Origin of the sequence: Streptomyces sp. NPDC008163 (assembly GCF_042956885.1) — a bacterium.
Lineage (GTDB): Bacteria > Actinomycetota > Actinomycetes > Streptomycetales > Streptomycetaceae > Streptomyces > Streptomyces drozdowiczii_A.
This window is the reverse complement of the sequence record NZ_JBIBHG010000010.1, coordinates 284,376-341,149: the sequence shown is the minus strand read 5'-3', so window position 1 is coordinate 341,149 and position 56,774 is coordinate 284,376. Positions and strand designations below refer to the sequence as shown.

General features: G+C 71.3%; 49 protein-coding genes (2 of these 49 cut by a window edge). 16 read left to right on the top strand and 33 right to left on the bottom strand.

All coding sequences use genetic code 11. The annotated features are described in order from the left end of the window. Positions 1-448, top strand: partial view of an MBL fold metallo-hydrolase gene (locus ACFZAT_RS23425; RefSeq protein ID WP_391266578.1) — the 3' portion only. 236 nt of this gene lie to the left of the window's left edge; the window shows 448 of its 684 coding nt (coding positions 237-684); the start codon falls outside the window, past its left edge; its stop codon occupies positions 446-448. Between the two features lie 55 nt (positions 449-503). Here the strand turns inward: ACFZAT_RS23425 and ACFZAT_RS23420 are convergent, their stop codons facing one another. Together ACFZAT_RS23420 and ACFZAT_RS23415 are read right to left on the bottom strand one after the other, a co-directional pair. Then, positions 504-1,553 (bottom strand): NUDIX domain-containing protein, encoded by a 1,050-nt coding sequence (locus tag ACFZAT_RS23420; RefSeq protein WP_391266576.1) that lies wholly within the window; start codon positions 1,551-1,553, stop codon positions 504-506. A gap of 111 nt (positions 1,554-1,664) precedes the next feature. After that, complete coding sequence (locus tag ACFZAT_RS23415; RefSeq protein WP_073969728.1) at positions 1,665-1,931, bottom strand: hypothetical protein; 267 nt, start codon at positions 1,929-1,931, stop codon at positions 1,665-1,667. 164 nt (positions 1,932-2,095) lie between these two features. On the opposite strand from ACFZAT_RS23415, the gene ACFZAT_RS23410 reads away from it, so the two are divergent. Further along, complete coding sequence (locus ACFZAT_RS23410) at positions 2,096-2,650, top strand: excalibur calcium-binding domain-containing protein (RefSeq protein WP_391266575.1); 555 nt, start codon at positions 2,096-2,098, stop codon at positions 2,648-2,650. Between the two features lie 44 nt (positions 2,651-2,694). Here ACFZAT_RS23410 and ACFZAT_RS23405 read toward each other — a convergent pair whose 3' ends face one another. From ACFZAT_RS23405 to ACFZAT_RS23395, 3 genes are read right to left on the bottom strand one after another with little or no spacing between them, the layout of a single operon-like run. Continuing rightward, the gene (locus ACFZAT_RS23405) at positions 2,695-3,612 is read right to left on the bottom strand and encodes an ABC transporter permease subunit (protein ID WP_391266573.1); all 918 of its coding nucleotides are present in this window, start codon (positions 3,610-3,612) and stop codon (positions 2,695-2,697) included. Continuing rightward, positions 3,609-4,523: a carbohydrate ABC transporter permease gene (locus tag ACFZAT_RS23400; RefSeq protein WP_265545816.1), complete on the bottom strand. Its 915-nt coding sequence runs from the start codon at positions 4,521-4,523 to the stop codon at positions 3,609-3,611. The genes ACFZAT_RS23405 and ACFZAT_RS23400 overlap by 4 nt, the downstream gene beginning before the upstream one ends. Positions 4,524-4,539: 16 nt before the next feature. After that, positions 4,540-5,829 (bottom strand): extracellular solute-binding protein, encoded by a 1,290-nt coding sequence (locus tag ACFZAT_RS23395; protein WP_391266569.1) that lies wholly within the window; start codon positions 5,827-5,829, stop codon positions 4,540-4,542. Between the two features lie 263 nt (positions 5,830-6,092). On the opposite strand from ACFZAT_RS23395, the gene ACFZAT_RS23390 reads away from it, so the two are divergent. Further along, positions 6,093-8,129 (top strand): NPCBM/NEW2 domain-containing protein, encoded by a 2,037-nt coding sequence (locus ACFZAT_RS23390; protein ID WP_391266567.1) that lies wholly within the window; start codon positions 6,093-6,095, stop codon positions 8,127-8,129. On the opposite strand, the gene ACFZAT_RS23385 is transcribed toward ACFZAT_RS23390, so the two are convergent. Then, positions 8,119-9,078: an ROK family protein gene (locus ACFZAT_RS23385; protein WP_391266565.1), complete on the bottom strand. Its 960-nt coding sequence runs from the start codon at positions 9,076-9,078 to the stop codon at positions 8,119-8,121. The two genes, ACFZAT_RS23390 and ACFZAT_RS23385, sit on opposite strands and share 11 nt — an antisense overlap. Positions 9,079-9,255: 177 nt before the next feature. On the opposite strand from ACFZAT_RS23385, the gene ACFZAT_RS23380 reads away from it, so the two are divergent. Further along, the gene (locus ACFZAT_RS23380) at positions 9,256-10,284 is read left to right on the top strand and encodes a substrate-binding domain-containing protein (protein WP_391266562.1); all 1,029 of its coding nucleotides are present in this window, start codon (positions 9,256-9,258) and stop codon (positions 10,282-10,284) included. A 7-nt stretch (positions 10,285-10,291) separates the two neighbouring features. On the opposite strand, the gene ACFZAT_RS23375 is transcribed toward ACFZAT_RS23380, so the two are convergent. The 5 genes from ACFZAT_RS23375 to ACFZAT_RS23355 all read right to left on the bottom strand — a co-directional run bounded on the left by ACFZAT_RS23375 (position 10,292) and on the right by ACFZAT_RS23355 (position 14,800). Further along, positions 10,292-11,590, bottom strand: coding sequence for a DUF6986 family protein (locus tag ACFZAT_RS23375; RefSeq protein WP_391266557.1), 1,299 nt, complete (start codon positions 11,588-11,590; stop codon positions 10,292-10,294). 170 nt (positions 11,591-11,760) lie between these two features. Next, positions 11,761-12,723, bottom strand: coding sequence for an FAD-binding protein (locus ACFZAT_RS23370; protein ID WP_391266555.1), 963 nt, complete (start codon positions 12,721-12,723; stop codon positions 11,761-11,763). Positions 12,724-12,782: 59 nt separating this feature from the next. After that, positions 12,783-13,568 (bottom strand): electron transfer flavoprotein subunit beta/FixA family protein, encoded by a 786-nt coding sequence (locus tag ACFZAT_RS23365; RefSeq protein WP_391266550.1) that lies wholly within the window; start codon positions 13,566-13,568, stop codon positions 12,783-12,785. Positions 13,569-13,770: 202 nt separating this feature from the next. After that, entirely contained in the window at positions 13,771-14,277 is a 507-nt protein-coding gene (locus ACFZAT_RS23360) for a flavin reductase (protein ID WP_391266548.1), read from the bottom strand. Between the two features lie 196 nt (positions 14,278-14,473). Continuing rightward, the gene (locus tag ACFZAT_RS23355) at positions 14,474-14,800 is read right to left on the bottom strand and encodes a thioredoxin domain-containing protein (RefSeq protein ID WP_391266546.1); all 327 of its coding nucleotides are present in this window, start codon (positions 14,798-14,800) and stop codon (positions 14,474-14,476) included. A gap of 219 nt (positions 14,801-15,019) precedes the next feature. On the opposite strand from ACFZAT_RS23355, the gene ACFZAT_RS23350 reads away from it, so the two are divergent. Next, a complete protein-coding gene (locus ACFZAT_RS23350; protein WP_391266544.1) occupies positions 15,020-15,742 on the top strand; it encodes a 1-acyl-sn-glycerol-3-phosphate acyltransferase in 723 nt (240 codons plus the stop codon). 128 nt (positions 15,743-15,870) lie between these two features. Here the strand turns inward: ACFZAT_RS23350 and ACFZAT_RS23345 are convergent, their stop codons facing one another. From ACFZAT_RS23345 to ACFZAT_RS23335, 3 genes are read right to left on the bottom strand one after another with little or no spacing between them, the layout of a single operon-like run. Then, positions 15,871-16,953: a beta-eliminating lyase-related protein gene (locus tag ACFZAT_RS23345; RefSeq protein WP_391266542.1), complete on the bottom strand. Its 1,083-nt coding sequence runs from the start codon at positions 16,951-16,953 to the stop codon at positions 15,871-15,873. Next, positions 16,932-17,699: an SDR family NAD(P)-dependent oxidoreductase gene (locus tag ACFZAT_RS23340; RefSeq protein ID WP_391266540.1), complete on the bottom strand. Its 768-nt coding sequence runs from the start codon at positions 17,697-17,699 to the stop codon at positions 16,932-16,934. The genes ACFZAT_RS23345 and ACFZAT_RS23340 overlap by 22 nt, the downstream gene beginning before the upstream one ends. A 26-nt stretch (positions 17,700-17,725) precedes the next feature. Continuing rightward, positions 17,726-19,123 (bottom strand): DUF6421 family protein, encoded by a 1,398-nt coding sequence (locus ACFZAT_RS23335; RefSeq protein ID WP_391266535.1) that lies wholly within the window; start codon positions 19,121-19,123, stop codon positions 17,726-17,728. 387 nt (positions 19,124-19,510) lie between these two features. Here ACFZAT_RS23335 and ACFZAT_RS23330 point away from each other — a divergent pair, with 387 nt between their 5' ends. Beyond that, positions 19,511-20,194, top strand: coding sequence for a glycerophosphodiester phosphodiesterase family protein (locus tag ACFZAT_RS23330; RefSeq protein ID WP_391266532.1), 684 nt, complete (start codon positions 19,511-19,513; stop codon positions 20,192-20,194). Between the two features lie 109 nt (positions 20,195-20,303). On the opposite strand, the gene ACFZAT_RS23325 is transcribed toward ACFZAT_RS23330, so the two are convergent. Then, the gene (locus ACFZAT_RS23325) at positions 20,304-20,858 is read right to left on the bottom strand and encodes a GNAT family N-acetyltransferase (protein WP_391266528.1); all 555 of its coding nucleotides are present in this window, start codon (positions 20,856-20,858) and stop codon (positions 20,304-20,306) included. Between the two features lie 231 nt (positions 20,859-21,089). On the opposite strand from ACFZAT_RS23325, the gene ACFZAT_RS23320 reads away from it, so the two are divergent. The 5 genes from ACFZAT_RS23320 (at position 21,090) to ACFZAT_RS23300 (ending at position 24,481) form a co-directional block, all read left to right on the top strand. Continuing rightward, positions 21,090-21,671: a DUF5134 domain-containing protein gene (locus ACFZAT_RS23320; RefSeq protein WP_391266525.1), complete on the top strand. Its 582-nt coding sequence runs from the start codon at positions 21,090-21,092 to the stop codon at positions 21,669-21,671. Positions 21,672-21,757: 86 nt separating this feature from the next. Next, entirely contained in the window at positions 21,758-22,693 is a 936-nt protein-coding gene (locus ACFZAT_RS23315) for a M48 family metalloprotease (protein WP_391266522.1), read from the top strand. A 72-nt stretch (positions 22,694-22,765) separates the two neighbouring features. Continuing rightward, complete coding sequence (locus ACFZAT_RS23310; RefSeq protein ID WP_391266520.1) at positions 22,766-23,458, top strand: phosphatase PAP2 family protein; 693 nt, start codon at positions 22,766-22,768, stop codon at positions 23,456-23,458. Between the two features lie 71 nt (positions 23,459-23,529). Further along, a complete protein-coding gene (locus ACFZAT_RS23305; protein WP_391266518.1) occupies positions 23,530-24,231 on the top strand; it encodes an HAD-IA family hydrolase in 702 nt (233 codons plus the stop codon). A 70-nt stretch (positions 24,232-24,301) separates the two neighbouring features. After that, the gene (locus ACFZAT_RS23300) at positions 24,302-24,481 is read left to right on the top strand and encodes a hypothetical protein (protein WP_051083973.1); all 180 of its coding nucleotides are present in this window, start codon (positions 24,302-24,304) and stop codon (positions 24,479-24,481) included. A gap of 140 nt (positions 24,482-24,621) precedes the next feature. On the opposite strand, the gene ACFZAT_RS23295 is transcribed toward ACFZAT_RS23300, so the two are convergent. From ACFZAT_RS23295 to ACFZAT_RS23265, 7 genes are all read right to left on the bottom strand, one after another. Beyond that, positions 24,622-25,005 (bottom strand): helix-turn-helix domain-containing protein, encoded by a 384-nt coding sequence (locus tag ACFZAT_RS23295; protein WP_391266515.1) that lies wholly within the window; start codon positions 25,003-25,005, stop codon positions 24,622-24,624. Between the two features lie 78 nt (positions 25,006-25,083). Next, entirely contained in the window at positions 25,084-26,154 is a 1,071-nt protein-coding gene (locus ACFZAT_RS23290; protein WP_391266513.1) for a galactose-1-epimerase, read from the bottom strand. 96 nt (positions 26,155-26,250) lie between these two features. Then, complete coding sequence (locus ACFZAT_RS23285; protein WP_391266510.1) at positions 26,251-27,279, bottom strand: substrate-binding domain-containing protein; 1,029 nt, start codon at positions 27,277-27,279, stop codon at positions 26,251-26,253. Between the two features lie 109 nt (positions 27,280-27,388). After that, a complete protein-coding gene (locus tag ACFZAT_RS23280; RefSeq protein WP_391266506.1) occupies positions 27,389-28,453 on the bottom strand; it encodes an ABC transporter permease in 1,065 nt (354 codons plus the stop codon). Further along, positions 28,450-29,424 carry an ABC transporter permease gene (locus ACFZAT_RS23275; protein ID WP_265870103.1) on the bottom strand — a complete coding sequence of 325 codons (975 nt, stop codon included), beginning with the start codon at positions 29,422-29,424 and terminating at the stop codon, positions 28,450-28,452. The genes ACFZAT_RS23280 and ACFZAT_RS23275 overlap by 4 nt, the downstream gene beginning before the upstream one ends. Continuing rightward, positions 29,421-31,076, bottom strand: a complete 1,656-nt coding sequence (locus tag ACFZAT_RS23270) for an ATP-binding cassette domain-containing protein (RefSeq protein ID WP_391266501.1) — start codon at positions 31,074-31,076, stop codon at positions 29,421-29,423. Before ACFZAT_RS23270 ends, ACFZAT_RS23275 begins: the two co-directional genes overlap by 4 nt. Before the next feature lie 118 nt (positions 31,077-31,194). Beyond that, positions 31,195-32,283, bottom strand: coding sequence for a substrate-binding domain-containing protein (locus tag ACFZAT_RS23265; RefSeq protein ID WP_391266498.1), 1,089 nt, complete (start codon positions 32,281-32,283; stop codon positions 31,195-31,197). 510 nt (positions 32,284-32,793) lie between these two features. Between ACFZAT_RS23265 and ACFZAT_RS23260 the strand changes: the two genes are divergently transcribed. Then, the gene (locus ACFZAT_RS23260; protein ID WP_391266494.1) at positions 32,794-35,238 is read left to right on the top strand and encodes an RICIN domain-containing protein; all 2,445 of its coding nucleotides are present in this window, start codon (positions 32,794-32,796) and stop codon (positions 35,236-35,238) included. A gap of 150 nt (positions 35,239-35,388) precedes the next feature. Further along, the gene (locus ACFZAT_RS23255; protein ID WP_391266636.1) at positions 35,389-37,659 is read left to right on the top strand and encodes an AbfB domain-containing protein; all 2,271 of its coding nucleotides are present in this window, start codon (positions 35,389-35,391) and stop codon (positions 37,657-37,659) included. Positions 37,660-37,716: 57 nt separating this feature from the next. Here ACFZAT_RS23255 and ACFZAT_RS23250 read toward each other — a convergent pair whose 3' ends face one another. Beyond that, complete coding sequence (locus tag ACFZAT_RS23250) at positions 37,717-38,556, bottom strand: phytanoyl-CoA dioxygenase family protein (RefSeq protein WP_391266492.1); 840 nt, start codon at positions 38,554-38,556, stop codon at positions 37,717-37,719. 139 nt (positions 38,557-38,695) lie between these two features. On the opposite strand from ACFZAT_RS23250, the gene ACFZAT_RS23245 reads away from it, so the two are divergent. Then, the gene (locus ACFZAT_RS23245) at positions 38,696-39,700 is read left to right on the top strand and encodes a substrate-binding domain-containing protein (protein WP_391266490.1); all 1,005 of its coding nucleotides are present in this window, start codon (positions 38,696-38,698) and stop codon (positions 39,698-39,700) included. 84 nt (positions 39,701-39,784) lie between these two features. Here the strand turns inward: ACFZAT_RS23245 and ACFZAT_RS23240 are convergent, their stop codons facing one another. From ACFZAT_RS23240 to ACFZAT_RS23195, 10 genes are all read right to left on the bottom strand, one after another. Then, the gene (locus ACFZAT_RS23240) at positions 39,785-43,057 is read right to left on the bottom strand and encodes a LamG-like jellyroll fold domain-containing protein (protein ID WP_391266487.1); all 3,273 of its coding nucleotides are present in this window, start codon (positions 43,055-43,057) and stop codon (positions 39,785-39,787) included. A 232-nt stretch (positions 43,058-43,289) separates the two neighbouring features. Continuing rightward, positions 43,290-44,387: a tRNA-dihydrouridine synthase gene (locus tag ACFZAT_RS23235; protein ID WP_391266481.1), complete on the bottom strand. Its 1,098-nt coding sequence runs from the start codon at positions 44,385-44,387 to the stop codon at positions 43,290-43,292. A 117-nt stretch (positions 44,388-44,504) separates the two neighbouring features. Beyond that, positions 44,505-44,783 carry a dsRBD fold-containing protein gene (locus ACFZAT_RS23230; RefSeq protein ID WP_391266479.1) on the bottom strand — a complete coding sequence of 93 codons (279 nt, stop codon included), beginning with the start codon at positions 44,781-44,783 and terminating at the stop codon, positions 44,505-44,507. 63 nt (positions 44,784-44,846) lie between these two features. Continuing rightward, positions 44,847-45,227, bottom strand: coding sequence for a hypothetical protein (locus tag ACFZAT_RS23225; protein WP_391266477.1), 381 nt, complete (start codon positions 45,225-45,227; stop codon positions 44,847-44,849). A 38-nt stretch (positions 45,228-45,265) separates the two neighbouring features. Further along, complete coding sequence (locus ACFZAT_RS23220) at positions 45,266-48,457, bottom strand: glycosyl hydrolase 115 family protein (protein ID WP_391266475.1); 3,192 nt, start codon at positions 48,455-48,457, stop codon at positions 45,266-45,268. Between the two features lie 20 nt (positions 48,458-48,477). Beyond that, positions 48,478-49,563 carry an endo-1,4-beta-xylanase gene (locus ACFZAT_RS23215; RefSeq protein ID WP_391266473.1) on the bottom strand — a complete coding sequence of 362 codons (1,086 nt, stop codon included), beginning with the start codon at positions 49,561-49,563 and terminating at the stop codon, positions 48,478-48,480. A 137-nt stretch (positions 49,564-49,700) separates the two neighbouring features. Continuing rightward, complete coding sequence (locus tag ACFZAT_RS23210; RefSeq protein WP_391266470.1) at positions 49,701-52,115, bottom strand: glycoside hydrolase family 3 N-terminal domain-containing protein; 2,415 nt, start codon at positions 52,113-52,115, stop codon at positions 49,701-49,703. A gap of 52 nt (positions 52,116-52,167) precedes the next feature. Continuing rightward, entirely contained in the window at positions 52,168-53,061 is an 894-nt protein-coding gene (locus ACFZAT_RS23205; RefSeq protein ID WP_391266468.1) for an ABC transporter permease subunit, read from the bottom strand. A gap of 4 nt (positions 53,062-53,065) precedes the next feature. After that, complete coding sequence (locus ACFZAT_RS23200; protein WP_018106221.1) at positions 53,066-53,995, bottom strand: carbohydrate ABC transporter permease; 930 nt, start codon at positions 53,993-53,995, stop codon at positions 53,066-53,068. Between the two features lie 2 nt (positions 53,996-53,997). Further along, positions 53,998-55,242, bottom strand: coding sequence for an extracellular solute-binding protein (locus tag ACFZAT_RS23195; RefSeq protein ID WP_391266633.1), 1,245 nt, complete (start codon positions 55,240-55,242; stop codon positions 53,998-54,000). A 337-nt stretch (positions 55,243-55,579) separates the two neighbouring features. Between ACFZAT_RS23195 and ACFZAT_RS23190 the strand changes: the two genes are divergently transcribed. Further along, entirely contained in the window at positions 55,580-56,515 is a 936-nt protein-coding gene (locus tag ACFZAT_RS23190) for a substrate-binding domain-containing protein (RefSeq protein ID WP_391266464.1), read from the top strand. A gap of 111 nt (positions 56,516-56,626) precedes the next feature. After that, positions 56,627-56,774: the 5' end (the start) of a WD40/YVTN/BNR-like repeat-containing protein gene (locus ACFZAT_RS23185; protein WP_391266461.1), read on the top strand. Its footprint extends 941 nt past the window's final position; the window shows 148 of its 1,089 coding nt (coding positions 1-148); its start codon is at positions 56,627-56,629; the stop codon falls past the right edge of the window.

The window sequence follows — 56,774 nt, the reverse complement described above, 5'->3', positions numbered from 1 at the left end:
CCACGGTGCCGAGATTCTGGCGCACCGGCTGGACGCACCGGTGATCCGGGGTGAGGAGGAGGTCGGGGAGCCGGTGCTCCTGGACTGGGAACGCCCGCTGTACGAACACGCGCTGACCGTTCCCCCGGCTCCCCCGACCCGGGTCGACACCGAACTGTCCGACGGGGCGGTCCTGCCGTTCGGGGGCGGGGCGCGAGTGGTCCACTCCCCCGGGCACACGCCCGGCTCCATCGGCCTGCATCTGCCCGGCCACGGCGTGCTGTTCACGGGCGACTGCGTGGCCGGGGTCGGGCAGGTGATGCTGGGCGTCTTCAACATCGACCGGGCGCAGGCCGTGGCCTCGTTCCGGCGGCTGGCCACGCTGGATCCGGCGACGGTCTGCTTCGGCCACGGCGACCCCCTCACCGAGGACGCCGCCGCGGTCCTGCGGGCCGCCGTTCCTGTCTGAAGTTCCGTGCCGGCGCCCGCGCTTCGCGCGGAAGACGGGACTTTCCGGACATGGCCTAGCCGACCGGGACTCCGGCCTCCAGGTTGAGCACGGCTGAGCGTTCGCGGGCCCGGAGCGCCCAGCACAGCCGCTCGTAGCGGGTGGGCGGCAGCAGGGTGGCGGCCTCCGCCTCGGTGACGAACCGCCAGCCGCGCAGCTCGGAGCCCGGGAGCAGCAGCCGCTCCGCGTCCGCCCGGGGCAGCAGTCCGCCGTCGAAGAGGAGGCGCAGACCTCCGTATCCGGGCGGGTCGGGCGCCTCCCAGTCGATGACGAGCAGCTTCGGCACCCGTTCCAGCTGGATGCCGATCTCCTCGGCGACCTCCCGGATCCCCGCCTGCGCGGGAGCCTCGCCCGCCTCCACGACGCCGCCGGGGAACTCCCAGCCCGGCTTGTACGTGGGGTCGACGAGCAGGAACCGGTCGTGCTCGTCGAAGAGGAGCACCCCGGCTGCCACGGTCTCCCCGGTCGGCTCCGGGGTCTGGACGATCTCGCAGGCGGGGGCGGCATCGGTGCGTACGGCCTCCGCGATGCGCTCCGCCGTCTCGCGCGGGGTGAGCGCGCTGTTGTCGATGGTGTGGGCGTCCCCGGTGATCCAGCCGAGGGCCGAGCGGTACGGTTCGATGCGGTCGTACGCCCAGCGGCCGGTCGGGTCCACGTCCGCCGCGTCCCCGGGAACGTCCCCGGGGAACTCGGCCCGGTGGGCGATCCGCTCACGCAGGATCGTTTCCTCAGGTGAGAGCAGTACATGGCGCACCGATATGCGCCGGGCGGCGAGACCGCCGAATATCTCGTCGCGGTACTCCTGGCGCAGCAGCGTCATCGGCACGACGAGAACCCCGCCCAGCTCGGCGAGGAGCGCGGCGGCGGTGTCCACCACGAGGCGCCGCCAGATCGGCAGGTCCTGGAAGTCCGTCACCTCGGCCAGTTTCTTCTGGGGCAGCAGGCATCTGAGCCCCGTCCCGGTCATTTCCGGGTCGTACAAGGTGCTGTTCGGGATCAGATCGATCAGTTCACGCGCGGCGCTGGTCTTACCGGCGCCGAACGCACCGTTGATCCAGACGATCACGGTTCCCCCTCTTCCGTAGCAGCCCCCTGTGGCTTGCCCGCAACACCCTGCCGCGAAAACCCGCCCGGGGCGATGCGTTGCGCTCAGGGGGCGGCGGGCGCCGTCGGCGGGCTACGGTGTATCACCCCGCCAGTCCCACTTGTCCGGCTCGTCCGGGCGCGGCCCGTACTCGGCGCGGCCGCCCGGTCCGTACGCCCCGATCTCGGTGACCAGCGCGGAGCCGTCCGCGAGGGCCACCGCCGTCCACCCCGTCACGTCCAGGAGCAGTCCGTCGAGCGGTCCGCCGACCAGTTCCCGGTACTCGCGGCCCGGCCGGGGGCCCGGGTCGGGGTCTTCGTGGTCGGCGCCGTACACCCGCCGTCGCATGATCTCGTCCATGCGTGCAGGATCGCACCCGCCACTGACAACGGCGGCCCCGCGCGGACCGTGGCGAGCCTCCGGCTTCACGTGATGGTCACAACTCCATCACTTGCGGAGGATTCGCCTCCCCTGGGGACCGGTCCCGGCTACGGTCGTCCCTCCACGCAACTCTGGGGGGTCCCATGTCGCACAACCCTTCGCCGCAGCCGCCGCCTTGGGGGCCGCCGCCGCAACCGTCACCGTTCGGCCCGCAGGGTCCGGGCGGCCCCGGGGGCGGAGCGCCCCGCTGGGCGAGGAAACGCGTCGTCATCCCGGCGGCCGCCGTTCTCTTCCTCGTCGGTGTGGGCATGGGGGCCGCTGGCGGGGATTCCGGGGCGGACCGGACCGAGGCGGCGGCGAAGTCCTCGCCGGCGCCGACCGTCACCGCCACGGTGTCGGTCACGCCCGCGCCGGAGCCCGCCGTGACCGAGACGGTGACCGCGAGCCCCGAGCCGGCACCGACCGTCACGAAGACGAAGACCGTCAAGGTCACCGTCGCGCCCGAGGCCCCCGCCGGCACCTCGGACGACTCCGGTTCGGACGATTCCGGTGCGAGTGGCGGGGGCTCGGGCGGCGGCTCGGCGTACTACGCGAACTGCACCGCCGTACGCGCGGCCGGTGCGGCCCCGATCCACCGGGGCGACCCGGGATACGGCAGGCACCTCGACCGCGACGGGGACGGCGTGGCCTGCGAGTGAGGCGTGGTGACGGGTGCCCGGCTGCTCGGCCGGGCACCCCCCCCTCACCCCTTGCCGGACCCCAGCGTGAGTCCGGCGATGAAGTGCCGCTGGAGCAGCAGGAAGACGACGAGCGTGGGCAGCGCGACGATCACCGAGCCGGCGGCGAGCAGGTTGTAGTCGGTGAAGAACTGCCCGCGCAGGTTGTTCAGCGCGGAGGTGATGGGCAGTTTGTCGCCGTCGGAGATGAAGACCAGCGCCCACAGGAAGTCGTTGTACATCCAGGTGAACTGGAGCGTGCCGAGCGCGGCGAGCGCCGGGCGGCACAGCGGCAGGGTGATCCGCCAGAACCGCGTCCACACCCCGGCCCCGTCCACCACCGCCGCCTCAAGGATCTCCACCGGAAGGGTGCGCATGAAGTTGGCCAGGACGAACACGCAGAAGCCGATCTGAAAGCCGATCTGCACCAGGACGACGGCCCAGTAGGAGTCGAACATCGTCATCGAGTCGGACATCCAGTACGGCAGCGGGATGCGGTTGAAGACGACGTACAGCGGGGTGACGATCACCTGCTGCGGAAGCAGGTTGCCGGCCGTGAAGAGCATCAGCAGGAGCAGGCCGCCGCGCATCTTCAGCCGGGCGAGCGCGAAGGCCACGAACGAGGCGAGGAACAGGGTGATCAGGACGCCCGGTACCGCGATGATCAGCGTGTTGACGAAGTACTTCGTCATGCCGGAGTCGGTGAACGCCTGCCGGTAATAGTCCAGCGAGAGATGGCGCGGCAGCGAGAAGTAGCCGTACTGGGAGGTCTCGTCGTACGGCCGCAGCGACGCGTAGACCGCGAGCAGCAGCGGGGCGAGGAAGGCCAGCGAGACCGCCATCAGGAAGGCGTGCACACCGAGGCGCCCTGGTCGGAGCCTGCGGCGGGACTCGGCGGGGACGGACGGTGCCGGGCGCACGGCACCGGCCCGGGTGGTGGTCATCGGTCTTTCTCCCCTCGGAGCTCCTGGACCAGGTACGTCACCACGAATCCCAGGGAGACGGTCAGCAGGACGACGGCGATCGCGGAGCCGAAGCCGATCCGGCTGGCCTCGCCGATGATGTTGTCGGTGACGAGCACGGAGAGCAGTTCGAGGCCGTTGCGGCCGTGGTTGACCGCGTACACGATGTCGAAGGCGCGCAGCGACTCGATGACGGTGATGACGCCGACGATGACGTTGACCGGCCGCAGGGTCGGGAAGACGACGCGGAAGAAGGTCTGCGCCTCGCTCGCGCCGTCGATGGCCGCCGCCTCCTTGAGGGACCGGTCGACAGCCTTGAGCCCGGCCAGGTAGAGGATCATCACATAGCCGGTGTGCCGCCAGGCAGCGGCCAGCAGGACCATCCAGATGTTGAGGTCCGGATCGCCGAGCCAGTCCGTCGGCGTCTCCGTGTCGCCGAGGACGGCGTTGAGCGCGCCCTGGTCCCGCGAGAAGACGAGCTGGGCGATGAAGCCGACCACCGCGAGCGAGAGCACGACGGGCATGTACAGCGTGGACTGGTAGAAGCGGCTGAACCGCACGCCCCGGTCGATCAGTACGGCGAGGAGCAGCCCGAACGGGGTGGCGACGAGGCCGAGGAAGGCCAGCCAGAGCAGGTTGTGCCGGGCGGCGGGCCAGAATTGCGGGTAGTTCGTGAAGAGGTTCGTGTAATTGCGGGTCCCGACCCACTCGATGTCGCCGATCCCGTCCCAGCTGGTGAACGAGAGGACGACGGAGGCCAGGGTCGGGCCCCAGACGATGGCGAGGTCGAGCAGGACGGGCAGGCCGAGCAGCACACCGAGCACGACGAGGTCGCGGCGGGTGTACCGCCGCGTGCCCCGTCGTCCGGTGCGCCTCCCCGAGATGAACGGCACGGTGCGCACTCCCGGTTCAGTCCGAGGCGAAGATGGTCTTCTTCTGCCGTTCGATGTCGTTGACCAGGCCGTCCACGTCGTCGGGGCTGCTGATGAACTTCTGGATCGCGGGGATCATGACCGTGGACGCGAAGTCCGGACGGGTGTCGCGGTCGAGGAACTGCGAGATCTGTTTGGCGCCCGAGACGAGTTCGACGGCCTTCTTCTGGATCGCGGAGTACCCGGAGGTGTCCGCCTCGTCGCTGACCGCGATGTTGTTGGGGTCGCTCTTGAGGTAGATGTCCTCGGCCTTGCCGGTGGCGAGCCACTTGACCAGGTCCTTGGCGCTCTCCAGCGTCTTCTTGTTCTTCAGGTTCTTGGACTTCTTGGCCAGCAGGAACCCGTCGATGGGCGCCTCCACGGCGTCCCGGCCGTGCTCGGGGTCGATCTCGGGGAACGGGAAGAAGTCCAGGTCGGCCTGCTCGCCCTTGGGGAACTGCGCGCCGGGGTGGGGCAGACCGAGGACGGTCATGCCCGCCTCGCGCTTCTGGAGGCTGGTGGCGGCCTCCTGCCAGGTACGGCCGTTGGCGCCGGGCTGGCAGTACGGGAGAAGGCGCCGCCAGGTGTCGAAGACGTTCCGGACGCGCTTGTCCGTCCAGGCTTCCTCGCCGGCCATGAGGCTCTTGTGGAATTCATATCCGTTGGTGCGCATGTTGATGTAGTCGAAGGTGCCCATGGCGGGCCAGCCGTCCTTGTCGCAGAACGCGATGGGGTCCAGCTTGTCCTTCTTCATCTGCTTGGCGAGCGCCACGTACTCGTCGAGCGTTTTGGGTACCTGATAGCCGCGATCGGTGAAGAGGCTCTTCCGATGGAAGACGGCCCACGGATAGTAGTAGTACGGGGTGAGGTACTGCTTGCCGTCCTCGCCGCTGGACTGGTCCTTGAGGGCGTCGGAGAATCCCGTGTAGTGCTGCCAGTTGTCGCTGATGTCGTACAGCAGGCCCTTCTTCGCGAAGAACTGCATGCGGTACCCCGCGAACCACATGAAGACGTCGTCGGGCTTGCCCTGGAGATAGCGGTTGATGTTCTCCTGGAACGTGTTGTGGTCGACGGTGTTGACCTTCACCTTCCGGCCGTCCGACTGCGCCGCGTACGCCTTGAACGCGTCGGCGAACGCCTTCTTGGGAACGGGGTCGGACGCATTCGATCCCAGGGTGACGGTCTTGCCGTCCCCACCGGGTCCGCCGCCGCACGCGGTGAGCAGGGCGGGAAGCGTGACCGCGCCGGCACCGAGCGCCGCGCCGCGCAATAGGCTCCGCCGGGACATCCGATGTCCCGCGACACTGCCGGGCAGATCCGATCTGTTGTACGAGTGCGCCATGAACCCGTCCTCCGGAAGGCAACCGAACACAACCGAACGTGCGCTTGGATCTCACCCCCAACATGGGGCACAGTCAAGGGTTTTGACGAGATGCGGCCGACCGGACACCGACCCTCTTCCAACAGACTTCAACACGCTCTAACGTATTCGCTCGTCTTGGCGTGCACATGTCGCCGCCTGATCCGGCACGAGTACGGAGGAACGTAACGATGCGTCACCTTCCAAGCCGTCCCACCCGAGCGAGCCGCCGCAGAGTCCTCGGAGCCCTGGCCGCGGGCCTCCTGTGTACGGCGGGGGCCGTGGTGCCCGCCGCCGCGCACTCCCCCGCACCGGCACCGGCCGCCGGTGTCCGGGCCGCGAACGGACTGGCCCTCACCCCGCCCATGGGCTTCAACAACTGGAACTCCACGCATTGCCGCGCCGAGTTCAACGAGGAAATGGTCGAGGGAATCGCCGACATCTTCGTCGAGAAGGGGCTGAAGGAAGCCGGGTACGAGTACGTCAACCTGGACGACTGCTGGGCGGTTCCGGAGCGCGACGCCGAAGGAAAGCTGGTCGCCGATCCGGTGCGCTTTCCGCACGGCATCAAGGCGGTCGCGGACTACGTGCACGCGAAGGGCCTCAAGCTGGGGATCTACACCAGCGCCGGCACCAGGACCTGCGACAGCGTGGGCATCCCCGGAGCACTCGGCCATGAATTCAGCGACGCGCAGCAGTTCGCCGACTGGGGCGTCGACTATCTCAAGTACGACAACTGCAACAACCAGGGCGTGGACGCCAAGGAGCGCTATACGACGATGCGGGACGCGCTCGTCGCGACCGGCCGGCCCATCGTCTACAGCATCTGCGAATGGGGCCAGAACAAGCCCTGGGAATGGGCCGCCGGCCTGGGCAACCTCTGGCGCACCACCGGTGACATCAACGACAGCTGGGGCAGCATGCTGTCGATCATGAAGCAGAACCTCCCGCTGGCGGCCGCGGCCGGCCCGGGGCACTGGAACGACCCCGACATGCTGGAGGTCGGCAACGGCGGGATGACCGACACCGAGTACCGCACCCACTTCTCGATGTGGTCGGTGATGGCGGCGCCGCTGCTCATCGGCTCCGACCTGCGCACCGCGTCCCGGGAGACCTTCGACATCCTCTCCAACGAGGAGGTCATCGCCGTCGACCAGGACCCGCTGGGCAAGCAGGGCGAGGTGCTCTCCTCCGAGGGCGGTCGCTGGGTCGTGGCCAAGGAGATGAAGGACGGTTCCCGGGCCGTGGCACTGTTCAACGAGACCGACAGCGCCCAGCGGATCTCCACCACGGCCGCCGCGGCGGGCCTGCCGCACGCCTCCGGCTACACCGTGCGCGACCTGTGGGACCACACCACCCGCAACACGGCGGGCGGCCTCTCGGCGACCGTGCCCGCGCACGGCACCGTGCTGCTGCGCGTCGCCGCCGGTCACCGCTGGGCCGCGCACCCGCCGGCCGTCGAACTGGCCCTGGAGGGCAGCCCGCTGGTCGAGGCGGGCCGCACGGCCGCGCTGACGACGAAGGTCACCGACCTGGGCCGCACGCCCGCGCTCACGGTGTCCGCCGCGCTCACCGGCCCGGCCGGCTGGCGGCTGGAGGCCGCGTCGCCGACGCGCACGGCCGCGCTTCCCACCGGCCGCGCGCTGGCCACCCGGTGGCGGGTGACGGCCCCCGCCGGGACAGCTCCCGGCGGCTACGACCTGACGCTCACCGCCCTGTACCGCTCCCCCACCGGTGAGCGCATCCGGTCCGCCGTCCCGTTCCGGGCCCATGTGGTGGTGCCGCCCCCGGCCGGCGGCGGCTACCTCGGCGACCTGCCGCAGCTCAGCGCCTCCAACGGCTACGGCCCCGTCGAGAAGGACACCAGCAACGGCGAGAGCGCCGCGGGCGACGGCCACCCGCTGACCATCGGCGGCCAGGTGTACGCCAAGGGGCTCGGCGTGCACGCGGCGAGCGGAGTCGAGTACTACGCGGGCGGCGCGTGCGACACCGTGACGGCGCAGGTGGGCGTGGACGACGAGAAGGGAGCCAAGGGCAGCGTGGCCTTCGAGATCTGGGCGGACGGCAGGAAGGCAGCGTCCACCGGGGTCCTGACCAACGCGATGGCTCCGCAGCCCCTCTCGGCGGACGTGACCGGGGCCCGGGTCGTCCGTCTGGTGGTGACGGACGGCGGCGACGGCGTCGACTCGGACCACGGGGACTGGGGGGACCTGCGGATCACCTGCTGAGCGGGTCCGCGAGCGGCCGGGCGGTGGTGGCCAGTGCGGCCGCCGCCGCCCCGACCAGGCCCGCGTCGTTGCCCATGACCGCGGGCACCACCGTCAGGTGCTGGACGAAGGAGAGCGTGGCGTACCGGCGCAGGGCTGTGCGCAGCGGGGCGAACAGCAGGTCGCCGGCGCCGGCCACTCCGCCGCCGATCACCGCGATGTCGATCTCGACCAGGGTCGCCGTCGCGGCGATCCCCGCCGCCAGGGCCTGCGCGGCGCGTTCGAACGAGGCCACGGCGACCGGGTCACCGGCCCGGGCGGCGGCCGCCACACCGACCGCGGTCGCGTCGCCGTCCGGACCGGGCCGCCAGCCGGCGTCCAGCGCGCGGCGCGCGATGTTGGGGCCGCTCGCGATGCGCTCGACGCAGCCGCGCGCCCCGCACGGGCAGAGGTCGCCGTCGAGGTCCACGCTGATGTGCCCGATGTGGCCCGCGTTCCCGCTGGGGCCGGGGTGCAGGGCGCCGCCTAGGACGAGCCCGCCGCCGACACCGGTCGAGACGACCATGCACAGCGCGTTGTCATGGCCGCGCGCCGCGCCGAGCCAGTGCTCCGCCGCCGTGATCGCGACACCGTCGCCGACCAGCGTGACCGGGAGGCCGCCGGTGGCACCGGCGACCCGCTCGACCAGCGGGAAGCCCCGCCAGCCGGGCACGTTGACCGGGCTGACCGTGCCCTTGGCCGCGTCCACCGGGCCCGCGCTGCCGATGCCGACGGCCGTGGCGTCGCCCCAGTACGGGGACGCGGCCAGATCGGCCAGGACGCCACTGACGGCGCCCATGACCCGCTCGCCGCTCTCCCGCGCGGGCGTCGGCCGCTGAGCGCGCACCACGATCCTGCCGTCCCGGTCCACCAACGCGCCGGCGATCTTGGTGCCCCCGATGTCGAGGGCGGCGACGAGGTCGGTCTGCATCGGTGTGGCTCCGGGTGGTGTGGGCGGGACCTGCGGCTCAGGTGCAACAGTCTGCCCAGTCTCCATTCCCTTGACAACGTTGTCCAGGGCCTATGCTCGACGCCACACCCTCCGGGAGCCCCACGGCAGCCGCCGTGGCCCGCCGGGACCGCCCGACCGACGACAGGACAGCGCACCGTGGCCGAGACCGCCCGCCATCCCGAGCCCCGTTACGGCAACCGGCCGACCATGAAGGACGTGGCCGCCCGGGCCGGGGTGGGCCTGAAGACGGTCTCACGCGTGGTCAACAGCGAGCCGGGGGTCACCCCGGACACCGAGCGCCGGGTGCAGGAGGCGATCGAGGCGCTGGGCTTCCGCCGGAACGACAGCGCCCGGGTACTGCGCAAGGGCCGGACCGCCTCCATCGGCCTGGTCCTGGAGGACCTGGCGGACCCCTTCTACGGACCGCTGAGCCGCGCGGTCGAGGAGGTGGCGCGCGCGCACGGCGCCCTGCTGATCAACGGGTCGAGCGCCGAGGACCCGGAGCGCGAGCAGGAGCTGGTCCTCGCCCTGTGCGCGCGCCGGGTCGACGGGCTGATCGTGATCCCGGCCGCCGACGACCACCGCTATCTGGAGCCGGAGATCAAGGCCGGGGTCGCGACCGTCTTCGTGGACCGTCCGGCGGGACAGATCCAGGCCGACATGGTGCTGTCGGACAGCTTCGGCGGGGCCCGCGAGGGCGTCGCCCATCTGATCGCGCACGGCCACCGCCGTATCGGCTTCATCGGCGACCAGCCGCGCATCCACACCGCGACCGAACGCCTGCGCGGTTACCACGCGGCGATGGCGGAGGCCGGGATAACCGTCGAGGACTCCTGGGTCTCGCTGGGCTCCACGGACCCCGGCCGGGTCCGCGCCGCCGCCGAGGAGATGCTTTCGGGCCCGGAGCCCGTGACGGCGCTCTTCTCCGGCAACAACCGGGTGACGGTCACGGTGGTACGCGCCCTCGCGGACCGGGAGCGGCCGGTCGCCCTGGTCGGCTTCGACGACATCGAGCTGGCGGACCTGCTCGGCATCACCGTCGTCTCCCAGGACGCGGCGGCGGCCGGCCGCACCGCCGCCGAACACCTCTTCCGGCGCCTGGACGGAGCCGGTCACCCCCCGGCCCGCGTGGAGCTCCCGACCCGGCTGATCGCCCGGGGTTCCGGGGAGATCCCGCCGGCCTGAACGGACCTCAGGGCGCGGTGACCGTGAGGGTGCCGCGCCGGGGCGAGGCGAAGGCGTCGAGGTCCGCGCGGGTCAGCCCGGTCAGCTTCGCCACCTCGTCGGTGTCCAGGGCGCCGCAGTCGATGCCGCGCAGCAGGTAGCCGCTGAGCGCCTTGGCGGTGGCCGGTTCGTCCATCACGTCGCCGCCGGCCTTGGAGACGTACGCGGCGAGCCGGGCGGCGGCCTGCTCCAGACCCTCGCGGTAGAACGTGTAGACGGCCGCGTAACGGGTCGGCAGGTGGCCCGGGTGCATGTCCCAGCCCTGGTAGTAGGCACGGGCCAGGGCGCGGCGCGTGAGGCCGTAGTGCAGCCGCCACGCCTCGTGGACCTGCGGGGTGGGCCCGACGGGCAGGACGTTGGTCGAGCCGTCGGAGACGCGTACGCCGGTACCGGCCGCGGCGACCTGCATGACGGCCTTGGCGTGGTCGGCGGCCGGGTGGTCGCTCGCCTGGTACGCGGCGCTGACGCCGACGCAGGCGCTGTAGTCGAACGTGCCGTAGTGCAGCCCGGTCGCCCGCCCCCGCGCCGCGTCGATCATGCGGGCCACGGCGGCGGTGCCGTCGGCGGCCAGGATGGACTGGCTGGTCTCGATCTGGATCTCGAAGCCGATCCGCCCCTCGGGCAGCCCGTGCGCCTGCTCGAAGGCTTCGAGGAGTTGGACGAAGGCGGTGACCTGCTCGGGGTACGTCACCTTCGGCAGGGTGAGGACGAGCCCGTCGGGGAGCCCGCCCGCCCGCATGAGGCCGGTCAGGAAGACGTCCGTGGTGCGGATGCCCCGGTCGCGGACGGCGGCTTCCATGCACTTCATCCGGATGCCCATGTACGGGGCGGCCGTGCCGTTGGCGTACGCCTCCGAGACCAGCCGGGCCGCGCGGGCCGCCGCCTCGTCCTCCTCGGCGTCGGAGCGGGGTCCGTAGCCGTCCTCGAAGTCGATCCTCAGGTCCTCGACCGGCTCGCGCTCCAGCTTGGCGCGTACGCGGTCGTGGACGGGCCCGGCCAGCTCGTCCGGGATGCCGAGCACCCCGGCGAGGGCCGCCGCGTCGGGGGCGTGCTCGTCCAGCGCCTTCAGCGCCTCGTCGCCCCAGGCGCGCAGGGTGCCGGCCGTGAAGACGTCGCCCGGTACGTAGACCGTGTGCACGGGCTGGCGGGTGCCGGGGTCGCCCGGGTAGCGGCGGGCGAGTTCGGCGTCCACCGGGGCGAGGGACGCGCTGATCCCGTCGCTGACCGCACCGGCGAGGCTCGTCGCCACCTTCTCCTGCTGACCCATCGTCCGCACCCTCCACGCTCCAGCCATTTCCGCTTCCCGGAAACAACAATCCGTATAGTGAAGTTATAAGGCGGTCGCATCCGAGTCAACGGTGACCGGAAACGCCACGGGGCCGCACGGTGCGTTCACCGTGCGGCCCCGGGCCGTTGCTCGTCGATACCGTCCGGCGATCAGCCCTTGCGGGTGTTGATCTCCTCGGTGAGCTGGGGGACGACGTCGAAGAGGTCGCCGACGACGCCGTAGTCCACGAGGTCGAAGATCGGCGCCTCGGCGTCCTTGTTGACCGCGACGATGGTCTTCGAGGTCTGCATGCCTGCCCGGTGCTGGATCGCGCCGGAGATGCCGTTGGCGATGTAGAGCTGCGGGGAGACGGACTTGCCGGTCTGGCCGACCTGGTTGGTGTGCGGGTACCAGCCGGCGTCCACCGCGGCGCGCGAGGCGCCCACCGCGGCACCCAGCGAGTCGGCGAGGGCCTCGATGACCGCGAAGTTCTCCGCGCCGTTGACGCCGCGGCCCCCGGAGACCACGATCGCGGCCTCCGTCAGCTCCGGACGGCCCGTCGACTCACGCGGGGTGCGCGACAGCACCTTCGTACCCGTGGCCTGCGCCGAGAAGGTGACCGCGAGGGTCTCGACGGCACCGGCGGCCGAGGCCGCCTCGACCGGGGCGGAGTTGGGCTTGACCGTGATGACCGGAACACCCTTGGAGACACGGGACTTGGTCGTGTAGGAGGCGGCGAACGCGGACTGCGTGGCGACCGGGCCCTGGTCACCGGCTTCCAGGTCGACGGCGTCGGTGATGATGCCGGAGCCGATCCGGACCGCGAGGCGGGCCGCGATCTCCTTGGCCTCCGCGGAGGAGGACAGCAGCACGGCGGCCGGGGACACGGCGTCGAAAGCGGCCTGGAGCGCGTCCACCTTCGGTACCACCAGGTACTCGGCGAACTCGGGGGCCTCGGCGGTCAGCACCTTGACCGCGCCGTGCTCGGCGAGCACGGCGGCGGTGTCGGCGGCGCCGTTGCCCAGCGCGACGGCGACGGGCTCGCCGATACGGCGGGCGAGCGTCAGCAGCTCCAGGGTGGGCTTGCGGACGGCACCGTCCACGTGATCGACATAGACGAGAACTTCAGCCATGGGACTTCAATCTCCTGCGTGTACGAAGTAGGCGGGGGTGGTGAGGGGACGCCGGGGGCTCAGATGAACTTCTGGCCCACCAGGAACTCGGCCAGCTGCTTGCCGCCCTCGCCCTCGTCCTTCACGATCGTGCCCGCGGTGCGGGCCGGACGCTCGGTCGCGGAGTCGACCGCGGTCCACGCACCCGCCAGGCCGACCTCGTCCGCGTCGATGCCCAGGTCGTCCAGGTCCAGGGACTTCACCGGCTTCTTCTTCGCCGCCATGATCCCCTTGAACGACGGGTAACGCGCCTCGCCGGACTGGTCGGTCACCGACACCACCGCCGGAAGCGACGCCTCCAGCTCCTCCGACGCACTGTCCCCGTCACGACGGCCGCGCACGACACCGCCCTCGACCGACACCTGCGACAGCAGCGTCACCTGCGGCACACCCAGCCGCTCCGCCAGCAGCGCCGGAACCACACCCATCGTGCCGTCCGTCGACGCCATCCCCGAGATCACCAGGTCGTACCCGGTCTCCTCGATCGCCTTCGCCAGCACCAGCGAGGTACCCAGCGCGTCCGTACCGTGCAGATCGTCGTCCTCGACGTGAACCGCCTTGTCCGCACCCATCGACAACGCCTTGCGCAACGCGTCCTTGGCATCCTCCGGACCCACCGTCAACACGGTGACCTCCGCATCGTCCGCCGCGTCCGCGATCTGCAACGCCTGCTCGACCGCATACTCGTCCAGCTCCGACAGCAGACCGTCGACGTCCTCACGGTCCAACGTCAGGTCATCGGCGAAATGCCGGTCACCGGTCGCGTCGGGCACGTACTTCACAGTGACAACGATCCTCAAGCTCACGCCGGCTCTCCTACTGCATCGTCATTTCCGGGCTGCCTTGTTGCACGCAGCATAGGCGCCTGATGGGGCGATTTCCGGTCGGGGCGACCAACGCTCCGACCGTCATATTACTCGTCAGTACATCCAGCGTGTGCCCAATGAGCAAGCGCTTTGCACTGTGATCTGCCCTACCCGGTCCACCCGGGAACCCCCGGGCCTCGGATCAGTCCCGCAGAGCCGTGAATCGGCCCTGGTGATAGACGAGCGGCCGGCCCCCGCCGGCCGGGTCACCCTCGACCACCTGTGCGATCACGATGTGATGGTCGCCCGCCGGAACCCGGGCCACGACGCGGCAGACCAGCCACGCCAGCACGTCGTCCAGCAGCGGAACGCCCTCCGGCCCGCTGCGCCAAAAGGTGGACGGGCCGAACCGGTCGGCGCCGCTCCGGGCGAAGGTGGCGGCCAGCTCCCGCTGGTGTTCGCCGAGTATGTGCACGCCCACGTGCTCGGCCTCGGCCAGCACCGGCCAACTGGAGGACGAGGTGCCGACGCCGAAGGAGACGAGGGGCGGCTCGGCGGCCACGGAGTTGAGCGAGGTGGCGGTGAAGCCGACCGGGCGCTCCCCGGCGGCGGTGATCACGGCGACCCCGGCCGCGTGCCGGCGGAACACGGAGCGCAGGAGCTCGGGAGATGCCGTGCGTGCCTTGCCGAGCCCGGGTGATGCCGTCATGGAGATGTCCTTCTGCGCGTCGGAGATGCGGGGTCGTGGATGCTCAGGCACCCGGACAGCGCGCGCCGGCGGTGCGGGCGAGGTCGATGTACGCCCGGCCATGGAGAAGGGGATCTGACGGCATAACGTCAGACTGACGATGCCCGGTGGGTGCAGTCAAGGGCGTTTCACCAGGTGGGAGAAGCGTCACGGCCCGTCAGATCGCCCGGCCGAGGGCGGCGACGACGTCGACGGTGCGGGGCTGCCCCTCGGCGCGGCGGACGATCCGGCCCGCGGCGTCGAGGACCAGGACGGTCGGGGTCCGGCTGATGCCGAGGTCGCGTACGAGCGCGAGACTCGCTTCCGCGTCGATCTCCACATGGGCGACCCCCTCGACCATTCCGGCCACGTCCGCGAGGGTGCGGCGGGTGGCCCGGCACGGCTGGCAGAAGGCGGTGGAGAACTGGACGAGCGTGGCCCGCTCCCCCAGTTCCGCGCCGAGCCGTGCCGCGTCCAGCCTCTCTGCGCCTGCCTGCCCGTCCACCTTCTGCCTCCTGTCAGAGCTCTACGCAAGGGGTCAGCGTCCCCGACGCCGCGGGCATTCCCGGGTGCCCCACGTGACGAGAATCTCGCGGCCCGGCGGCGCCGGGACTGGCCACCACGTCACCGCATGGGGCACGATCGCCCCAATGCCGAAAACCTACGGCTGCGTAACTTCCGCCGGGAGAACCTCCGCGGGCGCTGAAGAAAGGGTCTTCCCCAGATGGCAGAACTCGTCTATCGGCCGGTCATCGGCGCCGCTCGCACGTTTTTCAAGGCGCTCGACCTGAAGATCGACACTCAGGGTTCGGAGCACATCCCGAAGACCGGTGGCGCTGTTCTGGTCAGCAACCACATCAGTTATCTGGACTTCATCTTCAGTGGCCTCGTCGCACTCCCGCAGAAGCGGCTGGTGCGTTTCATGGCCAAGGAATCGGTATTCCGGCACAAGGTCTCCGGGCCTCTGATGCGCGGCATGAAGCACATTCCCGTGGACCGCAAGCAGGGCGAGGACGCGTACGCCCACGCGCTGGAGTCGCTGCGGTCCGGTGAGATCGTCGGGGTGTTCCCCGAAGCGACGATCTCGGAGTCGTTCACGCTCAAGAGCTTCAAGTCCGGTGCCGCGCGCCTGGCTCAGGAGGCCGGGGTGCCGCTGATCCCGATGGCCCTGTGGGGCACCCAGCGGCTCTGGACCAAGGGCCGGCCGCGCAGCTTCAAGCGCAATCACACCCCGATCACCATCCGCGTCGGGGAGCCCGTGGAGGCCCCCGCCGACCAGTACGCGGGCGCCATCACGCGACGGCTGCGCGAGCGGGTGCAGGAGCTGCTCGAAGCGGCGCAGCGGGCCTATCCGGTCCGGCCCAAGGACGCGAGTGACACGTGGTGGGTGCCCGCGCACCTGGGCGGTACGGCTCCGACGCCGGCCGAGGTCCGCGAGCGCGGCTGAAACGTCACGCCGGGGTGCGGAGAGGTCCGCACCCCGGCGCCGTCCGGGCGGCCGCCAGGCCGTGTCCGGAAGGTCCCGTCGTACGCCCGCAGGGCGTCGCGGGCCAGACGGGACTTTACGGACACGGCCTAGGCGGCGGCCATCTCCTCCTTGAGCGCGAGGAGGAACGCGTCGACGTCCTCCTCCGTGGTGTCGAAGGCGCACATCCAGCGCACGTCCCCGGCCTGCTCGTCCCAGAAGTAGAAGCGGAAGCGCTTCTGGAGCCGTTCGGTCACCGCGTGCGGCAGCCGTGCGAAGACGGCGTTGGCCTGGACGGGGTGGAGGATCTCCACTCCCCCGATCCCGCGCACGCCCTCGGCGAGGCGCTGGGCCATGGCGTTGGCGTGCCGGGCGTTGCGCAGCCACAGATCGCCCGCGAGCAGCGCCTCCAGCTGTACGGAGACGAAGCGCATCTTCGACGCGAGCTGCATGGACAGCTTCCGCAGGTGCTTCATGGCCCGGACCGCGTCCGGATTCAGGACGACGACGGCCTCGCCGAAGATGGCCCCGTTCTTCGTGCCGCCGAAGGAGAGCACGTCGACGCCGACGGCGTTGGTGAACGTACGCATGGGCACGTCCAGGGACGCCGAGGCGTTGGCTATGCGGGCGCCGTCGAGGTGCACCGTCATGCCGTGCCCGTGGGCGTGTTCGCAGATGGCGCGGATCTCGTCGGGTGTGTAGACGGTGCCCAGTTCGGTGTTCTGGGTGATCGAGACGACCTGCGGCATGGCACGGTGCTCGTCGTCCCAGCCGTACGCCTGCCGGTCGATGAGCTCCGGCGTGAGCTTGCCGTCCTCGGTGGGTACGGTGAGCAGCTTCAGGCCGCCGACCCGCTCGGGCGCCCCGCCCTCGTCCACGTTGATGTGCGCGGACTCGGCGCAGATGACCGCGCCCCAGCGGTCGGTCATGGCCTGGAGGGACACCACGTTGGCACCGGTCCCGTTGAAGACGGGGAACGCCTCGGCGGTGGGCCCGAAGTGGCTGTGCATGACGCGCTGGAGATGGCCCGTGTAGTCGTCCTCGCCGTAGGCGACCTGGTGGCCGCCGTTGGCGAGGGCGAGTGCCGCGAGGATCTCGGGGTGCGTCCCCGCGTAGTTGTCACTGGCGAAACCGCGGACCTGCGGGTCGTGATGGCGACGCGCGTCGGTCCTTACGGTTGCGGGGTCAACCACAGGCGCTTTCCGTTCACTTCCGGGGCGGGCCGGTCCCAGACGCCGGCGATGGCATCGGCCAGGTCCTCGACGTCGGTGAAGCCCGCGAACTTCGCATTCGGGCGCTCGGCGCGCATCGCGTCGTGCACCAGTGCCTTCACGACCAGGATCGCAGCCGCGCTGCGGGGGCCGTCCTCGCCCCCCGCCTTGCGGAAGGAGTCGGCGAGGGCCAGGGTCCACGCCTCGGCGGCCGCCTTGGCGGCCGCGTAGGCGGCGTTGCCCGCGGTCGGCTTCGTGGCACCCGCCGCACTCGTCAGCAGGAATCGCCCCCGGTCGCTGCGCAGCAGGCAGTCGTGGAAGGCCAGCGAGGTGTTCTGCACCGTGCGGATCAGCAGCTTCTCCAGCAGCGTCCAGTCGGCGGGGTCGGTCTCGGCGAAGGTCGCGCTGCCGCGCCAGCCGCCCACGAGGTGGACGACGCCGTCGACGCGGCCGAACTCCTTCTCCGTCTTGGCCGCCCATTCCCTGGTGGCGGCCAGGTCGAGCAGGTCGACGGTGTCGCCCGTGACGGTCGCGCCGCCGTGGGCGTAGCGCGCCGCGTCGACGGCCTCGGCGAGCCGGGTGGGGTGCGAGTCCGACGCGACGACGACCGCGCCCGCTTCGGCGAGGCGCAGCAGGGTGGCCCGGCCGGCCGGGCCCGCGGCTCCCGCGACGGCGACGACGGCGCCTTCGAGCGCGCCTTCCGCGTCACCCGTGCTTGTTCCGTTCATGGCCTCCGCCTCCTTGGGACCTGTGCTCACGCGGCAGCCTTCCCCGCGTCCGAGGCGGTGATGCCCTTGGTCGAGGCGATCACGTTCTTCAGCTTCTTGGAGAGGGCCTCATAGAACATGCTCAGGGGAAACTCGTCCGGAAGCACGTCGTCCACGAGTTTCCGCGGCGGCTGGGAGAGGTCCAGGGCGTCCGGGCCCTTGGCCCAGCGGGAGCCGGGGTGCGGGGCGAGGTAGGTGGAGACGAGGTCGTAGGCCGCGAACCAGTGGACGATCTTGGGGCGGTCGATGCCGTCCCGGTACAGCTTCTCGATCTCGGCGCAGAGCTGGTTGGTGACCTGCGGGGCGCGCTCCCAGTCGATCCGGAGCGTGTTGTCGGTCCAGCGGACCACGTCGTGCTTGTGGAGGTACGCGAAGAGGAGCTGGCCGCCGAGGCCGTCGTAGTTGCGGACGCGCTCGCCGGTGACCGGGAAGCGGAACATCCGGTCGAAGAGCACGGCGTACTGCACGTCGCGGCCGTGCGGGTTGCCCTCGGCCTCCAGCTTCACGGCCTCCTTGAAGGCGGTGAGGTCGCAGCGCAGCTCTTCGAGGCCGTACATCCAGAACGGCTGGCGCTGCTTGATCATGAAGGGGTCGAACGGCAGGTCGCCGTGGCTGTGGGTGCGGTCGTGAACCATGTCCCAGAGCACGAACGCCTGCTCGCAGCGCTGCTGGTCGCCGATCATGGCGCGGATGTCGTCGGGCAGGTCGACGCCGAGGAGGCCGACGGCCGCCTCGGTCACGCGGCGGAAGCGGGCGGCCTCGCGGTCGCAGAAGATGCCTCCCCAGCTGAAGCGCTCGGGGGCCTCGCGGACGGCGATGGTCTCCGGGAAGAGCACCGCGGAGTTGGTGTCGTAGCCGGAGGTGAAGTCCTCGAAGGTGATGCCGCAGAACAGCGGGTTGTCGTAGCGGGCGGCCTCCAGCTCGGCGAGCCAGTCGGGCCAGACCATGCGCAGCACGACCGCTTCGAGATTGCGGTCGGGGTTGCCGTTCTGGGTGTACATGGCGAAGACGACCAGGTGCTGGAGACCGTCGGCGCGCCCCTTGGCCGGCTGGAAGGCCAGCAGGGAGTCCAGGAAGTCGGGGACGTCGAATCCGCCGCCCACCCAGCCGCGCAGGTCCTTCACGAGGGCGCGGTGGTACGCGGCGTCGTGCGGCAGCAGCGGGGACAGCTCCTCGACGGCGCCGATGACCCGTTCTACGGCGGCCTCGGCGAGCGCCGGGCCGGGCGCGCCCTCGGCGTCGAAGTCGATGGAACCGTCCTTCGACTGCCAGGGGCGGATCTCCTCCACGGCGTTCTTGAGCGCGGGCCAGGCCGGGTGCTCGATCACCCGTGGGGCGGCAGCTATGTCGCCGGATGCGGCGTCGTGCACAAGAATTTCCGTCATCACACTTCCTCCACGGGAGAACCTCGCGTCTGACCACCGTATCCGTGTGCGAGTCCCCGGGACAAGTGGGATTGTGGAAATTATCCTGCCGACCCCCATGGTCACCGTCATTTTTCCTGCGGCACGCCGCTGCGGCGGCTTCTTCGGGGGTTGCGCGCGGCGCTGCGCCGCCGGCCCCACCCCTCCCCCGTACGGCGTTCCGAGGCAACTAGTCCTTTCGTCTGGATCAGGCTGGATCAGGGAGCGGGGCGTGGTGCGTGTGGCTGCAAGGCGGAGGAGGGCGACAACGCGGCAGACGCGCGTGCCACGCCCCGCGAGCCCAGCGTGATCCAAACGAAAGGCCCTAGGCTGCCTCGGGAACAGAGCGTCGACGGAAGGGAGCGGGCCTTGTCTATCCTCACGATCGGTCATCGCGGAGCGGCGGGCTTCGAGCCGGAGAACACTCTGCGCTCGTTCGTCCGTGCCGAGAAGGAGGGCGTGGACCTCATCGAGCTGGACCTGCACCTGAGCAAGGACGGCGCGCTGGCCGTCATGCACGACGCCGAGGTGGACCGGACGACCGACGGCGAGGGCCCGATCGCGGAGAAGACGCTCGCCGAGCTGCGCGCGCTCGACGCGGGCCTGGGCGAGCGGGTGCCCGTCTTCGAGGAGGTCCTGGACGCCGTGCGGTCGCCGCTCCAGGCGGAGATCAAGGACGTGGCGGCGGCCCGCACCCTGGCCCGGGTCATGCACGAGCGCGACCTCGTCGAGCGCGTCGAGGTGATCTCGTTCCACGACGAGGCGATCGCCGAGATCGCGCAGCTGGTCCCGGGCGTACGGACGGCGCTGGTGGCCAGCCGCTGGGGCGGGGACCTGCTGGACCGCGCGAAGGCGGTGGGCGCGACCCGGCTGATCCTGAACGTCCGGCGCATCACGCTGGAGCTGGTCGACAAGGCCCACGCCGAGGGGCTGACGGTCTTCGGCTGGACGGTCAACACCCAGAAGCAGCTGCGGCTGGCCCAGGGGCTCGGGCTCGACGGCGTGACCACCGACCACCCCGACATCCAGCGCGGGGGCGGCGCTCCCGCCTAGGGGGTGTCTTCGTCACATTGCCGTCGTCCGCCCGGAGGGCGGGCCGGGCGGCGAGAGTGCGTGCATGGCGTCGCCCGGCAGACGGGAATGTGACGAAAGGACCTAGCGATCAGCCGGCCAGCTCCTTGACCAGCAGCTCGAAGGCCAGGTCGTCGCGCTGGGGGATGCCGAAGCGCTCGTCGCCGTACGGGAACGGGGAGAGCTTGCCCGTGCGGCGGTAGCCCCGGCGCTCGTACCAGGCGATGAGCTCCTCGCGGACGGAGATCACGGTCATGTGCATCTCCCGCACGCCCCAGCTCTCCCGGACCGCGCGCTCGGCCTCGGCGATGATCACCTTGCCGAGGCCGGCGCCCTGGAGCGCGGGACGGACCGCGAACATGCCGAAGTACGCGGCATCGCCGCGGTGCTCCAGCTGGCAGCAGGCGACGGGCGCGCCGTCCCGCTCCACCACGAGCAGCCGGCTTCCCGGGCTCTCGACCACCGCGCGCACGCCCTGCGGGTCGGTGCGCTGCCCCTGGAGGATGTCCGCCTCGGTGGTCCAGCCGGCGCGGCTGCTGTCGCCCCGGTATGCCGACTCGATCAGCTCGACGAGCGCGGGGATGTCCGCTTCGGTGGCGTCGCGGAACGTCAGCTCTCCCGTGTCCCGGGGCGGGGCGGTGTCCATGGCGGGGTGTCTCCGGATTCTGTGCGGGGGCGGTGCCGGAGCAGCGTAACTCCGAGGGAGGCGCCGGGGCTCCCGGCGGTTCTCACGGGGCGCGCGGGGGCGCGTACCGGGCGCATCGCGGAAACACTCCCGTCGCGCGCTCCCCTGTACCTCCGTGCGCCGCGTACGGGTGTCCGGCCCCGGGCATCTACTGGGCGACGGCGATGTCGTTCGCCCGGGGGGAGGGCCGCTGTGCACGGACCGGCGATGTCCGGATGGCTGCTGATGGCGTTGTGCGCGGTGACGGGCTCGTACTGCTTGCTGCGCACCCGTACGGGGAGCGCGGAGGAGCGCAGAGCCGCGCGAGCCGAGGCGCTGATGGGCTTCGGCATGGCCGCGATGGCGATACCGGCGGCCGCCGTCGCCCCGCCCGCCTGGGGGTGGGGGGTCTATGCGGTGTTATTCGGGGTCGCGGCGCTGCGGGCGCTGTGGTTCTCCCGGCGCAGCGGACACCATCTGCACCATCTGGTCGGCTCCTCCGCGATGGTCTACATGGCGGTGGTGATGGCCCGGGCCGGGGCGGGCGGGCACGCGGCGCACGCGATGGGTTCCCACAGCATGGCCGGCGCGGGCGGGATACCCGTGCTCACGGGGCTGCTTCTCGTCTACTACGCGGTGTACGTGCTGCGCTCGGGCGCCCGGCTGGTGCCGGTGACCGCAGCGGCCCCCGCGGGCGGGCCCGCGCGCGGGGGCTGGGGGGCGCGCCCCGAACTGGCGCTGGCGTGCCGGCTGACCATGGGCCTGGCGATGTTCGCGATGCTGCTCACCCTGTGAGACGGGAAGGGCCGCCCTTCGTGGTGTGCGTCACTTGGCGCGCGGAGCCATACCCGTGTGTGGCGCGGCCCTCATAGGCTGACGCCATGTGGGTCTCCCTAGCGCTGCTGCTGCTCGGTGCACTGGCCGCCGTCGTGACCCCGCGCCTGATGGCGCGGGCCGAGTGGCCCGAGCGCGAGCCGGTCGTGGCGCTGTGGGTGTGGCAGTGCGTGGTGGCCGCGGTGCTGCTGTCGTTCGCCCTCGCCATGACGATCAGCGCGGCCGCCGCCTGGCAGGCGGTACGGGGCCATGTCTTCGCGCCCGCGCCGCACGCCGTCGTGGAGGCCTACGCCCTCGCGGGCCACGGGTCGTGGTCGGCGGTGATGGCGGTACTGCTGGCCCTCGGCGGGGTGTGGACGGCCGCCATGCTGGCCCGGGAGATCCACCGGGCGCAGCTGCGCCGCAAGCAGCGGCGGACCGAACTCCTGGTGCGTGCCCCGCTGATGCCCGGCGAGGAGCCGGGGTCCGGGCGCCTCGTCGTGCTGGAGGGCGAGCGCCCCGACGCCTGGTGGCTGCCGGGGTCCGCGCCCCAACTCGTCATCACCACGGCCGCGCTGGGGCGGCTGAAGGGACGCCAGCTCGACGCCGTCCTGGCCCATGAGCAGGGCCACGCCCAGGCCCGGCACGACTGGCTGCTCAACTGCTCGGAGGCGCTGGCCTCCGGCTTCCCGCAGGTCCCGGTCTTCGCGGCCTTCCGCAACGAGATGCACCGGCTGGTCGAGCTGGCGGCCGACGACGTGGCCTCACGGCGCTTCGGCCGGCTGACGATCGCCCTCGCCCTGGTCGAACTCAACGAGGACCGGGGCGTGTTCGGCCCGTCCTCGGCCGCGGACGCGGAGCTGCCGCTGCGGGTGAACCGGCTGCTGGCCCCGGCCGGCAGGCTCACGGCGGCGCGGCGGCTGCGGCTGACCGCGGCGGCGGCGCTGGTGCCGGTGGTCCCGCTGCTGGTGGCGTTCGTGCCGGGGCTCAGCGCGCTGAAGTAGCGAGCGGGGGGCCTTGTGCTTTCCGGCGCGCTGAAATGGCCGTCGGGGGCGTGGGTCGGCGAGGATCGTGCCATGCATATTCCGCTGCTCTCCCCCGTCGGCCGGGTTCGCGCCGTTTCCCGCCTCTCGCGGGCGGGCGCGGTCTGCGCGGTGCTCGGCGGTGCGGTGACGGCGCTGGTCGTCGCCCGATGGCGGCCGCTCGTGGACCTCGACGGGCGGATCGCGGAGGCGCTGCACCGGCGGGCGGTCACCGAGCCCGGCCTCGTCCATGTCAACCGGTTGCTGACGGACTGGCTGTGGGACCCGTGGATGTTCCGTGCCCTGATCTCGGTCGCGGTAGTGGTCCTGTGGTGGCGCGGGTCCAGGCCGCTCGCGGTGTGGGTGGCGGCGACGGCGTTGCTCTCGGCGCTCGTCCAGCAGGGCGTGAAGGCCGCCGTCGGCCGGGACCGGCCGCAGTGGACGGATCCGGTGGACTCCGCGCACTACGCGGCCTACCCCTCGGGGCACGCGATGACGGCGACCGTGAGCTGCGGGCTGCTGCTGTGGCTGCTGTACCGGTCCGGTGTGCGGCGCGGGGTGTGGCGGGCGGCGGTGGGCGCGGCGGCGGTCTCGGTGCTCGGGGTCGGGCTCACCCGGCTGTACCTGGGCGTGCACTGGCCGTCCGATGTGCTGGGCGGGTGGCTCCTCGGGGCCGCGCTGGCCGCCTTCGCGATCCGGGGCTTCGACCGGTGGTGCGCCGCCTCGCCCGCGCGCCGGGGGCTCTGACCGGGCAGGGGTCGTGGCCGCCGGACGGGCGCCCTTGCCCGGGGCCCGCCGGTTCGGCGAGGATCGGTGCCATGCCGATCAAGGGTGCCCTCTTCGACTTCTCCGGGACGCTGTTCCGGATCGAGCCGGTCCGTTCCTGGCTCGCCGCGACCCTCGCCGAGCGGGGGGTGCGCGTGGACGAGGCCGCCTTCGAGCGGTACGCGGCGGAGCTGGAGGCATTCGGCGCGCTGCCGGGCGGACCCAGCCCGAAGCGAATGCCCGGGGAACTGGCGGACGGCTGGGCGCACCGCGACGAGAGCGCGGAACTGCACCGCGCGGTGTACACCGGCCTGGCCCGCCAGGTCGCCCTTCCCGACCCAGGTCTCTACGACGCGCTGTACGACCGCCATCTGCGCCCGGACGCCTGGCGCCCCTACCCGGACGCGGCGGAGGTGCTGGAGGGGCTGCGCGCGGCCGGGGTCCGGATCGGGGTCGTCAGCAACATCGGCTGGGACCTGCGCCCCGTCTTCCGCGCGCACGGCCTGGACCGCTACGTGGACGCGTACGTCCTCTCCTTCGAGCACGGCGTCCAGAAGCCGGACGCACGCCTCTTCCGCACCGCCTGCACACTTCTCGGACAGGATCCGGCGGATGTGGTGATGGTCGGCGACGACCGGCGCGCCGACGGCGGGGCCGCGGCGCTGGGCTGCGAAGTGCGTTTCGTACGCCACCTGCCGGTGGACCAGCGCCCCGACGGGCTGCGGGAGCTCGGACTGACCGAGAAGGTTGCCTGAGACACATGTGAGAGATGTCCCTGACGCGCAATGGGTCGGATTGTCACATCGTGGCCTTAGCCTGGAGAACATGTCCCCGACTCCGTGCCCGTCCGACTCCGTACGCCCCGCAGCAGTGGTGAATGAAGACATTCGCGACCTGTGGCGGCGTTCGGGCGGTCACCTGTCCCCGGAGGACGAGGAGCAGTACCAGCGCCTGCTGGTCGAGTGGGCCGCCGCGACCGGGGGCGGCGAGCGGCCGGCGTTCTGAGACGTCCCGGCTCCGGCGATCCCCTGCGTCGCCGGAACCGGTCCGCGGCGGGGGTACAGCATGTCCCGTCGCGGCTGATCGGTCAATGAAGTACTACGGTCCGTGAGATCCCCGGACCTCACGGTCACGGAGCCGTCGGCTCACGCCTCGCCGAGGCGCACCGCCTGGCAGGCCGCCGCTTCCAGGACGCGGTCGAGCAGCCCGGGGAACAGCGCGTCGAGGTCGTCCCGGCGCAGCCCGTTCATCTTGGCGGTGCCCCGGTAGGTCTGCTGGACGATGCCGCTCTCGCGCAGCACCCGGAAGTGGTGCGTGGAGGTGGACTTGGTGACCGGCAGCTCGAAGCAGGAGCAGGTCAGCTCGGCCCCGGCGGCGGCCAGTTCGCGTACGACAGACAGCCGCACCGGGTCCGAGAGCGCGTGCAGGACCGCTTCGAGCCGGATCTCCTCACGGGTGGGGTGGGGCAGGGAGCGCGCGCCCGCTGCCGGGGCAGTGCTGCTGGCAGGGGTCACGGTCGCTCTCCGCATCGTCGCTCCGTCCGGGGCTCCCATACTACGAGGCTCATCGTAATTCGCCGCATGGGACGGAAGCCGTCACGGACCGGATCACCCCGCCAGGTGCGGGAAGCGGTATTCGGTGCGGCTGCGGAGGTGTTCGCCGGGGCGCAGCACCGTGGACGGGTGGTCCGGGCGGTTGGGCGAGTCGGGGAGGTGCTGGGTCTCCAGGCAGACGGCGCTGTGCCGCTCGTGGTGGCCGCCGTCCGGGTCGGCCAGGGTGCCGTCCAGCTGGTTGGCGGTGTAGACCTGGATGCCCGGTTCGGTGGTCCACACCTCCATGACCCGTGCGCCGCCGGGTGCGGTGAGGCGGGCGGCGCGGCGGGGGGCGGCGGGTGCGTCCGCGCCGTCGAGGACCCAGCAGTGGTCGAACCCTCCCGCCCGGCGCAGCTGTTCGTCGGGCAGGGCGATCCGGTCCGCGAGGGTCTGCGGCGCGGCCAGGTCGAACGGGGTGGCGGCGACGGGCGCGGCGGGGCCTTCGGGGATGCCCTCCTCGTCCACGGGGAGGTAGTGCCCGGCGTCCACCTGGAGGGTGTGGCCGAGGATGTCGCCCCGGGCGGTCAGGTCGAAGTACGCGTGGTTGGTGAGGCTGACGACGGTGGCGCGGTCGGTGGTGGCCGCGTAGTCGAGCGCGAGGGTGCCGGCCGCGTCGAGGGTGTACGTCACGGTCACGTCCAGCGCGCCCGGGAAGCCCATGTCGCCGTCGGGGCTGTGCAGCGTCAGCCGCAGGACGGCCGCCTCGTCCGTCGTGGTGCCCTCGGCCTGCCAGATCCGGGTGTGGAAGCCGTCCGGGCCGCCGTGCAGGGCGTGGCCCCGGTCGGTGGCGGGGACCTGGTGCTCCGTGCCGTCGAGGGTGAACCTGCCGTGTGCGATGCGGTTGGCGTAACGGCCGACGAGGGCGCCGAAGAACGGGTTCTTGCCCGTGTAGTCGTCGAGGGCGGGCAGCGAGCGGACGACCGAGGCCGGGGTGCCGGCGGTGTCGGGCACGGTGAGCCGGTGCAGGATGCCGCCGTAGGTGAGGATCTCGGCCCGGACTCCGGTGCCGGAGTCGAGCGTCCAGATGTCGACGTCCGTGGACCCGTGGGCGCCGAACGGTTTGCTGTGCACGGTGGGGCGAGGCATCAATGATCCTTGGGGCGATCGGGAGGCCGGAGCGGCCGGACGGGCGGGGCGGGGGCGGCGGACTCCCCGGGGGTGGCGGGGAGTCCGGGCCGTGGCTCAGGCCCGATCGGCGGCGGGCCGGGGAACGGTGGATTCGCGGACGACGAGCCGGTAGCCGGGCCGGGGCCGCCTGGGCTCCGCAACCGGCTCGCCGGAGAGGCGTTCGACCAGGCTGTCGACGGCGAGGCGGGCGATGGCCTCCTTGTCGGGCGCCACGGTGGTGAGCGTGGTCGCGCCGTAGAGGCTCTCCTCGATGTCGTCGAAGCCGACGACGGCGACGTCCTCGGGGATGCGCAGGCCGCGTGCGGTGAGGGTGCGCATGGCGCCGATGGCGATGAGGTCGTTGTACGCGAAGACGGCGTCGGGGCGCTCGCCCCGGTCCAGCAGCGCGGCCATGGCGGAGGCCCCGTCCTCGCGGCCGTAGCCGTCGGTGACGACGACCAGCGCCTCGTCGGGCTCGATGCCGGAGGCGGCCAGCTCCTCGCGCCAGCCGCGCAGCCGGAGGTGGGCGGGCTGGCGTTCGCGGCCGGTGCGGGAGCCGAGGAAGGCGATGCGGCGGTGGCCGAGCCCGACGAGGTGGCGTACGGCCTCGCGGGCGGCGGCGACGTTATCGATGGCGATGTGGTCGTACGGGGCCTCGTACTCGCGCTCGCCGAGCAGGACCAGGGGCGCGGTCTCGGTCCGCGCCATCAGGTCCTCGGTCTCCAGGTGGATCGGGCTGAGGATGAGCCCGTCGATGACATGGGACCGGAACCCCTGGCTGACGAGGAGTTCCTTCTCGCGCAGTCCGCCGGTGTGGTCGACCAGCACCGTGTAGTCGTGCCGGGCGGCGGCGTCGACCACCGCGCCGGCCAGCTCCGCGAAGTACGGGTTGCCGAACTCGGGGACGGCGAGCGCGATGATCCCGGTGCGGCCCTTGCGCAGATGGCGGGCGGTGAGGTTCGGCCGGTAGCCGAGCTCGTCGATGGCCTGCTGCACCTTGGCGCGCATCTTCGGTGTGACGTGCTGATAGTTGTTCACCACGTTCGACACGGTCTTGATGGACACGCCCGCCCGTTGCGCAACGTCCTTGAGGCTGACGCCCACGGCACTCCCTGAATCGACTTGTCGCGCGGTGAGGCGCGGTGGCCCGGCTCCCGCCGGTTCGGCTCGAACGGCTCGAACGGTGCCGGGGCCGTGGGGCCCCGGCACCGGTTCAGGTGGTTCTGCGGCTGCGCGCCAGATAGCGCTGGGCCACGACGACAACGATAAGGAAGCCGCCGCTGACGACCGACTGGTACGAGGAGTTCAGCGAGCCGATCTGGTTGATCAGGTTCTGGATGACCTGGAGGAGCAGGACGCCCCAGAGCGTGCCGCTGATGGAGCCGGCGCCGCCGATGAGGAGGGTGCCGCCGATGACGACGGCGGAGATCGCGTCGAGCTCCATGCCCACGCCGATGATGGTGACTCCGGAGGAGAGCCGGGCGGCGTTGAGCGCGCCGGCCAGCCCGGCCAGCAGTCCGCTGAGCGTGTAGACGAGCATCTTCGTACGGGCGACGGGCAGGCCCATCAGGGTGGCCGCGTCGCTGCTGCCGCCGACGGCGAAGATCGACTGTCCGAACGAGGTGCGCTGGAGGAGGAGCCCGCCGAGGCCGAACAGCGCGAGGGCGATGAAGATCGGGTAGCCGAAGCCCCAGATCGCGCCCTGGCCGAGTTCCGCGAAGGCCGAGTCCTTGGACACCAGATAGGTGGTGGCGCCCTCGTTCGTGATCGCGAGGAGCAGCCCGCGCGCCCCGAGGAGGGTGGCGAGCGTGACGATGAACGGGGCCATTCCGGCGCGGGCCACGAGGAAGCCGTTGAGCAGGCCGATCGCACCGCACACCACGAGCGGGACCAACAGGGCGGGCAGGATGCCCCATTGGGAGGCCCAGGCGGCGAGCACCCCGCCCAGGGCGAAGACGGAGCCGACGGAGAGGTCGATGCCGCCGGTGATGATGACCATGGTCATCCCGAGCGCGACGACGGCCAGGAACGAGGCCTGGACGGTCACCCCGCGGGCGTTGTCCAGGGTGGAGAACGTCGACGGGTAGATGCAGGACGCGACGATCACGACCGTCAGGAGGACGACCAGGACGCCTTGGCGTTGCAGGAGTTCGGCGATCCGCCCGCCGGTCGTGCGCGGCGATCCGGCACCGGGCGCCGGCGTGGTGGCATCGGAGGCGGCGGGGGTCTTGCGCGGGGCCGGGGCCGAGGCCGCCGGTGCAGGTGAGGTTTCGTTCATCGGGACCGACGCTCCCGGGCGACGTAGACGGCGGCGATGATGATGGCCGCCTGGGCGATCTGTGCGGTGGAGTCGGGCAGGTCGTGCTTGATGAGGGTGGCCCGCAGCAGTTGCATGAGCAGGGCGCCGGCGACGGTGCCGAGGACCCGGATGGAGCCGCCGTTGAGCGGGGTGCCGCCGACCACGACCGCCGTGATGGCGGAGAGTTCCATGAGGGTGCCGAGCGAGGAGGGGTCGCTGGCGGTGAGCCGGGCGGTGGCCAGGACTCCGGCGAGGGCGGCGAGCACCCCGCAGAGCACGTACACCCCGATGAGCACCCGGCGTACGGGCAGTCCGGCCAGGGCGGCCGCGGAGCGGTTGCCGCCGATGGCGACGACCTGGCGCCCGAAGGTGGTCCGGGTGACGAGGAAGGCCACGGCGACGGCGAGGACGCCGGCGATGAGGACGACCAGCGGGATGCCGAGGAAGGAGCCGGTGCCGAGGGAGAGCAGGTCGGGGTTGACGATCTGCTTGAGCTGGCTGTCCGCCATGACCAGGGCGAGGCCCCGGCCGCCGACGAACAGGGCGAGGGTGGCGACGATCGGCTGGAGGCCGACGAGCGAGACCAGGGTGCCGTTGACCGCTCCGACGAGGGCGCCGGCGAGCAGCGCCATGACGAGTGCGGGGACCAGTCCGTAGCCGAGGTAGAGCGGCAGCAGCGCGGCGGCCAGGGCCATGGTCGAGCCGACGGAGAGGTCGACGCCCTCGGTGCCGATGACGAGCGCCATGCCGAGGGCGACGATGACGATCGGGGCGACCTGGACGAGCTGGGTGCGCAGGTTGTCCACCGTCATGAAGTGTTCGGTGAACAGGGCGTTGAAGACGAGGACGACCGCGACGGCGAGGTAGACGCCGTACTCCTGGTACCAGGCGGGGTCGCGCAGCCGGGCGAGCGGCCGGGCTGCGGGGGTGGTGACTGCGGCCTGGGTCATCGGGGGTCCTCCTTCGCGGCCGGCGCCTTGTCCGCGGCAGCCGGTGAGTGGTCGGCGAGCACTTCGAGCAGATGGCTCTCCGCCACCTCGTCGCCCGCCAGTTCGCCCGCGACCGCGCCGCCCCGCAGGACGACGATCCGGTCGGCGCCCTCGATCAGTTCCTCGATGTCGGAGGAGATGAGCAGGACGGCCAGGCCCTCGCGGGCGAGGTCGTCGATGAGGCTCTGGACTTCGGCCTTGGCGCCGACGTCGATGCCCCGGGTGGGTTCGTCGAGCAGCAGGACCTTGGGTTCCAGGCAGAGCCAGCGGGCCAGCAGCACCTTCTGCTGGTTGCCGCCGGAGAGCTCGCCGACCTTCTGCTCGGGGCTCGCCGCCTTGATCCTGAGTCGCTTCATGAAGATGTCGACAATACGGTCCTGCTTGGCGCGGGAGACGATGCCGGCGCGGGAGAGCCGGGGCATCGCGGCAAGCACGATGTTCTCGCGGACCGAGAGGCCGGGCACGATGCCCTCGGCCTTGCGGTCCTCGGGCAGCAGGCTGATCCCGGCCCGGATGGCGCCGGCCGAGGTGAGGCGGCGCAGGGTGCGTCCGGCGACGCTCACCTCGCCGGAGTCCAGGGAGAGCGCGCCGGCGATGGCCTTCGCGGTCTCGCTGCGCCCGGAGCCGAGGAGTCCGCCGAGGCCCATGACCTCGCCCGCGTACAGGTCGAGGGAGATGTCGTGCAGCTGGTGGTCGCGGGAGAGGCCGGTGGCGGTGAGCACCGGGGTGCGCGCTGCCTCGTGACCCTCGGAGTCGAAGTTGGTGAGCCCTTCGCGGCGTACCTCGGCCATGTCGCGGCCGAGCATCATCGAGACGAGCTGCATCCGGTCGAGGTCGGCGAGGTCGCCGGTGTGGATGTGGTGGCCGTCGCGCAGGACGGTGACGCGTTCGCAGATCCGGTACAGCTCGTCCATGCGGTGGCTGACGTAGAGGACGGCGATACCGCGTCCGCGGAGGTCCTCGATGACCCGGAAGAGCGTCTCGACCTCGCGGGGCTCCAGCGAGGAGGTGGGCTCGTCCATGATGACGACCTGGGCGTTCACGGAGACGGCGCGGGCCATGGCGACCATCTGCTGGGTGCCGATGCCCAGGGTGTGCAGGGGGCGCTTCGGGTCGACGCGGACGCCGAAGCCGTCGAGCAGTTCGCTCGCCTCGCGGTACATCCGGGGGAAGTCGATCAGGCCGAAGCGGTTCTTGGGCTCGCGGCCGAGGAAGATGTTGCGCGCCACGCTCATCAGCGGGACGAGGTTCACCTCCTGGTAGATCGTGGAGATCCCAGCCTCCTGCGCCTCGAAGGGCCGGTTGAAGGAGACCTGTTCGCCGGCCAGCCGCAGTTCGCCCTCGTCCGGGCGGTAGACGCCGGTCAGCACCTTGATGAGGGTGGACTTCCCGGCTCCGTTCTCCCCCACCAGGGCGTGGGTCTCGCCGGGGCGCAGCGAGAAGGAGACGCCGTCGAGGGCGACGACGCCCGGGAACCGCTTGCTGACCGAGCGGGCCTCCAGGACGGCGGGGGCCGCGCCGGGCTCGTCCGCGAGGGCCGTTCCGGTCGCGCTGCTCTCCTTCGCGTCGGCGGCCGGCTCCGGCGGCTGCGGTACTGCTTCGGGTGGTGCCATGGCTGGTCTTGGCCTTCCGCTCTTCCGAGGATGGGGGCCCGGTGGCCGCCGTGACGGGGGAGCGCCACGGCGGCGGTGAACCGACGGAGCCGGTACGGGCAGGTGGGGCCGGCTGGGATCAGAACGCGTTGCCGACCGTGGACTTGGCGTTGGACTCGTCGTAGGCGCGGTCGCTGATGATGACGTTCTCGGGGATCTCCTCGCCGCCGTAGAACTTCTGGGCGGTCGCGAAGGCCAGCGGGCCGAAGCGCGGGTTGGACTCGATGACGGCGTTGTACTCGCCGTTGACGATGGCCTGGACGGCGTTGCGGGTGCCGTCGACGGAGACGATCTTGATGTCCTTGCCGGGCTTCTTGCCGGCGGCCTTCACCGCGGTGACGGCGCCGAGGCCCATCTCGTCGTTCTCGGCGTAGATGGCGGTGATGCCGGGCTTGGACTGGATCAGCTGCTCGGTGACCTGCTGGCCCTTGTCGCGGGCGAACTCACCGGTCTGCTGGGCGACGATCTCCATGTCGGGGGCCTTGGCCTTGAGCTGGTCCACGAAGCCCTTGGTGCGGTCGGTGGTGACGTTGTTGCCCGACGAACCGAGGAGGATGGCGACCTTGCCCTTGCCGCCGGTCGCCTTGATCATCGCGTCGGCGGCGCGCTTGCCCTGCTCCACGAAGTCGGAGCCCAGGAAGGCCACGTAGTCCTTGCAGGCGGTGGCGTTGAGCTTGCGGTCGACGGTGAGGACCGGGACCTTCTTGGCGGCGGCTGCCTTGAGGGCCGGCTCCAGGCCGTCGGAGTTCAGCGGGGCGACGATGAGGAACTGCGCGCCCTGGGCGAGCATGTCCTGGATGTCGCTGATCTGCTTGGACAGCTGCGACTGGGCGTTGGTGGTGAGCAGCTTCTTGACGCCGATCTTCTTCGCCTCGTCCTTGATGGACTGGGTCTCGGCGATGCGGAAGGGGTTGGCCTCCTTCTCCGACTGGGAGAAGCCGACGACCGCGTTCTTCAGGTCGAGCTTCGGCGCGCCGTAGCTCTGCAGCGAGCAGCCCGAACCGGACGAGGACTCGGGGGTCTTGGCCGCCTGCGCTGCCTGGCTGCTGTCGCTGCTCGCGTTGTTGTCCGAGCCCTCCGACTTGGAGCAGCCGGAAACGGCCAGCGTGGCGGTGGCGGCGAGGACGCAGGCCACGGCGAGGGTACGGGATCGACGCTGGATCATCATGCGCGGGAGCTCCTTGGCGGGATGACGGCACGCCGAGGGGCGTGCGGTCGGTCATGGCTGGACGATGCATCGGCCGCTGCGCGGCGGCCGATGTCACTGCACTCACGGCCCCGCTAGGAGACGGCCCCTAGCTGCACAAACTGCGGTCGTGAGAGCCTGCGCGGCCTCTCGGCGGCTCGGTTTACAACGTTATATAGGCGGTGCGGCACGGGCGGCAAGAGCGTTGTCGATGCGTTTCCAAAATGTGTCGCAGCCACTTCGTCCGACTCCGGCACCCGGACCCGGACGTTGCCGTCGCACCTCTGGACAGCCGCCTGGCGGCGTGCTGTCATACCGCCGGAACCCCATTTTCCAACGTTGCAGAACAGTGCCGCGCCCTCCGTACGGATCGCGAAGGCGCTCTTCGCCATGCGCGCAGCCGGTCCGTACCTCTGCGCCGTGGCGGCACCCTTCTTGTCATGCGCATTTCCACGCCGGAGTTGCAGGTCCGGCAGAGCAGGAGCCCTCCCCATGCCCCTGAACCGCAGACAGCTCATGACCACCGCGCTCGCGACCGTCGCCGCCACCACGGCGGCCGGCCGCTGGTCCGCCACCGCGACCGCCGCCGAGCACCGGGTGCGGCCCGCGCACGGCGGCCACTACTCCCCCAACGCCGCGCCGCTGCACCCCACCGCCTTCCTGAAGCTCCCGCCCGGCAAGGTCACCGCGCGCGGCTGGCTCGCCGGACAGCTGAAGCTCCAGCTCGACGGATTGTGCGGCCGGTACGAGGAGTTCTCGCACTTCCTCGACTTCTCGGCCACCGGCTGGGTCCGACCCGACCTCGGCGGCTGGGAGGAGGTCCCGTACTGGCTGCGCGGCTACACCGACCTGGCGATCGTCACCGGCGACGCGAAGGCGCTCGCGGCGGTGCGCCGCTGGTTCGACGCGATCCTCGCCACCCAGCAGTCCGACGGGTTCTTCGGCCCGAAGGCGCTGCGCACCTCGCTGAACGGCGGCCCGGACTTCTGGCCGTTCCTGCCGCTGGTGCAGGCTCTGCGCTCCTGGCAGGAGTACACCGGGGACACCCGGATCATCCCCTTCCTGAGCCGGTTCTTCCGGTACATGAACGCCCAGGGCCCCGGCGCGTTCAACACCAGCTGGATCGCGCTGCGCTGGGGCGACGGCCTGGACAGCGTCTTCTGGCTGTTCAACCGCACCGGCGACACCTTCCTGCTGGACCTCGCGGACAAGATCCACACGTACGGTGCCGACTGGGGCGACAATCTGGTCAACCCGCACAACGTGAACATCGCCCAGGGCTTCCGCGAGCCCGCCCAGTACGCGCTGCGCAGCGGCTCGGCGCAGGACACCCGGGACACCTACGGGACGTACGGCAAGGCGATGGACCAGTACGGGCAGTTCCCCGGCGGCGGTTTCGCCGGGGACGAGAACGCGCGACCCGGGCACGGCGACCCCCGGCAGGGCTTCGAGACCTGCGGGATCGTCGAGTTCATGGCCAGCCACCAGCTGCTGACCCGGATCACCGGCGACCCGCTGTGGGCCGACCGCTGCGAGGAGCTGGCGTTCAACTCGCTGCCCGCCTCGCTCGACCCCTCGGGGAAGGCGATCCACTACATCACCAGCGCCAACAGCGTGGACCTGGACAACGTGCCGAAGTCCGAGCGGCAGTTCCAGAACGGGTTCGCCATGCAGGCGTTCCTGCCAGGCGTCGACCAGTACCGCTGCTGCCCGCACAACTACGGCATGGGCTGGCCGTACTTCACCGAGGAGCTGTGGCTCGCCACCCCCGACGGCGGGCTCGCCGCCGCGATGTACGCCGCCTGCGAGGTGACAGCCAAGGTCGCCGACGGCACCGAGGTCACGTTCACCGAGGAGACGGACTACCCCTTCACGGACACGGTCACGCTCACCCTGAAGGCCCCGAAGCGGCTGGCCTTCCCGCTGGTGCTGCGCGTCCCGGCCTGGTGCGACGCCCCCGAGATCGCGGTGAACGGGCGGCGCGTGGACGCCCCGGCCGGACCCGCCTTCACCCGCGTCGACCGCACCTGGGCCGACGGGGACCGGGTCACCCTGCGCTTCCCGCAGCGCACCACCGTACGCACCTGGACGGACAACCGGGGCTCCGTCAGCGTGGACCACGGCCCGCTCACGTACTCGCTGCGCGTCGGCGAGACGTACGAGCGCATCGGCGGCAGCGACCAGTTCCCCGAGTACGCGGTCCACGCGACCGGCCCGTGGAACTACGGCCTCGTCCTGGACGCGAAGAAGCCCGCCGCCTCCCTGCGCCACCACAGCGCGCGCCGGGTGAAGGCCGGCAACCCCTTCACGCTGGACGGCACCCCGCTGTCCATCACCGCGAAGGCGCGCCGCATCCCGGAGTGGACGGCCGACGACGAGCACGTGGTGGCCCCGCTCCAGGACTCGCCGGCCCGCAGCACCGAGCCGGTGGAGGAGGTCACCCTCGTACCTATGGGGGCGGCCCGGCTGCGCATCACCTCGTTCCCGACCGCGGACCCGGGCGCGCAGCCGTGGCTCGCGGACCGCTGGTACCGCATCCGCAACCGCCACTCCGGCAAGGTCCTCGGCGTCGACACCATGTCCACCGCCAACAGCGCCCATGTCGTGCAGTTCGGGGACACGGGCACCGACGACCACGACTGGCGGCTGGTCGCGGAGGGTGACGGCTGGTACCGGATCCGCAACCATCACTCGGGCAAGGTGCTCGGCGTCGACAACATGTCGATGGACAACAGCGCCCATGTCGTCCAGTTCGACGACAACGGCACCGACGACCACCTCTGGCAGCTCGTCCCGGACGGCGGCGGCTGGTACCGCATCCGCAACCGCCACTCCGGCAAGGTCCTCGGCGTCGACACCATGTCCACCGCCGACAGCGCCCATGTCGTGCAGTACGACGACAACGGCACCGACGACCACCTCTGGCAGCTCGTCTGATTCCCGGGCGCCCCGCGCCCTCCCCCATACCGCTCCCGTCCCCCGGGGGCCGAACCGAATCAAGGAGACGAACCTGTGAGCCGTTTACGCGTACCCGGCCGAAAGCCGTGGTGGAGACGGGCGATCGCGACGACCGGCCTGCTGGCGCTGGTGTCCTCCGCGCTCGTGGGGGTCGGCGCCTCGCCGGCCGGTGCCGCGTCCTGGTCGCCCAAGACGCCGCCGATGACGACGCCCTGGACCAGCCAGGTCCCGGTCGACAAGCCGCTGCCGGAGTACCCGCGCCCGCAGCTGACCCGATCCGACTGGGCCAACCTCAACGGCATCTGGGACTTCGCGGTGACCGGCCGGGACGCCGGGCAGCCGTCGTCGTGGCCGGACCAGATCCGGGTGCCGTTCGTCGCCGAGTCCGCGCTCTCGGGCATCCAGCGCAAGGTCACCGAGAACGACAAGCTCTGGTACAAGCGCACCTTCACCGTGCCGTCCAACTGGAACGGCCGCCGCACCGTGCTCAACTTCGGCGCGTCGGACTGGCAGACCACGGTCTGGGTCAACGGCACCCAGGTGGGCGCGCACAAGGGCGGCTACGACTCGTTCTCGTACGACATCACGCCGCAGCTCAACGGCGGTACGAACACGATCGTCGTGTCCGTCTACGACCCGACGCAGACCGGCGGCCAGGCGGTCGGCAAGCAGCGCATCAATGATGTGCAGCCGCACAGCGGGGGCGGGATCTTCTACACCGCCGCCTCCGGCATCTGGCAGACGGTGTGGCTGGAACCGGTGGCCGCCGCGCACATCACCCGGCTGGACATGACGCCGAGCCTGGGCGACAGCACCCTGCGGGTGAAGGTTCAGGCCGACGGGGCCTCCGGGCGTACGGCCAGGGTCACCGTCTCCAGCGGCGGCACCGTGGTCGGCACGGCCGGCGGCGCGGTCGGCTCCACGGTCTCCGTACCGGTGCCGAACACGCACCTGTGGACCCCGGACGACCCGTTCCTCTACGACGTCAAGGCGGAACTGCTCGACGGTTCGGCGGTGACGGACTCGGTCGGCAGCTACACCGGTATGCGCTCGATCGCGATCGCGAAGGTCGACAACGTCCTGCGGCCGGTGCTGAACGGGAAGTTCGTCTTCCAGACGGGCACCCTGGACCAGGGCTACTGGCCGGACGGCATCTACACCGCGCCGACCGACGCCGCCCTGAAGTCGGACCTCCAGGCCCACAAGGACCTCGGGTTCAACATGGTCCGCAAGCACATCAAGGTCGAACCGCAGCGCTGGTTCTACTGGGCGGACAAGCTGGGGCTCCTGGTCTGGCAGGACATGCCGGCCATGGACACCGGAAAGTCCCCGAGTTCGGCGGCCCGCACCCAGTGGGAGGCCGAGTTCCACGCGATCATCGACCAGCACCGCAGCTCCCCGTCACTGGTCATGTGGGTCGACCAGAACGAGGGCTGGGGACAGTACGACCAGGCCAGGATCGCGAACGAGGTCAAGGCGTACGACCCGACCCGGCTGGTCGACAACATGAGCGGGGTCAACTGCTGCGGCTCGGTGGACGGCGGCAACGGTGACGTGGTCGACAACCACATCTACGTGGGCCCCGGCAACACCGCGCCCACCGCGACCCGCGCGGCCGTCCTCGGTGAGTTCGGCGGCCTCGGCTACAAGGTCCCCGGGCACGAGTGGTTCCCCGGCGGCGGCTTCAGTTACGAGGACCAGCCGAGCATCGCCGCGCTGAACGACCGGTTCGTCGGACTGATCGACGGCATCCGGATCGGCCAGCTCCCGGCGGGCCTCTCCGCCTCGGTATACACCGAGATCACCGATGTGGAGAACGAGGCCAACGGGCTGCTCACCTACGACCGCCAGGTCGTCAAGGTGGACACGGCCCGGGTGCGGGCGGCGAACCAGGCCCTCATCAACGCCTCGAAGAACCCGGCCCCGCCGGTGACCCTGCCCACCGGGGGCTACAAGTCCCTGCGGGTCACCACGCCCGGCTACACCAACAAGTACCTGCGCCACCAGGACTCGCTGGCCTTCACCGAGGTGGTCGACGGCAACAGCAGCGCGCTGCTGAAGAACGACGCCACCTGGAAGATCGTGCCGGGCCTGGCGAACGGCAACTGCTACTCGTTCGAGTCGCGCAACTACCCCGGCGAGTACCTGCGCCACCGGGACTTCCGGGTCCGCCGCGAGGCGAACGACGGCTCCGCGCTCTACAAGGCGGACGCCACCTGGTGCGCGGTCGCCGGCAACGGCGGTGTGCGGCTGACCAGCGCGAACCTGCCGGGCAGCTATCTGCGGCACATCAAGTCGGAGGTGTGGCTGGCCACTCCGGGCGGCGGACACGACTGGGACAACCCGGCCACGTTCACCGAGGACACCACCTGGGCGGTGGAGGCGCCCTGGGCACCCTGAGATGAGGTGACACGCGTGTCCGGGGCCCGGCGGCACTTCCGCCGGGCCCCGGCTCCGTCATGCGTCGCCCATCACCAGGCCCTCGATGGTGTGCTTCTGCACGATGGGCGCGAGGCGGTCGACCACCGGGCAGCCCAGGTGCGCCCGGACCCGCTCGGGCAGCGACTCCCAAAAGTCCCGGGTGACCGCCATGTCGTGGTGGCCGTCGTTCCCCGCGCCCGGGGCGTCCACCCCGAGCACCAGGACCGGGCGCGGGTCCTGCGAGTGGTTGGCCGTGCCCCGGTGGACGGTCAGGGCCGAGCGCGCCGAGATGTCGCCCCGCTGCGGGAACTTCCGCTCGGCCAGGGCCTCGTAGCGCGGGTAGTCCTCGCGGCGCGGGAACATCGCGTGCCCGAAGCGGGCGTCGTCGTCCCACTGGGTGCCGGGCGCGATCTCGAACGGGCCCATGTCCTCCCGGGTGTCCACGGCCGTGAGGTTGAACGCCAGCGAGGTGAGCCGGCGGTCGCGGCGGGTCTCCTCCGGCATCGGGAAGTCGCGGTGCCAGGGCTGGTTCACCGCCCCGGCCAGCGGCACGTCGAAGCCCAGCTCCACGATCCGGTAGTCGGGGCCGAGGACCGCCTCGCTCACCGCGCGCACCCAGGGGTGGTCGACCAGGTCCACGAACCCCCGCAACTGTTCCGGGTGGATCTCCACGTAATAACGGTGCGGACCGCGGCCGACCGCGCCGCCCTCCCGGCCGCGCGCCTCGGCGAAGGCCGCCTCGATGTCCTCGCGCATCCGGTCCGCCCACTCCGGGCCGAACGCCCCGCGGCAGGCGGTGATCCCGGGGCCGTACAGGTCGCGCACCGCGTCCTCGGCGGGCGGGAAAGGGGCGGTGGTGGTCGCGGTCTCGGTCATGACAAGGTCCTTCCTTCGTTCGGAGCACCCTCATATTGCAACGTTGCAACCAACGTGGCAAGAGTCTGTACGGGCCGACCTCGCGCCACCTGTTACGGTCACTGCGCACAGCCCCCGGCAGAGAGCAGGAGCACCGAAGGTGGCAGCGAGACTCAAGGACGTGGCCGCGCTCGCCGGTGTGTCCGTCAGGACCGTCTCCAACGTGGTGAGCAACGCGGCGGCCGTGGCCCCGGACACCCGGGCCCGGGTGCTCGCCGCGGTGGCGGAGCTGGGCTACCGGCCCAACCTCGCCGCCCGCAACCTCCGCCAGGGCCGCACGGGGATCGTCGGGGTGGCCGTCCCGGAGATCCACTCCCCCTACTTCGGCGCGCTGACGGGGCTCCTCATCGACGCCGCCCAGGAGCGCGGCTGGACGGTGCTCGTGGAGCGCACGGGGGGCCGGGCGGACCTGGAGCGGCGGCTGCTGGACGGCTCCGAGGGGCACCGGGTGGACGGGATGATCATCAGTCCGTGGTCGGCGCCCCCCGCCGAACTGGCCGCGCTCGCGGGCGGACTGCCGCTCGTCGTCCTCGGTGAGCTCGATCCGCACGGGTCCATCGACCATGTGGCGCTGGACAACGTGGCGGCGGCCCGGGACGCGGCCCGGCATCTGGTGGCGACGGGCCGCCGGCGGGTCGCCGCGATCGGGCTCCAGTCCGCGCTGGGGCACGGCACGGCCGAGCTGCGGGCGGAGGGCTTCCGGCAGGGGCTCGCGGAGGCGGGGCTCAGCCCGGTCGCCGAGGTGGAGGTGGCGGACCTGCACCGGACGGAGGGGGCGCGGGCCCTGCGTGCGCTGCTGGATCTGCCGGAGCGCCCGGACGCGGTGTTCTGCTTCAGCGACGAACTGGCCCTGGGGGCGCTGCGGGCGGCCGGTGAGCTGGGGGTGCGGGTGCCCGAGGACCTCGCGCTGGCGGGCTTCGACGACATCGAGGACGGGCGGTTCGCCACGCCGTCGCTGACCACGGTCTCGCCCGACCTGGCGCAGCTCGCCGAGCGGGCGGTGCAGTGTCTGAGCGAGCGGGTCCTCGGGCGGCTGTCGGGGCTGGCGGCGCGCCGGATCGTGGTGCCGCACCAGCTGCTGGTGCGGGAGAGCAGCGGGGCGTGAGGGGTCTTCTCCGGGCAGCCGGAGGCTCCCGGCGGTGCGGGCTCGGGCCGCGCACCGCCGGGAGCGGTCCTGGGGTGCGGGGTGTTACGCCTTCCCGCCGTCGTGGAGCGCGGCCACCTCCTGGTCGGTGAGCGCCTTGTCGAACACCTGGACCTGGTCCACGGAGCCGTTCCAGAAGTCGGTGTTGTTGCCCGACCACTTGGCGCGGCCCACGGACAGGGCGCCGCTGCTGACGTCGGCCGGTCCGGCCGGGGCGGTGGAGGCGAGCTTGCCGTCCACGTACAGCTTGATCTGGTCACCGCTGCGGACGCCGACCAGGTGGTACCAGTGGCCGAGCTCCGGGGTCATCTCCGCCCGGGCGCGGTGGGCGCCGGGGGTGGAGAAGGCGAACGCGCCCTGGCCGTACTGGAGGTAGAACGGGTTCTCCTGGCGCCGGCCGTCCTGGCTGACGACGGTGCCGTAGTTGCCGGGGAGGGCGTCCAGGGAGGCCCAGGCCGAGACGGTGTAGTCGCCGGTGGTGTCGACGACCGGGCCGTTGGTCTCCGCGTACTGGCCCTCACCGTTGAACTTCAGCGCCGAGCCGTGCACGCCGGTGGTCCAGGACGTGCCCTCGGAGAGGGTGAGGTCCTTGTGGTTCGGGCCGCTGTCGGCGGCCTCGGTGCCCTTGTTCTCGTCCAGCGACCAGGAGCCGCCGCCCTTGACGGGGGTGCGGGTGCCCGCCGCGGCGCCGGCCGCGATGACCTCCTGGTTGATCTTGCGGACCTGGGCGGCGTCCACCTTGATCTCGCGGCGGTCGTACGTCCAGAGGCCGTTGAGCTCGTTCTCCAGGTCGGTCACCTGGGTGTAGATGGAGCCGGAGAGTTCGGCGCCGGCCGCTTCCAGGTAGTACTTGCGGGTGTTCTCGACGTACTTGGCGGTCAGCGCGGCCTTGTCGGCGACACCGCTGTAGATCGCGGTGGGCGCACCGGGCCACATGTGGCCGGGCATCCGCAGGGTGAAGCCGCCGTGCTCGCCGTCCATCGCGGCGCGGGTCGCGTCCGGGAAGGCCGGGTCGGTGTTGTTGTAGTCGTGGTGGTCGATGATGTCGCCCTTGCCCGAGTCACCCTTGGAGTTGCAGCAGTTGACACCGCTGTGGGCGTTGACGATGCGGGAGGGGTCGGCGGCCTGGACCTTCTGGGTGATCTTGCCGGTCTCGGTGCGGTCCCATTCGCCCCAGCCTTCGTTGAAGACGATCCAGGAGCCGATCGAGGGGTAGTTGTGGAGCTGCTCCATCTCCTCGGCGCCCTGGTCGATGAAGGCCTGGTGGCCCTTCTCGTTGGTGAGGTTGCCGGAGACGAAGTCCTGCCACACGAACAGACCGAGCTGGTCGGCGTGGTAGTACCAGCGGGCGGGCTCGACCTTGATGTGCTTGCGCACGGAGTTGAAGCCGAGGTCCTTCTGCGCCTTCAGGTCGAAGACGAGCGCGTCGTCACTGGGCGCGGTGTTGAGGCCGTCCGGGTAGAAGCCCTGGTCGAGCTGGGCGAGCGAGAAGAACGGCTTCCCGTTGAGGACGATCTTCTGGTAGCCGCCGACGTTGGCGATGCCGACGGAACGCATGCCGAAGTAGCTGTCGACGGTGTCCTTGGAGCTGCCGTCCTTGAGGGTGACCTCCAGGTCGTACAGGTAGGGGTCGTCGGGCGACCACAGGTGCTGCTTGGCGACCGGGAGGCTCAGCTCGCGGTTGGCCGGGCCGCTGATCCTGCCGACGACCTTGCCCTTCTTGTCACGGGCGACGGCGGTGACCGTCGCGGACTTCGAGGCGTCCTCGGAGTTGACCGTCAGGGCGAGGTTGCCCTTGTCGATGTCCGGGGTGGTCGTCAGGGAGTCGACCGCCGCCGGGGCGACGGGCTCCATCCAGACGGTCTGCCAGATACCGGAGGAGGCGGTGTAGAAGATGCCGCCCGGATTGGCCGACTGCTTGCCGGTGGGCTGGTCGGGGCCGGTGGTGTCGGTGACCCCGACGACGATCTCCTGCGGGCCGCTGCCCTTGATCGCGTCGGTGATGTCGGCGGTGAAGGCGGTGTAGCCGCCGGTGTGCTCGGCGACCTTCTTGCCGTTGACCCAGACGGTGGCCTGGTAGTCGACGGCGCCGAAGTTGAGCTTCAGCCGGTTGCTCTTGCCGTGCTTGTCCGCCTTGACGGCCCAGTTCTGCGGGACGGTGACGAGCTTGCGGTAGAACATGTGGTCTTCGTGGCGCTCAAGACCGGATAGCTGCGACTCGACCGGATACGGCACGGTGATGCGCTCACCGAGCTTCTTGCCGAAGACGGGCTTCTCGCCCGCCTTGGCCCCGGCGAACTCCCACTGGCCGTTGAGGTTCTTCCACTTGTCGCGCACCTGCTGCGGCCGGGGGTACTCGGGCAGCGGGTGGTCGCGGTCGACCTTGTCGCCCCACTTGGTGGTGAGACGGTGCGTGGAGTTGTTGGTGGCCGTGCGGTTGATCTCGGGGACGGTCTCGCCGCCCGCCTTCAGGCCGCCCTTGCCGTCGTACGCGATCGTGACGCGCTGGCCCTTGAGGACGGCCGCGTCCAGCTTGACGACGACTTCCTTGCCACCGCGGACGCTGACGGACTTGACCGGCATCGGGGTGGTGTCGGCCTCGACGGTGAGGTGGTTCTTCAGGTCCGCGTAGTCGCTGACCTTGTCGTCGAAGACGGCGTGGAGCTCCGTGCCGTTGTCCGGGACGCTCAGCCCGACCGGGTAAACCTCGAAGTCGGCGGGCGGGGTGAAGGCGGACTCCGGGACGACCTGCTTGGCCAGCTTCGCGCTGGACCAGCGCAGGAACATGTTGGCGCCGCCGGTGTCCTGGAACATCTCCAGCTTGAACTCGTGCGCCTCGCCGGCCTTGAGCGATATCGGCTTGCTGGTCTGCTCGTTGTCCCAGTCGGGCTCCCAGTGGTCGATGACGGCCTTGCCGTCGATGAACAGCCGGAAGCCGTTGTCGCCACTGGCGGAGAAGGTGTAGTCACCGTCCTCGGGGGCGGTGAGGAAGCCGGTCCAGCGGGCCGTCGTGTTCTCGGTCTGGCCGGTGGTCGACTCGAACGTGCCGGTGAGACCGGGGAAGTTGATGTTCGGGTCGAGGGCGACTCCGCCGAGCTTGTCGAAGTCCCGCGCGCCGGGCGCGGACATGCTGAAGTACTCGCCCTTCAGCCCGTGGACCTCGGTGGCCGGGTTTCCGGCCTTGAACGTGGTCGATGCGGCGCTCGCGGGGGCGGCAGCGGCAGCCGGGACCAGCGTGGCACCGAGGGGAATCAGCAGTGCGGCAGCGCAGGCCGCGGTCCTGAACAGCGCGCGAGGGTGGGGCGTTTGTGGTCTCAAGGCGTCGTCCTGTCGAGAGAGCTGAAGTGCCTCGAACCTGTGAGGCACAGCACACAATCGAACATTGAGCCACAGCATCAAACGCAAAACAACAGTCGTGCGCGAGGATTTTTCAACGATAGAAAGCGCGCCCGGTGCGAGCCGGGCTGCGGGTGCACGCAGACCGCCCCCTTCGCACACCTTGGGTGCGAAGGGGGCGGTCGGGGGCGAAAGGGAAGCCCCTGAGGATGGGTCAGATGGCGTAGCCGTACGGGGTCGGGGCATGCACGGAGCCGTTCAGCGCACGGGCGGCCTCCCGCGCCCACGAGGGGTTGCGCAGCAGTTCGCGCCCGAGGAGGACGGCGTCCGCGCGGCCCTCGGTGAGGATCTTCTCGGCGTGCTGCGGGTCCGTGATGAGACCGACCGCCGCCACGGGCAGCGAGGTCTCCCGCTTCACGCGCTCGGCGAAGGGCACCTGGTAGCCGGGACCGGTGGCGATCCGGGCGCGGGGCGCGTTGCCGCCGGTGGAGACGTCGAGCAGGTCCACGCCGTGGTCGCGCAGGAGGGCCGCGAGCCGCACGGTCTCGTCGGCCGTCCAGCCCTCGCGCTCGTCCTCGGGGTTCTCCGTGAGCCAGTCCGTCGCGGAGACGCGGAAGAAGACCGGCAGGTCCTCGGGCCACACCTCGCGCACCGCGTCGACCACCTGGAGGGCGAGGCGCACGCGGTTCTCGAAGCTGCCGCCGTACTCGTCGGTGCGGTGGTTGCTGTGCGGGGAGAGGAACTGGCCGATGAGATAGCCGTGGGCGCCGTGCACCTCGGCGACCTGGAAGCCCGCGTCGAGGGCCCGGCGGGCGGCCTGCCGGAAGTCGTCCACGACGCCCGCGATCTCGTCGGCGGTCAGCTCGTGCGGGACCGGGTAGCCCTCGTCGAAGGGCAGCGGGCTGGGGCCGACCGGGGTCCAGCCGTGCGCCTCGGGGCCGACCGGGCGCCCGCCGGTCCAGGGCGCGGCGGTCGACGCCTTGCGTCCCGCGTGGGCGAGCTGGATGCCCGCCACCGAGCCGTGCGCCTTGACGAACTCGGTGATCCGGCGGAACGCCTCGGCCTGGGTGTCGTTCCAGATGCCGAGGTCGGCCGGGCTGATGCGGCCCTCGGGGCTCACGGCCGTGGCCTCGGTGAGGATCAGGCCGGTGCCGCCGGTGGCGCGGGCGGCCAGGTGGGCGAAGTGCCAGTCGTTCGGCACGCCCGTCTCCGGGCCCTCCACCGCGGCGCTGTACTGGCACATCGGCGCCATCCACACCCGGTTGGGCACGACAAGCGACCTGAGGGTGCAGGGCTCGAAAAGGGCACTCACGACGGACTCCGTTTCGCCGGGTACGGAAGGATCGCTAGTACGATACATCCCGTAGTACGACGCCCGTCAAATTACGACCGCTCTCGTACAAGCGGTTCGCGGTTTCGCGGTGCCCGGTCAGCGGGGCCTCAGCGGGTACGAGCTGCGGCCGGCCGCGTCGTCTATCTCGTCGTGCGCCTTGGTCAGGAGCTTCATCGCCAGTTCGTTGAGGGCGCGGGCTCCGGCGATCTCCTCCCCCACCCGGGGCTGCTCGGCGTCGGAGGGGTGGCGGCTCGCGTAGCCGTGGGCGCGGACCTCCTGTCCGTCGGAGAGCCGCACCAGGGCGGCCGCGCGGGTGCGGTGGGTGTCCTCCTCGAATTCGAGCTCGATGTGCCATCCGACAGCGGTTCGGGTCATGGCGGTCACCTCCGGAAGGTCTCCCCTCCAGGGTGCGCCCGCCGCCGGGCACCGCGCGAACGCTCACGCCCCCGGCAGCCGCCCCCGCCGCCGGAGCGGGATGGAGGCGTCCGCGTCGTACAGCTGGTTCCAGCTGCGTCCGGCCCCGGAAGCCCAGGTGACATGGGCGGTGCCCCCTTCGACGCGGATGGCCTCGACGGTCATGGCGCGGTCGCCGTCGCGCACATCACCCCGGTGCAGTTCGTCCGCCCGGACGGTGACGTGGTGGGCCGGCCCGCTCTCGGCCTCGTCGGCCGCGAAGCCGAGGGCGGCCGCCAGTTCCCGGGCGCGGGCGGGGGTGCACAGGAAGGTGTGCGCGCCGGACGGGATGGCGACGGTGATCCCGACCTCCGCCCCGGCGGGGGCGATCTCCAGGATTCCGCTGTCCGCGTGCTCGTCCGTCATCGCTGCGCACCTTCCCGTGTACGTTCCGCGCCCCGGGCTCAGTCCAGCCGGAGGCTTTCCGGCGGGCCCAGGTAGCTGGGTTCGAGGCCGCCGGTGTCGATCACCAGGTTCTGGAGGACCACCGTCGGGTCGACCATCCAGAATTTCAGCACATGCACCCCGGGGGCGGCGATGCGGTGGACCGTGCCGGTGATGTTCACGTTGTCGGAGGTGTGCCGGGCCCACTGGGTGTTCATGGTCCCGTCGTCGGCCCCCGTGACCTTCGTGACGTTCACCCGCTGGGGGGCGTCGTCGTCGAAGGAGACGGCGTAGGTCAGCCCGTCGGCCGTCAGCGCGTTGTTCCGTGGCGAGAGGTACGCGTACACGGTGACGGGCCCGGTGGTGAAGAGGCTGACCCGGTACTCCAGGCGCGGGCTGCGGCCGCCGGGCGTCCGGCGGGCGGCGGTGACGGGGAAGGGCTCCATCCCTGCCCCGGTCCGTCCGATGTCCGGGATGCGCTGCCAGGTGACGCCCCCGCCGCCGACCGCACGGTGGTAGTGGTCGGCGGCGATGGACACATGGCCGCCTGCCTCCACGAACCCGCCGAGCCGGAACCGGGAGAGCGCCGGGCGGTCGGCCACCGCCGTGACGGTCACCTCCGCTCCGTCGGGTCCGGTGACGGTGACCGGGACACGGGTGACGCCCTTGGGCGCCCGGTCCCAGTCGACGCGCAGGGTGATCCGGTCCTGCGTGGTGACGCGGCCGCGTACCCGGTCGGCGGTCAGCCAGGACGCTCCGGTCCGCACCCGGTAGTCGAACGGGGCGCGGCCCCGGTTGAACACCTCGACGTACTGCGCGGGCCGGGTCTGGTACGGGCTGAACACCGGGAGCATGGCGGGCGCGGTCTCGTGCGGCCACCAGGCCGTGGAGCCGTCCACGGCGACGCCCATCGCGGCCCGTGCGGGCAGCTCGATGCGCCGGACGGCCGGGAAGAGCACGTCCTTGATGGCCACGTTGTCGATCTCGGGCTGCTGCCAGGGGGCGTTGGGCCCGTAACGCCCGACGTCTCCGTAGTCGATGTGCGGCTGGGTCTGGAAGCCCCGCCACTTGCCGCCGGCGATCTTGCTGTTGAAGCGGTCGGCCAGCGCGAAGTCGTCGGCGAGCCGCGCCTCCGCGGTGGCCGCCAGCTCGTTGGTGAGGGCCCGGCCCTGGGCCGCGTAATGGATGTTGGTGAACTCCGCCTCGCGCAGCGCGTACAGGTTGGCGGTGGCCTCGACCTCGTAGCCGACGAGTTCGTACCAGGCGTCCTGGGCGGAGGCCGGTAGCCGGCGCCCGAGCCGCCGGGCGCGGTCACCGAGCAGGCGCCACTCCTCGGTGACGCGCTCCAGCTCGCGGTAGTGGACGAGGCCGAAGGGGGATGCCTGGTCGTCGTAGACCACGGCCGAGCCGTCGGTCGCGGGGTCCTTGGCCGGGTCGAGGGTGATCCGGCGGTTGAGCAGCTCGGGCTTGCGGCGGGCCTGGAGCCGGGCGTAATCGCGCAGGACGGAGGCGATCCCGGCGGCCTGCTTCTCGCCGAAGTTCTGCCGGGCGTACGTCTCCTCCCACTCCGGCAGCCGGTCCAGGGTCCAGCGCTCCGGGTCCCAGGCGTACTCCAGGAAGAACTGCGTGGGCAGTTCGTTGCCCTTGAGGTCGCCGACGTTGGTGACCCACAGTCCGTGGTTGCCGTAGGCGTGGCACTGGTGGAGCTGGTCCCACATGTTGGGGAGGGACGTGGTGTCGACCCACTTGTAGTTGCGGCCGACGCCGACGTAGTCGAAGTGGTAGTACAGCCCGTAGCCCCCCTCCCTCGGCGCCTCGGCCGGGTCGGGGAGCTTGCGGATGTTGGCCCAGTTGTCGTCGGTGAGGACCACGGTGACGTCGTCGGGGACGCGCAGGCCCCGGTCCCAGTAGCGCTGAACCTCCTTGTAGAGGGTCCAGACCTGCGGGATCGTGGTGACGTCCCTGCCGGAGACCTCGGCGAGGATCTGCCGCTGGGTGGCGATGATCTCGGTCATCAGCTCGATGCCGTCCCCGTCGGGGAGGCTGACGTCGCCGTTGCCGCGCATGCCGAGGGTGACGACGCCCTCGAAGTCCTCGTCCTTCATCCGGCGGATGCCGTCCGCCCAGTACGCCTTGAGCGCTTCGGCGTTGCGGCGGAACGACCACTCGCCGGTGCCGCCGTAGGGGTCGTGGCCGGGGGTGGTGATGGTGCCCTCGGCGTCGCGGACGGCGGCGACGGCATGCCGGTTCCACTCCTCGATGCCGCGCATCATGGGTGCTTCGTGCGAGGTGCCCATGACGACGCCGTACGCCTTGGCGGTGGCGTGGTTGAGCGGGTCGTCCTCGGCGAAGGCGCGGCCCCAGACGGCCGGCCACAGGTAGTTGGCCTTGAGCCGGAGCATGACCTCGAAGACGCGGGCGTAGAAGTCCGCGTTGAAGCCGCCCTCGAAGCCGGGCGCCTTGCCGGGGCCGAAGTAGGCGGGCGCCCAGGTGCCGAGGGCCGGGTTCTCGTCGTTGATGAAGAACCCCCGGTACTTCACGGCCGGGGTGCCCTGGGTGTGGAGTCCGGGCCTTACGTGGATCTCGTCGCGGTGTACGGGGGTGACGTCGTCCCACCAGTACCAGGGCGAGACGCCGATGCCGCGCGAGACGTCGTACGCGCCGAAGATGGTCCCGCGCTGGTCGCTGCCGGCGATGACGAGTGCGCGCTCGACGCCGGGCAGCGGGTGGTCGACGACGGTCTGGAGGCTGGTCTCCCACCTGCCCCGGATCGAGGAGACGTCGAGCCGGCCCTCGGCGACCAGCCGGTCGATCAGGGGGCTGCGGCCCACGGTGCCGACGATGGTGATCTCGCGGGCGTCGGGCACCGCCCCGTGCGAGAGGGCGGGGCGGACTCCGGTGACGCGCGCGATGTCGTCGCGGAGGTCCCCGGCGGCCCTGACGACGCCCGGCCAGTCGCGGTCGCTGACCAGGACCGGGGTGGCGCGTCCGTGCCTGACCAGCGGGAAGCTGCCGCGCTGTGCGGTGAACGAGATGTAGGCGCCGGGGTCGGTGGGCCGGGGCGCGGGACCGTGCCCGGTGGCGGACGCCTCGCCGGTCAGTCCGACGAGGGAACCGAGGGGGGTGGCGGTGAGTGCGGTGAGTCCGAGGCCGAGACCGAGGACCGCCCTGCGGCTCGTCCGCCCGGGGGCGCCGGGGGTGTCGCTGTCCATGCTGCTCTCCTTCCCGGTGCTCAGTCGCGGCCGGCGGCGAGCAGCAGGTCGTCGCGCAGGGCGCTGTAGGCGGGCTTGGCCTCGTAGTTCTCGTCGTAGAGGTTGGCCGCGCCCTCGCCCTCGAAGGTGTCGGGCACCCAGGAGTACTTGTCGGTGAAGCCCCAGACCGTGAAGTCGGTGCACTTGCGGGTGAGCAGGCAGCCGCGCAGCAGTACGTCGTACCCCTCGGCCTGCGCCTCCTGCTCGGTGCTGTCGGAGGGCATCGGTACGCGGACGTCGGCCTCGGTGATCGCGGTCTCCAGGCCGAGCGCGTCGAACCGGTTCATGTTCTCGGCGATGTCGTGGGGCGCGTTGTACTGGACGGACAGGTGGCCCTGGATGCCGACGCCGTCGATCGGTACGTGCTGCTTGCGCAGTTCGACGACGAGGTCGTAGAGGGCGGTGCTCTTCGCGTTGACGCCCTCGGTGTTGTAGTCGTTGATGAAGAGCTTCGCCTTGGGGTCGGCCGCGTGGGCCCAGCGGAAGGCGTCCGCGATGTAGCCGGGGCCCAGCTTCCGGAGCCAGATCGAGTCGCGCAGGGTGCCGTCGTCGTCGAACGCCTCGTTGACGACGTCCCACTGCCAGATGCGGCCCTTGAAGTGGCGGGCCTCGTCGGTGATGTGCTTGCGGAGGATGGCGCGCAGTTCGTCGGCGGTGAAGTCGCCGGTGGTGAGCCAGGAGGGCAGCTGGTTGTGCCAGAGCAGGGTGTGGCCACGCACCAGCTGGCCGTTGGCGCGGGCGAAGTCGACCAGCTTGTCGGCCTCCTTCCAGTCGTACCGGCCGCGGCTCGGCTCGACGACCTCCCACTTCATGACGTTCTCCGGGGTGACCGAGCTGAACTCGCTCGCGGCCTTGGCGCGGTAGGGCGCGTCGTGTGCCAGGGCCGCCATGTCGACGGCGGTGCCGATGCGCACGCCGGACCGCCGACCGAGGGCGCCGAGCGTGGTGGACCGGGGGTCCTTCGGCCCGTTGCCGTGCTCGGAGTGGGCGAAGGCGTTGATGGTGCAGGGGGCGAGCAGGGCCGCGGCGGCGGTGCCGATCAGCACGGCCTTGATTGGCTTGCGCATGACAGAAACCCTTCGAGAGGCGCACGGCCGGGTCCCGGTGACCGGGAGGGCCTGCGCGGGTGTGGGTGTTTCGAAAGTTTCGTGGAGCTGTGGCCCGGGCGGGGGCGTGGTGCCCCCGCCCGGTGGTACGGAGCCGGTCAGCCCCGTACGGGGGCGGCCGCCGGGACGGGTTCGACCACCGCGTCGCACACCAGCCGGCGCCGGTGGTCGAGAGTGCGCTCGGGACCGGTGAGGCGCAGGTGCACCGTGTGCCGGAGGCCTTCGGCACCGCTGGACGCCGCGAGCCGCAGCTCCAGCGCGCCCGGCTCCACGACGCGCCGCCCGCCGATGCCGGTGAACGACACCAGGTCGGCGTGGAACCGGAAGCGGACGCGCGCCTCCTGGCCCGCGTCGAGCGGCACCCGAGCGTAGCCGATGAGCCGGTTCTCGGGCCGGGTCGTCTGGGCGACCGGGTCGTGCACGTAGAGCTGGACGACCTCCGCACCGGCCCGGTCCCCGGTGTTGCGGACGGTCAGCTCGATGTCGGCGGAGCCGTCGGTGGGGATCTCCGCCGGGGCGGGGGCGCCGGGCTCCCAGGCGAAGGAGGTGTACGTGAGGCCGTGGCCGAAGGGGTACAGCGGCGTCGGGTCCAGGTTGCTGACCCCGTTGGCGAGCCCGAGGGGCGGCTGGAGGTAGGTCCACGGCTGGCCGCCCGGAAGGCGCGGGACGGAGACCGGCAGCCGGCCGGAGGGGCTGACCCGGCCGGAGAGCACGGAGGCCAGGGCCGGGCCGCCCTCCTCACCGGGGAAGAACGCCTGGACCACGGCGGCGGTGCGGTCCGCCCAGCGGCCGAGTGCGTACGGGCGGCCGGTCAGCAGGACCAGGACGACCGGGGTTCCGCTGTCGAGCAGCGCGTCGAGCAGTTCGCCCTGCACGCCCGGGAGCGAGAGGTCGTCGGCGTCGCAGCCCTCGCCCGAGGTGCCGCGCCCGAAGAGCCCGGCCCGGTCGCCGAGCACCGCGACGCACACGTCCGCCTCCCGGGCCAGGTCCACCGCCTCGGTGAAGCCCGAGGTGTCGGTGGTGTCGACCTCGCAGCCGGGGGCGCCGGTGACCGTGGCGGCGGGGAACTCGCCGCGCACCGCGTCGAGCACGGTGGGGATGTCGATGCCCATGGCGGTCTCGGGGTGCAGGACGCCGACGTGGCTGGGGAAGGAGTAGCAGCCGAGCATGGCGAGCGCGTCGTCCGCCCGGGGGCCGACCACCGCGATCTGCCCGGTCCCGGCCAGCGGCAGCGCCCCCCGCGGATTCGCGAGCAGGACCACGGCCTGTTCGGCGAGTTCGCGGGCGAGGGCGCGGTTGCGCGGCGGGTCCAGGTCGATGGTCTCGCGGGCCCGCTCCGGGTCGGTGTCGCGCAGGAGCGCGGGCAGCGGGGCCCAGTCGGGGTCGAGCAGCCCGAGTTCGCACTTCTGGAGGAGGACCCGGTGCAGTGCGCGGTCGACCAGGGCCTCGGGGACCGTACCGGCCAGGACGGCGGCGGCGAGTTCGTCGCCGTAGCTGCGGACGGTGGGCAGCTCCACGTCGACCCCGGCGCCCAGGGCGAGGCGGGCGGCGTCGGCGCGGCCCTCGGCGACCTTGTGCAGGGTCTCCAGGAAGCCGATGGCGAAGTAGTCGGCGACGACGGTGCCCTCGAAGCCCCAGGTGTCCCGGAGCAGTCCGGTGAGCAGGGCGGGGTCGGCCGCCGAGGGGACCCCGTCGATCTCCGCGTAGGACTGCATGACGGAGCGGGCGCCGCCGTCGAGGAGGGCCATCTCGAAGGGCGGCAGGATGACGTCGGCGAGCTCCCTGGCCCCGGCCCGGACCGGCGAGAGGTTGCGGGCGCCGGCCGACGCCGCGTATCCGGCGAAGTGCTTGAGGGTGGCGACGATGCCGGCGGACTCCAGCCCCTTCACGTACGCCGTGCCGATGGTCGCGACGAGGTAGGGGTCCTCGCCGATGGTCTCCTCGACGCGGCCCCAGCGCAGGTCGCGCACCACGTCCAGGACCGGGGCGAGGCCCTGGTGGATGCCCACGGACCGCATGTCCCCGCCGATCCGGTGGGCCATCTCGGTGACCAGGTCCGGGTTCCAGGCGGCGCCCCAGGAGAGCGGGACGGGGTAGGCGGTGGCGCCCCAGGCGGTGAAGCCGGCCAGGCACTCCTCGTGGGCGAGGGCCGGGATACCGAAGCGGCCGGCGCCCGCGATGGCCCGCTGGGCGCGGGCGAGGGAGATCGCGCCGACGGCCGGGTCGACGGGAGCGGTGCCGAAGGGGCGGGTCAGCTGGCCGAGGCCGCGCGGGATGAGCGCGTCCCAGTCGATGGCGTCGACCATCTCGTTCTGGTGCGGGGCGACCCCGTCCCCGTCGGCGTCGGCGCCCACCCAGATGCCGTACAGCTGGGCGGTCTTCTCCTGGAGGGTCATCCGGGAGACGAGGTCGGCCACGCGCACCTCGGGGGCGAGCGCGGGGTCCTGCCAGGGGCCGTCGACGGCGGTGGCCGCTTCGGTCCTGCGGGCATGCGGAACAGGGGGGTTTGCCATGGCGGCGGGGATTCCTCTCAAGAGTGCGGTGGTACGCGGCGGCATGGGTGCGCTACTTGCCGCCCACCCCCATCAGTCCGTTGACCAGGGCCTTCCGTGCCACGAGGTACACGGCGAAGATCGGTACGACGGAGAGCACGATCGCGGCGAGCACGGCCGGGATGTTCACCCCGAACTGGGACATGAAGTTGAAGAGACCGAGGGTCAGCACCCGGTTCTCCTCCGACTGGGTCAGGATCAGCGGGAACAGGAAGCCGTTCCACGCCTGGAGCGCCGTGTAGATCGCGACCGTGCTGATGCCCGCCTTGGACATCGGGATCGCCAGCTGCCACAGCATCCGCAGCGAGGAGGCGCCGTCGAGCGCCATGGCCTCGTACATCTCCTCGGAGACGTCGCGCATGGTGCCGCTGAGGATCAGCACCGCCACCGGCATCGCGAACGCGGCGGTCGGCAGGATGACGGCCGGCAGGCTGTCGTACAGGCCCATCTTGCTGATGAGCAGGTAGAGCGGCACGATCACGGCCTGGGCGGGGATGGCGACGCCGAGCAGGAAGGTCCGGAAGGCGAGTCCGGAGAGCCTGCTGCGGGTGCGTACCGCGACGTACGCGACGGGGATCGAGAGGACCAGCACGATCGCCACCGTGGCCACGGCGACGATCGCCGTGTTGGAGAGCATCGTGGAGAAGCCGCTGTCGAGGACCGTGCGGTAGTTGTCGAGCGTCGGGTCGGTCGGGACGGCCAGCGGGTCGCCGTTCAGCGCCTCGTCCTGGTGCATCAGCGAGGACGAGACGAGCGTGTAGAGCGGGACGATCACGAGCACGAGCCAGACCAGCGAGCCGAGGCCGGCCAGCGGGTTGCCCCACCTGCGGCGGCGCCGCGTGGTGGCGGGGCGGGTGCGGGTCAGCGGCTGTGCGGGGCGCGTCGCGGGGCGGGTGTCGGTCGACATCGCGTCACATACCTTCCCGGGTGGAGCGCATGTTCCCGAAGCCGCTGAAGCGGACGAGGATCAGCGAGAGGGCGGTGGCCACGACGACGAGGGCGGTCGCGATGGCGGCGGCGTACCCGAGGTCGTAGGTCTGGAAACCAGTGCGGTACATGAGGTACGGCAGCACCGTGGTGTCGGTGCCGGGGCCGCCCTTGGTCATGATCAGCACGGTGTCGAAGTAGGTCAGCGAGCCGACGATCATCAGGACCGAGGAGGTCGTGATGGTGTTGCGCAGCTGCGGCAGGGTGATGTGGAAGAACTGCCGGAACATGCCCGCGCCGTCGATCTCCGCGGCCTGGTAGAGGACCTGCGGGATCTGCCGGGTGCCGCCCTGGTAGATCAGGGTGTGGAAGGGCATGAACTGCCAGCCGCCGACGAACGCCACGGTGAGCAGCGCGCCGGTGGACGAGCCCATGATGTTCGGGTCGATGCCGAACCAGGGCCCGATCTCCTTGATGACGCCGAAGTTGGGGTCGAGCAGCGCGTGGAACAGCATCGCGATGGCGGTGGTGGACAGCAGCAGCGGGATGAAGAAGACCGCCGAGAGCACCGCGCGGCTGCGCTGCCGGCCGGCCGCCCAGACGCCGAGGAGCAGGGCCACCGGGGTCTGGAAGGCCCAGCTGATGGTGGTCAGGAGCAGGCTGAGCCAGGCGGCCTGGCGGAACTCCGGGTCCTTGAAGAGCCGGGTCCAGTTGGCCGTGCCGACGGAGGTCGGGGAGTTCAGCCCGTCCCAGTGGCAGAAGGAGAGGTACACGGCGATCGCCAGCGGGACGATCGCGAAGAGGGCGAAGAAGAGGATGCCGGGCAGCGCCCAGGCGACCGGGGGGCGGCCGACGTTCCCGGCGGCCGCCTTCCGTCCTCCGCGCACCTTGGGTGACGAGGAGACGTGGGACATCGTTACTTGACGGCCTTCATCGCGGCGACGAACTGCTCGGGCGTGGACTTGCCGGCGAACAGCTTGCTGATCTCGGTGAGCAGCGGGGTGGCGGTCTGGGATTCGAGCGCCTGGTCCCAGGACAGGGTGAAGTCGGGGGCCTTCTGGACCATCTCGTACTGGTCGGTGGCGAACTTCGGGTTGGGCGAGCCGCTGAGCATGGAGGCGGCGTTGGAGGTGGTGGGCACGTCGCCGTTGTCCACGAGAGCCTGCGCGTACGACTTGGACGCCATGGTCTTCAGGAAGGCTATGGCCGCGTCCTTGTGCTTGGTGCGGGCGTTCACGGACCAGTAGTTGGTGGGGTTGCCGACCACGTCGGCCGGGTCGCCGACGCCGCCCGCGACGGTCGGGAAGTTCGTCCAGCCGAGGTCCTTCTTGGCGAAGTCGGGCGCCTTGCCGAGCTGGGTGGAGTACTCCCACGAACCCATCAGGTGCATGGCCGCCTTGCCCTTGTTGAGCAGGGTGGGCGCACCGCCGTTGCCGTAGTCGACGGAGTTGAAGTTCTTGCCGAAGGCGCCGTCGTCCACGAGCTGCTTCACGGTCTGGGCGGTCTTCAGCACGGCCGGGTCGCCCCAGGCGGAGTTGTCGCCGTTCTGGATCTTGCGGAAGACGTCGGGGCCGCCGATCCGGTCGAGCAGGTACTCCATCCACATCAGCTCGGGCCACTTGTCGGAGCCGCCGAGGGCGAACGGGGTGATGCCCTTGCCCTTGAAGGTCTTGATGGCCTTCTGGAGGTCCTCCCAGGTCGTGGGGGTCTGGACGCCGTTCTCGGCGAAGAGGGCCTTGTTGTAGAAGAGCATCACGGGCTGCATACCGCGCATCGGGACGCCGTAGACCTTCCCGTCGAGGCTGCCGGCGGTGACGATCGACGGCAGGAAGCCGTCCTTCAGGGTGGCGTCGTCCTTGAACGTCGAGGTGAGGTCGACCAGCTGGCCCGCGTCCACGTACGGCTTGATGGAGCCGCCGCCCCAGTTGAAGAAGATGTCGGGGGCGCTCGGGGAACCCATGGCGCTGCGGAGCTTGTTGACGTAGTCGGTGCCGGGCACGGAGACGAGCTTGACCTTGACGTCGGAGGTCTTGTTGAACTCCTTGACCGCGGCCTGCTGCACCTTCACGGCGTCGTCGCCGTAGACGTACGCGGTCAGCGTGGCGCCGCCGCCGCTACCGCCGTCCGATCCGCAGCCCGCCAGGACTCCCGCCATGACCATGGCCGCGCCGGCCGCGGTCCATCTCGCCGCACGCTTGCCCTGAGTGAAAATTCCCGACCGCATGACCGCACCTCTGTCGAATCTTTCGGAGTTGCTTGCGAATGTTGCCGGAACCGTACGGTTGGGTTTCCGGCCAGTCAAGAGGTCGCGGACCGCGAATTTTTCGCCGGGGCTCCCGCCTCCGTTCGGGCGACGGGCGGTTACGATTCGCTGTATGAGCCCCGCAAACGTCCAGTCACATCAGGAGAATGCGCCTGCCGCAGCGCCGTCGGACGGCACTGCCACGCTGGCGGAAATCGCCCGAGCGGCCGGAGTCTCGGCTCCGACAGTTTCGAAGGTGCTGAACGGGCGCGCCGATGTCGCGCCCGGTACGCGCACCAAGGTCGAGGAACTGCTGCTCCAGCACGGCTACCGCCGCAGACGCGGTTCGACCACGCAGTCGCAACTCATCGACCTGGTCTTCCACGAGCTGGACAGCGCGTGGGCCATGGAGGTCGTCCGCGGGGTGGAGAACGTCGCCCGCGAGGAGGGGCTGAGCCTCGTCCTGTCGGAGAGCGCGGGCCGCCTCAGCCCCGGGCAGACCTGGGTCGACGGGGTGCTGGCCCGCCGGCCGGTCGGGGTCATCCTGGTGCTGTCCGACCTCACCGCCGCCCAGCGCGCGCAGCTCACCAGCCGCAGCATCCCGTACGCGGTGGTGGACCCGGCCGGAGACCCCGGGGACGACATCCCCTCGGTCGGCACGACGAACTGGCAGGGCGGTCTCGCCGCGACCCGCCACCTCACCGGCCTCGGCCACCGCAGGATCGGCGTGGTGAGCGGACCGTCCCGGATGATGTGCAGCCGCGCCCGGGTGGACGGCTACCGGGCCGCCCTGGAGACGGCGGACATCCCGATCGACCGGTCCCTGATCCGCGAGGCCGAGTTCTCGCACGAGGCGGGGTACGCGGCCGGGATGGAGCTGCTGCGCTCGGCGGACCGGCCGACCGCCGTCTTCGCCGGCAACGACCTCCAGGCCCTCGGCGTGTACGAGGCGGCGCGCGAGCTCGGTCTGCGCATCCCGGAGGACCTGAGCGTCGTGGGCTTCGACGACCTGCCGCTCACCCGGTGGATCGGGCCGCCGCTGACGACGGTGCGCCAGCCCCTGATCGAGATGGCCGAGACGGCGGCCCGGCTGGTCCTGGACCTGGGCCGCGGCCGGCAGCCCGCGACGACCCGGGTGGATCTGGCGACGAATCTGGTGGTCCGCAGCAGTACCGCACCGCCCTGCCGCTGAGAGGCGGCCCGCCCTGCCCGGGGACACCCCGGGCCGTGGTCCGGGCCGCTGTCAGTGCCGGGGTGCACACTGACCGATATCCGGCACAACGGCGTTTCGGGAGGTTCGGTCATGACCGATGTACTGCTCACCGTGGGCACCCGCAAGGGGCTCTTCATCGGCCGCAGGCGCGGAGGCACATGGGAGTTCGAGGGGCCTCATTTCAACGCCCAGGCGATCTACTCGGTCGCCATCGACACCCGGGGCGGCCGACCCCGGC

What these genes read in the sequence shown, in the direction of transcription:
- ACFZAT_RS23220 (WP_391266475.1), bottom strand. Translation starts at nt 48,457, where the DNA reads ATGGACAGCGACACCCCCGGCGCCCCCGGGCGGACGAGCCGCAGGGCG.
- ACFZAT_RS23225 (WP_391266477.1), bottom strand. Translation starts at nt 45,227, where the DNA reads ATGACGGACGAGCACGCGGACAGCGGAATCCTGGAGATCGCCCCCGCC.
- ACFZAT_RS23350 (WP_391266544.1), top strand. Translation starts at nt 15,020, where the DNA reads ATGGCAGAACTCGTCTATCGGCCGGTCATCGGCGCCGCTCGCACGTTT.
- ACFZAT_RS23270 (WP_391266501.1), bottom strand. Translation starts at nt 31,076, where the DNA reads ATGGCACCACCCGAAGCAGTACCGCAGCCGCCGGAGCCGGCCGCCGAC.
- ACFZAT_RS23325 (WP_391266528.1), bottom strand. Translation starts at nt 20,858, where the DNA reads ATGGACACCGCCCCGCCCCGGGACACGGGAGAGCTGACGTTCCGCGAC.
- ACFZAT_RS23280 (WP_391266506.1), bottom strand. Translation starts at nt 28,453, where the DNA reads ATGAACGAAACCTCACCTGCACCGGCGGCCTCGGCCCCGGCCCCGCGC.
- ACFZAT_RS23310 (WP_391266520.1), top strand. Translation starts at nt 22,766, where the DNA reads ATGCATATTCCGCTGCTCTCCCCCGTCGGCCGGGTTCGCGCCGTTTCC.
- ACFZAT_RS23230 (WP_391266479.1), bottom strand. Translation starts at nt 44,783, where the DNA reads ATGACCCGAACCGCTGTCGGATGGCACATCGAGCTCGAATTCGAGGAG.
- ACFZAT_RS23215 (WP_391266473.1), bottom strand. Translation starts at nt 49,563, where the DNA reads ATGCGCAAGCCAATCAAGGCCGTGCTGATCGGCACCGCCGCCGCGGCC.
- ACFZAT_RS23390 (WP_391266567.1), top strand. Translation starts at nt 6,093, where the DNA reads ATGCGTCACCTTCCAAGCCGTCCCACCCGAGCGAGCCGCCGCAGAGTC.
- ACFZAT_RS23415 (WP_073969728.1), bottom strand. Translation starts at nt 1,931, where the DNA reads ATGGACGAGATCATGCGACGGCGGGTGTACGGCGCCGACCACGAAGAC.
- ACFZAT_RS23205 (WP_391266468.1), bottom strand. Translation starts at nt 53,061, where the DNA reads ATGTCGACCGACACCCGCCCCGCGACGCGCCCCGCACAGCCGCTGACC.
- ACFZAT_RS23395 (WP_391266569.1), bottom strand. Translation starts at nt 5,829, where the DNA reads ATGTCCCGGCGGAGCCTATTGCGCGGCGCGGCGCTCGGTGCCGGCGCG.
- ACFZAT_RS23375 (WP_391266557.1), bottom strand. Translation starts at nt 11,590, where the DNA reads ATGGGTCAGCAGGAGAAGGTGGCGACGAGCCTCGCCGGTGCGGTCAGC.
- ACFZAT_RS23385 (WP_391266565.1), bottom strand. Translation starts at nt 9,078, where the DNA reads ATGCAGACCGACCTCGTCGCCGCCCTCGACATCGGGGGCACCAAGATC.
- ACFZAT_RS23250 (WP_391266492.1), bottom strand. Translation starts at nt 38,556, where the DNA reads ATGACCGAGACCGCGACCACCACCGCCCCTTTCCCGCCCGCCGAGGAC.
- ACFZAT_RS23315 (WP_391266522.1), top strand. Translation starts at nt 21,758, where the DNA reads ATGTGGGTCTCCCTAGCGCTGCTGCTGCTCGGTGCACTGGCCGCCGTC.
- ACFZAT_RS23290 (WP_391266513.1), bottom strand. Translation starts at nt 26,154, where the DNA reads ATGCCTCGCCCCACCGTGCACAGCAAACCGTTCGGCGCCCACGGGTCC.
- ACFZAT_RS23260 (WP_391266494.1), top strand. Translation starts at nt 32,794, where the DNA reads ATGCCCCTGAACCGCAGACAGCTCATGACCACCGCGCTCGCGACCGTC.
- ACFZAT_RS23405 (WP_391266573.1), bottom strand. Translation starts at nt 3,612, where the DNA reads ATGACCACCACCCGGGCCGGTGCCGTGCGCCCGGCACCGTCCGTCCCC.
- ACFZAT_RS23275 (WP_265870103.1), bottom strand. Translation starts at nt 29,424, where the DNA reads ATGACCCAGGCCGCAGTCACCACCCCCGCAGCCCGGCCGCTCGCCCGG.
- ACFZAT_RS23195 (WP_391266633.1), bottom strand. Translation starts at nt 55,242, where the DNA reads ATGGTCATGGCGGGAGTCCTGGCGGGCTGCGGATCGGACGGCGGTAGC.
- ACFZAT_RS23360 (WP_391266548.1), bottom strand. Translation starts at nt 14,277, where the DNA reads ATGACGGCATCACCCGGGCTCGGCAAGGCACGCACGGCATCTCCCGAG.
- ACFZAT_RS23305 (WP_391266518.1), top strand. Translation starts at nt 23,530, where the DNA reads ATGCCGATCAAGGGTGCCCTCTTCGACTTCTCCGGGACGCTGTTCCGG.
- ACFZAT_RS23210 (WP_391266470.1), bottom strand. Translation starts at nt 52,115, where the DNA reads ATGGCAAACCCCCCTGTTCCGCATGCCCGCAGGACCGAAGCGGCCACC.
- ACFZAT_RS23340 (WP_391266540.1), bottom strand. Translation starts at nt 17,699, where the DNA reads ATGAACGGAACAAGCACGGGTGACGCGGAAGGCGCGCTCGAAGGCGCC.
- ACFZAT_RS23295 (WP_391266515.1), bottom strand. Translation starts at nt 25,005, where the DNA reads ATGCGGAGAGCGACCGTGACCCCTGCCAGCAGCACTGCCCCGGCAGCG.
- ACFZAT_RS23410 (WP_391266575.1), top strand. Translation starts at nt 2,096, where the DNA reads ATGTCGCACAACCCTTCGCCGCAGCCGCCGCCTTGGGGGCCGCCGCCG.
- ACFZAT_RS23300 (WP_051083973.1), top strand. Translation starts at nt 24,302, where the DNA reads ATGTCCCCGACTCCGTGCCCGTCCGACTCCGTACGCCCCGCAGCAGTG.
- ACFZAT_RS23200 (WP_018106221.1), bottom strand. Translation starts at nt 53,995, where the DNA reads ATGTCCCACGTCTCCTCGTCACCCAAGGTGCGCGGAGGACGGAAGGCG.
- ACFZAT_RS23265 (WP_391266498.1), bottom strand. Translation starts at nt 32,283, where the DNA reads ATGATGATCCAGCGTCGATCCCGTACCCTCGCCGTGGCCTGCGTCCTC.
- ACFZAT_RS23335 (WP_391266535.1), bottom strand. Translation starts at nt 19,123, where the DNA reads ATGACGGAAATTCTTGTGCACGACGCCGCATCCGGCGACATAGCTGCC.
- ACFZAT_RS23370 (WP_391266555.1), bottom strand. Translation starts at nt 12,723, where the DNA reads ATGGCTGAAGTTCTCGTCTATGTCGATCACGTGGACGGTGCCGTCCGC.